This window comes from Collinsella tanakaei (genome assembly GCF_016902615.1).
GTDB lineage: Bacteria > Actinomycetota > Coriobacteriia > Coriobacteriales > Coriobacteriaceae > Collinsella > Collinsella tanakaei_A.
This window is the reverse complement of the sequence record NZ_JACJMB010000005.1, coordinates 1-57,671: the sequence shown is the minus strand read 5'-3', so window position 1 is coordinate 57,671 and position 57,671 is coordinate 1. Positions and strand designations below refer to the sequence as shown.

The following is a 57,671-nucleotide window of genomic DNA, read 5'->3' as shown; positions in this document are numbered from 1 at the left end:
ATGAGAAATCGAACATCTGTTTGGTTGAAAGGAGCGCACATGGCCCGCAGCATCACGAAGCGCCAGCAGCAGATCTACGACTTCATACGCGCCTACCAGCATGAAAAGGGCTATCCGCCCAGCGTGCGCGAGATGGCCGCGGCCGTCGGGCTCTCCTCCCCCTCCACCGTCCACGCGCACCTCGCCGCCCTTGAGGATCACGGCCTCATCAAGCGCGACAAGACGAAACCCCGCGCGCTCGAGGTGTTCGAGCGGGATGCGGAATCTGAGAAGACTCCCGAGGTCACACAGGCGGCAAGCCGCGGCACCGTGTCGCTGCCCCTCGTTGGGCGCGTGGCCGCGGGTATCCCCATTCTCGCCGAGCAGAACATCGAGGACACCTTCACGCTGCCGACCGAGATCGCCACAGATTCGAGCTCGTTTATCCTCGAGGTTCACGGCAACTCGATGATCAACGCCGGTATCTTCAACGGCGACTACATCATCGTCCGGGAACAGCACAGCGCGATGAACGGAGAGATCGTCGTCGCGATGATCGACGGCGAGGCGACGGTCAAGACCTTCTACAAGGAGCAGGGTCGCGTGCGCCTGCAGCCTGAAAATGATGCGATGGAGCCCATCTTCGCCACCAATCCCGCGATCCTGGGCAAGGTCGTCGGCCTGATGCGCCGCATGTAGCCATGGCAGCTACGCATCAGGAGCAAACGCGGCCGCACGGCGGCCGCATTCCGTTTTTCGACACGCTGCGCGGTTTCACCGTCATCTCGATGGTCTGCTTCCATGCAGCCTATGATGCTGCCTACATCTACGGATACGGTCTCGATTGGTTTTTGAACCCCGTCATCCAAAACGTCTGGCGCGCGTCGATCAGCTGGGTCTTTCTGGCGCTCGCCGGCTGGATGTGCACCTTCAGCCGCAACAACGCCCGACGCGGTGCTCGATACGCAGCAGCTGCCCTGCTCGTATGGGTCGCCACGACCATCGCCGCCGTGGATACCCCCATCTCGTTCGGCATCCTGTTCTGCATGGCGGCAAGCACGCTGCTGTATGCGTTCGCGGCGCCGGCTCTCACGCGCATACCGCCGACTGCCGGTCTGCTCATCTGCCTTGCGTTGTTTGCCGCAACCTATACGGTTCCCGATACCCGCGTGACCTTCGAGGGACTTGCCTGGCTCGGATTCCCCGGGCCGACCTTCACCTCAGGCGATTACTACCCGATGATCCCCTTCACGTTCATGTATCTCGCGGGCACGTATGCGACGACGCTGTTCGCCAAGACGCACCCTAGAGGGTATCCCACCTGGATGCAGCGCATCGACGTGAAGCCGCTTGCCTTCATCGGACGCCACAGCCTGGCGGTCTACCTCGTACACCAGGTGCTTCTCGTCGTGGTCTTCGAGGCCCTGGCGCTCATCACCTAGCCAGACGCGATGCCCCAAGCAAAGCAGGATCTACTCGACCGCATACCGCGCGAGCGCACCGGCGATGCGCTCGGGTACCTTCGCCACGATGTGAACGCCCTCGCCGTGGAACTCCTCGCTGATGACGCTCCCCTGCTCGCGCACCACCTTGAGCAGAGTCCCCTCGCGATACGGGATGTCAGCGCTGATGAGACGGTCGGTCGCCGCAGCCTCGGCAGACAGGCGGCTCAACAGCTCATCGAGCCCCTCTTTGGTGAGCGCGGAGAAGAAGATCGCCTGGGGATGACGGCGCCGCAGGGCGCACAGTTCGTCAGAATCCACCAGATCGATCTTGTTGTACACCGTAACGGACGGGCGCTCGCCGGCACCGATCTCATCGAGCACGCGGTCGACCGCCTCGGCCTGGCGCTCGTGGTCCTCATCGGAGATATCGATGACCTTCAGGATAAGATCGGCCCCGAGGACCTCGGAAAGCGTCGACTTGAACGCCTCGACCAGACCGTGCGGGAGCTTCTGGATGAAACCGACCGTATCCGTAATCGTCACCGACCGCCCACCGGGCAGCGCATACGCGCGCGTCGTGGGGTCAAGGGTGGCGAACAGCTTGTCTTCAGCGAGGACCTGAGCCCCCGTGAGGGCGTTCAGAAAGGTGGATTTGCCGGCGTTCGTATATCCGGCCAACGCGATGCGGAACGAGTCGGAGGCGATACGGCTCTTCGCCTGCACCCCCCGGCGCTTCTCAAGCTCGCGCAGCTCGCGCCGCAGCGCGGCGATGCGGTTGCGGATCAGGCGCCGGTCGACCTCGAGCTGGCTTTCGCCCTGGCCGAAACGGCTGCCGATACCGCCGCGCGTCTGCTCTTTTGCCAGGTGCGACCACATGCCGCGCAACCGAGGCAGCAGGTACTGCAGCTGCGCGAGCTGAACCTGCAGCCTGCCCTCACGCGTCGTCGCATGCAGACCGAAGATATCGAGGATCAGCGCCGTCCGGTCGATGATCTTCGTGGGTTCGCCGATGGTGCGCTCGAGGTGCGATTGCTGAGCGGGGGTGAGATCCTCATCGAAGATCACCACGTCGGCATCGAGCCGATGGACGAGCGACTTCAGCTCCTCAACCTTGCCCGATCCGATGATCGACTTCGGAACCGGGCGGTCAAGCCGTTGCGAGATGCGTCCGACCACGACGGCGCCGGCCGTATCGGCCAGGCGCTCGAGCTCGTCGAGCGAGCGCTCGACCGGCCATGCCGCATCGCGCCATTCCACACCGACGAGGATCGCCCGCTCGGGTTCGACAGCGGTAGACAGAAACGAAAACCTACTCACTCCGTCACCTTCCGATACCGCCCAACGATTCGTGCAGCGGCCTGCTGCGCATCCATCTCATCCATATCGAGCCACTCGACGCGCTTGTCGCGACGAAACCACGAGAGCTGCCGCTTCGCATACCGACGTGACCGCATCTTGACCGTCTCGATAGCCTCCTCGAGCGCGACCGTGCCCTGAAGCGCCTCGATGATCTCCTTGTAGCCGATCGCCTGGCGCGACGTCAGCGCGTCGGCCATGCCGGACTCCATAAGCCCGCGTACCTCCTCGACGAGCCCCGCTGCGATCATCGCATCCACGCGGTCATTGATGCGGCGATACAGACGCTCCCGCCCCATCGTGAGACCGAACTGAAGGCTCGGATAGTACGGGCGCGGTGTCGCAAAGCCACTCTGCTGGACGGCATAGGACGTTCCCTCATCAAGCATCTCGAGCGCACGGATGGTACGGCGAACGTTGTGGGGATGGATGAGGGCGGCACTCGCGGGATCGAGCGACGCCAAGTGCGCATGGATGCCTTCATCTCCCAGCTCCTCAGCCATCCGCTGATAGCGGACGCGGGCTTCGCTTTCGAGCTGACCGGCGGGAAAGCGCATATCATCCAGGGCCGCGCGGACATAGAGACCCGTCCCGCCGCAGAGCACGGCCGCCGTGCCGGACGCGCGCACACGATCGATCTCGGCGCGCGCGTCGCGCTGGAACAGGGCAGCCGAATACTCCTCGTCGGCGTCAACGATATCCACCAGAAGCAGCGGCACGAGGCGCTCGGCCACGGGCGTTTTCGCCGTACCGATATCCATCCCGCGATACACCTGCATCGCGTCGGCCGAGATCACAGGCGCATCCAGCTCACGCGCTACCAGATCGGCGATGGCGCTCTTGCCGGATGCCGTCGGTCCCACGATCGCGATGACGGGGTTGCCGTCGCATACGGGGGATTCGACCTCATCGGTCATCGGGGCGACCCCACGACGGTGCCGGAGAGGTACCAGGTGCGGGCGTCGTCGACCTTGACATCGACGATGCGGCCGATGAGGTCCTCGATGCGCACCCCGACGGGAAGCGGGGCGTGTACCGTCTGGTTTTTCGGGCTCTTGCCGAGAAGCTTCGCCTCATCCTTCTTCGAGGTGCCTTCGACGAGCACCGGCACCACATGACCGAGATCATGCTGATTAAAAGCGTAGGCGCTGTCCTCGATGACATGCACGAGCCGGTTGAAGCGATCGAGGATGACCTCGCGCGGCGTATCATCGGCGATACGGGCAGCAGGAGTGCCCTCACGGCGCGAGTAGATGAACGTGAACGCCTGGGCATATCCCACGCGCTCCGCAAGCGAGAGGGTCTCGAGGAAATCCTCCTCGGTCTCGCCGGGGAAGCCGACGATGATATCGGTCGACAGGGCGATATCGGGAATGCGGTCGCGCACGCGGTCGATCAGGTCGAGATACTGCTCGCGCGTGTACTTGCGGTTCATGAGCTTCAGGATGCGAGACGAGCCGGACTGCACGGCGAGATGGAGCTGCGGCATGACGGCGGGGACCTCCGCCATGGCGTCGATAGTCTCGGGCAGCAGGTCCTTCGGGTGCGAGGAGGTGAAGAAGATCCGCTCGATGCCGCAATCGCCCAGGCGGCGCAGCAGCTCGGCGAACCGCGGCGCACCGAACAGGTCGCGTCCATAGGAGTTGACGTTTTGGCCGAGCAGCGTGATCTCGCGCACGCCGACGCGAGCAAGACCGGTGACCTCGTCCACGATCTCGTCCATGTCGCGGCTCTTCTCACGGCCGCGAACATAGGGCACGATGCAGTAGCTGCAGAAGTTGTTGCATCCCGTCATGATGGGCACCCACGCGCGATAGCGCTCGGCGCGATGCCACGGCATGGCGGTCGCGGGCGTGTCGTCGCGCTCCTCGCAGCGAACGTGCGCCTCGCCGTCGGCAAAGGCCTGTTCGAGCAGCTCCGCCACATGGGCGATTGACGCCGTGCCGAAGATGACGTCGACGTTGTCGAGGTTCGTGAGGAGCCCTGCGCCGTCGCGCTGGGCGATGCAGCCGCCCACGGCGATCACGCGGCGCCCGCCCGGGGGTACCGGCAGGCTCTTGCACGAGGAGCACTGCCCGTACAGGCGCGTATCGGCCGCCTCGCGCACGCAGCAGGTCATGAACACGACGATGTCGGCGTTCGCGGGGTCTGCCACCTCCAGGCAGCCGCAGCTGTCGAGCAGTCCGCTCACGCGCTCCGAATCGTGCATGTTCATCTGGCATCCGAACGTGCGGATGAAATACGTCTTACCGAAAAGTGTTGAGTTCTGCATACCCTACCCGACTCGAAGAGTGTCGTCAGAGACATCGAATGTATCGCCCGCATGCGAGGAGAGGCGGTGAACGTAAACGGAAAGCCTGATAGCCGTACGCGACTCCCCGTTGATGAGGATATCGGAGAAAACCGGCGCGCACGAGATATCGAACCCCGTCGGGATCAGGAACCCGCGGGCGATGGCGATGGCCTTGATGGCCTGGTTCACCGCACCGGCGCCGACGCACTGCATGTTGACGGGGACGCCGTCTTTCACCATGCCGGCGATGGCCCCGGCAACCGAAGCCGGTGACGACTTACTCGATACCTTCAGGAATTCCATGGCTACATTTCTCCTGCATGTGAGTGCATTTAATCATATTTTGATAACTGTACCCTATGGGTCAAACCGGGGCAAGCGGCTATTCGTCCTTCGTGATGTCGAACGTGACGACGATGCGGTCACGCGATACGCGAACCTTCGGATCGCCCACCAGATTCAGGTAGTACTGCGCAGCGAGCTCGGAAAAGCTCTTCTCGACACCGCGCGAGAACCGCTGGAGGTCGTCGCGCGAGATCTTGAGACCGCGCCGATCGCGCTCGAGGTCAACCGGCTTCGCCGTCGCTTGCGGCGTATGGCTGCGCTCCCGAAGCAGGCGCGCCGAGACGCTGCGCTGCGGCTTGATCGTGCCCGCGAGGATACGGTGCGCGGTGCGCTCGGACACCTCGATGCCGATGCCCGAGGCGATGCGCATGAAATCGGCCGCATCTGCGCTCGAGCCCAAACGATCAACGACCGGCAGATCGGACGCATCGTCGATGAACAGCAGCTTGCTCGCATCGACCGTGGAGGACGCATGAGCGAACAGGGTCGCCGCGATCTCGGTGGGGCTGCCGAGATAGACGTCGCAGGCATGCAGCTCACTCAGGGCGAACTCAGCCGCCGCGCGCACGATGTTATGCGGGCCGCGCGAGATATGGAACGTCCCCGTCTCGTCCTTCTCCGCTGTCGGCCACGTACTCTGATCGGCCCGCTCGTTCAACGTCGCGGTATCCGCAACGACTTTGATGGAGCTTCCCAGACCCGGCGCGCTCGTGACGACCGCGGCCGACTCGGTGTTCTGGCGGATGGAGAACAGCGCCATGCCGCGACCGTGAACGCCCCAGCGGTCCATCTTCATCGACTCGAGCTTCGAGGTCACGCGGGCATCGAAGATGCGCTCGTGCATGTCGCGCGGGATGCCCGACCCGTTATCGAGAAAAAGGAGGGTGCGGACACCCTCCTCCTTCGCGGTGGCGACATAGATTTTCGTGGCGCCGGCGTCGCGGGCGTTGCGCAGCATCTCGATGACGATGTCCTCAACATGTTGGATATCGTGCTTTGCCTGGCGGCGCTCCGCCTCGGAGACGCGCAGCCTCACGAACCCCTCGCCGAGGTTCTCCTCGACGCGCAGGCTGCCCTCGCCGGACATGGCGGCGACAAACGAGATGAGGTCGTGAGCGTCTCCCATGGCGTGATCCTACTTGGCGATATCCACGGCGCGGCTCTCACGGATCACGACGACGCGCACCTGACCGGGATATTCCATCTCGTCCTCGATCTGATGGGCGATATCGTGCGCGAGCACCGTCGCCTGCGCATCGGAGATCTTGTCGGGCTGGACCATGACATGGACCTCGCGGCCGGCCTGCATGGCGTAGGTGCGCTCGACGCCCTCATGGGAGTTGGCGATCTCCTCAAGCTTCTCGAGGCGCTTGATGTAGCTCTCGGCGGACTCGCGACGGGCGCCCGGACGGGACGCGGAGATGGCGTCGCCCGCCTGCACGAGGACGGCAAGGACGGAGTTGGGATCGACGTCGCCGTGGTGCGCCTCGATGGCGTGCACGATCGCGGGCTTCTCGCCGTAGCGGCGCGCAAGGTCGGCACCGATGACGGCATGCGGGCCCTCGACCTCGTGGTCGATAGCCTTGCCCAGGTCGTGCAGCAGGCCGGCGCGCTTCGCGGCGCGCACGTCGACACCGAGCTCGGAGGCCATGATGCCGCAGAGCTCGGAGACCTCGATGGAGTGCTGGAGCACGTTCTGGCCGAACGAGGTGCGGTAGCGCAGCGCACCGAGCGTCTTGACGAGCTCGGGGTGCAGATCGTGGATGCCGATGTCGAACGCCGCCTGCTCGCCCGCCTCGCGCACGCGCTGCTGGACGAGATCGGACGCCTTGCGGTACATCTCCTCGATGCGGGCCGGGTGGATGCGGCCGTCGGCGATCAGGTTCTCGAGGGCGACGCGAGCGGTCTCGCGGCGCACCGGGTCGAAGCTCGAGAGCACGACTGTCTCGGGCGTGTCGTCGATGACGAGATTCACGCCGGACACCTGCTCGAAGGTGCGGATGTTGCGGCCCTCGCGGCCGATGATGCGACCCTTGAGGTCGTCAGAGGGGATATGGACGGTCGTGACCGTCACCTCAGCGGTGTGGTCTGCCGCGCAGCGCTGGATGGCAAGAGAGATGATCTCCTGCGCCGTCTTATGGCATTCCGCGCGCACGCGCTGCTCGGACTCGCGAATGATGGAGGCCGCCTCATGGGTCACCTCGCCGCGAACCTTGTCGAGCAGCTCGCGGTGAGCGTCATCGCGCGTGAGCTCGGAGATGCGCTCGAGCTCGGAGGTCTGCTTAGCAACCAGCTCGTCGAGCTCGCGGGAGCGCTTCTCGATCTGGCCGGCCTGGCTGGACAGCTGGTGCTCGCGCTTGTCGAGCGCGTCGTTGCGCCGGTCGAGGGACTCCTCGCGCTGCATGACGCGGTTCTCGAGCGTGCGCAGCTCGCGCTTGCGCTGCTTCTCCTCCGCCTCAGCCGCCTGCTTGTTCTGGATGATCTCCTCCTTCGCCTCGAGGAGGGCCTCCTTCTTCATCGTTTCAGCCGCTCGCTTCGCATCGCCGATGAGACGCTCAGCCTCTGCGTGCGCGGACTCGATCTTCGAATCCGCCTCGCGGAGGCTGCCGTTCTTGGCGCTGCGCATGGCGAAAGCGGCAACGGCGGCCCCGATGGCGAGGCACACGATGCCGATTACGAACTCCATGCTCAGACTCCTTTGGTCAATTCAGGTGCAACAGGTAACGAACCGCCCACGCGATGCGGGCGGTTGCGGACATTTGCTAGGGAATGGTCACCCCATATGAAAAAGAACGAATACAATCTATCTATCTCATCGCTGATGAGCGCATATCACATAACAAATGACGTTGTTAATCCTACGTTTACCATCGCAGTCTGTCAAACACACCCAAGTCCATGGGAACAGGATGCACACAGGGATAAACCCAAAGGTAGACGGCTGTGTATGTCCCTCAATCAGAGGTCGGGGGAACCTTCCATCCTTCGGCGGACGGCATGCGTGGCGACGCCATAGGAGAAGCCCTTTGACACAAGATGGCGAATAAGCTTCTCGCGTCCGTGTATATCGCTCACCGGCTTGCGCGCGATAAGGGCATAGGCGCGCTCGACGTCCTCGTCTTCGCTGAAGAACTCCTCCGGGTAGCCGGGAATCCCTGAGGTGTCGATCCCGCGGCGTGAAAGCTCGGCCTCGATACGCCGGCGGCCCCAGCCGGCACGCTTGCGCTCCTCGATATAGTACGAGGCGAAGCGGACGTCATCAACGAACCGCATCTCGCGAGCACGCGCGATCGCGGCGTCCACCGCCTCGGAACGATAGCCTGCATGGCGGAGCTTACGGGCGAGCTCACCTTCCGCATGGTCCCTGCGAGACAGCGCATCGACTGCCACGGCGAAGCACACGCGCGCCTCGATGGCGGCAATGGCATCGAGCACCGATTCGCGCGAAGACGGCAACGCGGGCATCTCGTCGCGCAAAGCGCGCGCGACACGCGGGGCGACCGCGATCGGCTCGCGTCCCTCGTCGGTATCTATGAGTACAATATGTGCCTGCGCCTTTTTGCCGGACGCCGCCGCACGTTTCCGCGCGGCGGCGTCCGGAGTCTCGATATCAAGCGCGCAGACCGTTATAGCGCCGATCACGCGTCCGCACCCGTCGTTGCGGCGGCATCGGGTTCAACCGCCTCGCCGGTCGACTCGTCATCGAAGTCGAGCCCGTAGGCCACGCGCACCTTATGCTCCACCTCATCGCGCAGCTCGGGGTTCTTGCGCAAAAACTCCTTGGCGGCCTCGCGGCCCTGGCCGAGACGCTCGGTCTCATAGGTATACCAGGCGCCGGACTTCTTCACGATGCCGCTGTCCACACCCATGTCGAGGACCGACCCCTCTTTCGAGATGCCGGTACCGTACATGATGTCGAACTCCGCGGTGCGGAACGGGGCCGCGACCTTATTCTTCACGACCTTGCAGCGAACGCGGCTGCCCACGACCTCCGAGCCGTTCTTGATACTGTCGATACGACGGATGTCGATGCGGACCGACGAGAAGAACTTCAGCGCGCGGCCACCCGTCGTCGTCTCGGGATTGCCGAACATGACGCCGATCTTCTCGCGCAGCTGGTTGATGAAGATGCAGGTGGTACGGGACTTGGCGAGGGAGCCGGCGAGCTTGCGCAGCGCCTGGCTCATGAGACGGGCCTGCAGGCCGACCGAGGAGTCGCCGATCTCGCCCTCGATCTCGGCACGCGGGACGAGCGCGGCGACCGAGTCGATAACGACGACATCGATGGCGCCGGAGCGCACGAGCATATCGCAGATCTCGAGCGCCTGCTCGCCGGTATCGGGCTGCGAGATGAGCACCTCGTCGATATCGACGCCGATGCGGGCAGCATATCCCGGGTCGAGGGCGTGCTCGGCGTCGATGAACGCGACAACGCCGCCAAGCCCCTGGGCCTCGGCCAGGATCTCGAGGGCGAGGGTCGTCTTGCCCGATGACTCAGGACCGTAGATCTCGATGATGCGCCCTCGGGGCACGCCGCCGATGCCGAGCGCGGCGTCGAGCGAGAGAGCCCCCGTCGGAATCGCCTCGATCTCGAGCTCCGGGCCGCCGTCGCCATAGCGCATGATGGATCCGGTGCCGAATTTCTTCTCGATCTCGGCGGTCGTGATCTCAATCATCCTGTCGCGCTCCTCGCCGTAGGTGCGCTCGTGAATCTGGCGCGCCGGGCCGGAACTTTTCGCCATGTGGTCCTCCTTCATACTGATGATCGTCTCAGACTATAGTCGAACAGTTGTTCGGCGTCAAGCCGCACACCTCACGCTACGACTCAGCGTCTGAGGGAAATCCCCCGTCTCACGACAGGTATCAAACAGCTCTGCAACAGCGCCCCGCCCCCACCCCGACATGTCCTCATTGGGGACGGGGTATTTTGAGGACAGTCTTTCTCTGCGCGGGATACCGGTCCCGAGCACGCGCGGCCGTAATGCTACCGCGCGCATCGCACCCGAAGTGCGCCCTTCGTCAGGATGCTACGTCCGATGCAGCAGAAGTGGCACCAGACAACCCCGTCCCCGATGAGGACAGTGAGGACAGGAGGAGCTCGAGGGCGCGCAGGGTCGCCTGGCGGCGCACGGCGGCGCGGTCGCCCGAGAAGACCGCGCGAACAGAATCGATATGCCCCTCATACGAGATGCCGAGGTAGACGGTGCCGACCGGATCATCGGCGGTGCCGCCGCCCGGGCCCGCATAGCCGGTCAGGCTGACGGCGACATCCGTCGCGAACAGGCGACGCGAACCCGCCGCCATCTGTCTCGCCACCGGATGTGATACCTCGGTATAACGGTCGATGTCGGCGGCGGACACCCCGAGGACGGCCTCCTTGACCTCGTTCACATACGTCACGGCGCCGCCGCGCAGCACCAGGGAGGCCCCGGGAATATCCGCGATCGCGGCGGCGACCATGCCGGCGGTGAGCGACTCCGCCGTGGAGACCGTCAGCCCAAGGCGCGAGGCGCACTCCACGACCTCGCATGCCGTATCCTCGATGCGCTGCGCAAGCTCTTCATCGAAATCCATCGCGATGCCCCCTACCCGAAGATGATCTCACGGCAATTCCAGAAGTACTGGATACCGGAAATGACCGTGAGGGCCACGGCGATGCCCATGAGGACATCGGAGACGAACAGCAGCCCCACGCAGACCGCGCTCACCGCCGGCGCGGCGCTGAGCGTCGTCAACGCGAACGTCAGCAGGTAGGTGCAGATCGAGACCATCGTGGTCGCCGTCTTCCACTTGCCGAGCTTATCGGCCGCAACGACCACGCCCGCGGCACTCGCCACCATGCGCAGGCCGCTCACCAGAAACTCACGGACCAGGATGATGAACACGAACCACAGGTTCACATAGCCCAGATCCATCAGGATGAGCAGCGCCGACACGACGAGCAGCTTGTCCGCGATGGGATCGAGGAACTTGCCGAAGTCGGTGATCTCGTTGCGCGAGCGCGCGAGGTAGCCGTCGACCTTGTCGGTCAGGCTCAGCACGACGTAGATCGCGAACGCGGCGAATGCGAGGGCGGGATCGACCACCCCGGTCTCGCTGCGGTACGACAGGTCCGCAAGCACCATGAAGACCGGGATGAACAGAATGCGAACGCAGGTGACGATGTTGGCGGGCGTCCACACACCCGTCTTTGCCCCGCCATGGGAGCGACTCGACGAGCCCATGGAAGCCTCCTACTCGATTACATGGCCGACAAGCTCGTAGCAGAAGCTGTCGGTGAACTCAACGGTCAGGATATCGCCCACAGCGGCCTCGCGCGCATCGAGATGGACGGCGCCGTCGCAGTCGGGTGCCTGGAACCAGGCGTGGCCGATGAGCTCGGGACCCTCGTCGGTCTCCTCGATGCCGTCGACGATGACCTCGGCCCGCTCGCCCACATGTGCCGCCGTCGCGGCGAACCCGAGCTGCTCGGCCAAATCCATAGCCTCCTGCGTGCGCGCGAGCTTCTCCTCCTCGTCGATCTGGCAGGCCATGCGCGCGGCACGCGTGCCGTCCTCGGGCGAAAAGGCGAACACGCTCGTGTAATCGAACCCGATGCGATCCATGAAGCGAAGCATGCGGTCGTGCTCCTCATCCGTCTCGCCCGGGAAGGCCACGAGGTAGGTCGTGCGGATGACCATACCGGGGATCTCACGGCGCAGACGGCCGAACAGCTCCTCCAGCTCCGCCTCGGAACCGGAGCGGTTCATCTCGGCGAGCACGCGCTCGCAGCAGTGCTGGACGGGGATGTCGATGTAGGGCAGCACCTCGGGCGTATCGCGGATGGCGCCGATGAGCTCGTCGGTCATGCCCTCGGGCTGCAAGTAGAGCACGCGGATCCACACGCGCTCGGGGCGCACGGCCTCAGCGACCGCGATAAGCAGCTGGGCGAGGTTGCGCGGACCCTGCGCGTCCTCGGGCAGGTCCTGCCCCCAGATGCCGGTATCCTGGCCGATGAGCACGAGCTCGCGCACGCCTCCGGCGACGAGCTCGCGCGCCTCGGCGAGAATCGAGGCGGCGGAACGCGAATGATAGCGGCCGCGGATATAGGGAATGGCGCAGAAGCTGCAGAACCTATCGCAGCCATCCGAGATCTTGAGGTAGGCGACCGCCCCCTCGACGATGCGCTTCACCTCGGGCACGTGCGCGGGCAGGCCGCGGTCGATACCCACAAGCCCGTCCACCACCGAGACGATGCCGTCCTCCTCGTCGGTGCGCACGAACGCGGCGACCTCGGGAAGCTCCGCCGGCAGGTCGGCGCCGTAGCGCGACGGCACGCAGCCGCACATGACGATGGGGACGCTGCGCACCCCCTCGTGGACCTCGTCGGCGAGCTCGAGCGTCGTCTCGATGCTCTCGGAGGTCGCCGACGCGAGGAACGAGCAGGTGTTGATGATCACGAGGTCGGCATCATCGGTGCCTTCCGCCTCGGCATAGCCGGCAGCCGTGAGAAGCGAGCGCATGCGGTCGGTATCGACCTCGTTTTTGGCGCAGCCGAGCGTGATGTAGAGAATGGAACGGGCGGGCTGATCCATGGCTGGACGCGATCCCCTTTCTGCATGGTCGTGAGCGCGCGAGCGAAGCGCACGCTCGAAAAACGCTGATCTGGAGCTTTCACCGGCAGATCACCGCGGCAAGACGGTCGCGGACATCACGCGCAGCGCTCGTGCGGGCAACGCGCCCGAGGGGCTGCGCGCATCGGCCGGCGCTGCCCTTACCGGTAGTTGGTGAACTGGAGCGGCTGGCCGTAATCTTTGCCGCGAAGCAGTGCGATGACCTGCTGCAGGGCGTCCTTCGACGGCGAGGTCACGCGAAGCTTGTCGGCCTCGATCGTCACCTTCACCTTGAGCTTGGCGTCCTTGATGTCCTTGTTGATCTTTTTGGCCGTCGGCTGGTCGATACCCTCGACGATGTGGCCGAGCACGCGCACCGTGCCGCCCGAGGCGGCCTGCGGGGCGTCCCAGGTGACGGCGGCCAGATCGATGCCGCGCTTGATGAGCTTCGAGCCGAACAGGTCGATGATCTGGCGCGAAACGAAGTCGGCGGGCGCATTGATGGTCACGAGTTTATCCGGTTTGGAAAGCTCGATCGAGGCGCCGGAATCCTTCAGGTCGTAGCGCTGCGAGATCTCGCGCACGCTCTGCTGGTAGGCGTTGTCGACCTCCTGCATGTCGACCTGGGAAACGACGTCGAAGCTGGAATCCTTGGCCATGGCTGGCGCTCCTTTCGGTATACACTGCCCTCAATACGTAGTGCTGCTCCGAAGAGCAGCGCTCATTCGGTAGTCTCTTCGGTCGACGTGACCTCGCCGTCGGTACCCTCGGCGGAAGCGGCGTCGACGGCCCCACCGTCGGTGCCGTCGGTGGAGCCTTCGGGCACGACCGGCTGCGGGACGTTGATGGTCACCCGGCCCACACCGGAGGTCCGCGTGTCCCAATCGACCTTCTCGCCGTTGTTCGTCACCTGGACGTCCGCCGGATGGTCGACCGTGATCTCGATGGTTTGGGTGGGGATGAACTCGAGGGTGTTGGGACCGGCGGTCTGGCCATCGTAGGCGTACTCGCCGTCCACCTTGACCTCGATCCACGACGTCTTGCCGTCATCGATCGTGACCTGGATCTTCGTCTCAGTCGGGACCTGCTGCTGGGTCGCGTTCCCGTCCGTGGCCGTACCGTCCGTCGCGGTCTGGTCCGTCGCCGCGTCGCCGTCGGTGGCGGCATCGGTGGCGTCGGCGTCCTCGTCGGTATCGGTATCGTCATTCGCGGACGTATCGGCATCGGTCTGCGTGATGGCGGAGGAGCCGGAGGGCGTCGCCTGCTGTCCGGCGGGCGCCGAGCAGCTGCGCACGAGCAGGAAGACGATGATGATGAGCAGAATGGCGATCACGGCGATGCCGCCCAGAAGCAGGCGCTGGTCGAGGGCGCTCGCGGGGCCCCGACCGCGCTGCGGGCCCCGCCCGCGCCCGTAGCCGCCCTGGGGAGGACGGCGCGCGGGACCGCGCGAGCCGCCGCGCGGGGGACGGCCGCCCCGATTGAGCTCGGAGCGGGAGCCCGGATCGCGGCGTTCGTTGACCCCGAGCGGTCGTCGCATCTGCTGCGTCTCGCCGGGCGAGCGGGTGCCGTACGGGTCGCCGTAGCTGCCGCGGGAGCCCGACGCGGGGGTCACCGTGCGGCGCGGGACGTCCTGTCCGGTCAGGCGCGCCGTGCGGCGCTCGTTGTCGGCCACGCGCATCGGGGTATGCCCGCTCGAGGAGTCGGACACATAGCCCGCCTGCGGGGGGCGCTGCGCGAACCGAGAGCTCGACGGGGGCGGATCCACGAGCAGATAGCGTCCGCTCGTCGAAACGCTGCGCGGCACGGGGTTCGTCGCGCCCTCGGTGAACTGCGACCCCGAGGCGCTTCCGCCCCGTTCGTACACGTAGAGCTCATCGAAATAGGCGTTCACGACCTCGCGCGGGTTCAGACCCAGATACCGGGCATAGCTCGCGATCATGCCCTGCGCGTAGCCGCGCGGCGGCATGGAGGCGAAGTTGCCCGTCTCGAAGAACTCGATGATCTGAGGGCGAATCTTGATTACGTTGGCAACCTGCTGGATCGACATGCCCAACTCACGGCGCCTGTCGAGCAGCATCTCGCCGAAGCGACTGGACATCAGAACCCTCCAAATCCATCTTCCGCGGCCATCTCGGCCTCGACGGCCTCAAGGGCTGCCAGCCCCTCTTCGTCCAGCAGGACCTCGCGGGGCTTGGAGCCGTCGGGCGGGCCGACGACGCCCTTCTCTTCAAGCATATCCATGATACGGCCTGCACGCGCGTAGCCGACCTTCAGGCGACGCTGCAAACCGGAGGTGGAACCGAGCTGGGACTCGACGACGATGTGCGCGGCATCCCACAGCAGCGGGTCGTCGTCGGACGACTCGCGCGCGCTGCCGGCGCCTGCCGCCCCCATGGCCGCGGGCGCGACCGCCGAGAGGATCTCCTCGTGGTAGTCGGCCGGGCTCTGCTCCTTCACGAACTCCACGACCGAGAAGATCTCCTCGTCGGACACATAGCAGCCCTGGATGCGCTTGGGCTTGCCCCAGTCCACGCGGGAGAACAGCATGTCGCCCTGGCCGATGAGCTTCTCGGCGCCCGTCTGGTCCAAGATGACGCGCGAGTCGATACCTGTGGCCACCGTGAGGCCGATGCGGTTCGTGATGTTGGCCTTGATGAGGCCCGTCACGACGTTCGAGCTCGGACGCTGCGTCGCCACGATCATGTGGATGCCCGCGGCGCGGCCGAGCTGCGCGATGCGCACGATGGAGGCCTCGACATCTTTGCCGGCGACCATCATCAGGTCGGAGAGCTCGTCGATGACGATGACCAGATAGGGCATCTTGGCCGGCGGGTTGTCGTACTTCTCGAACTCGCCCGCCGCCTGCTTCTCGTTGAACGTCGAGATCTTGCGAACGCCGATGCGCTCGAACACCTTCAGGCGGCGCTCCATCTCCGACACCGCCCACTGCAGGGCGCTCGCCGCCTGCTTGGGCTCGGTCACGACCGGCACGTAGAGGTGGGGCAGCCCGTCGTAGGGCGCGAACTCGACGCGCTTCGGGTCGATCATGATGAGACGGACGTCCTCGGGAAACGTGCGCATGAGCAGGCTCATGAGGATGGAGCTGATGACGACCGACTTGCCCGAACCCGTCGTGCCCGCGATGAGCAGGTGGGGCATCTTCGCGAGGTCGGCGACCATGGGCTGGCCCTCGGCGTCGCGGCCGAGCGCGAACTCGAGCGGACCGCCCTTCACATAGGGCAGGATGTCGCCGAAGGCGACCGTCTGACGCGTGCGGTTGGGGATCTCGATGCCGACAAGCGAGGTGCCGGGAATCGGCGCGAAGATGCGGACGGAATCGGTCGCGAGCGACAGGGCGATATCGTCCTCGAGGTTCGAGATGCGGCTCACGCGCTCGCCCTCGCCCGGCTGGACCTTGAAGGTGGTGACGGTGGGGCCGGAGATCCAGCCCACCACGCGGGAGTGCAGGCCGAACTCCTGCAGCGTGTCCTGTAGCGCCTGAGCGGTCTGCTCGAGCTCCTTCTTGGTGCTGGCAGACGCGCTCGACGCGGGGTTATGGCGAAGCATGGAGACCGGTGGCAGCTGGCGCTCGTCGCCCTCATCGGCGCGCGAGGCGGGATGCACGGTGCCCGAACCCGCGCCTGCGGTAGAGGACGCCTTGCCCCGGGCCGCCGGGGCATCCTGGTTCACGACCGGCTCGGAGGCGGGCGCGGCCTTCTTCTTTCCAGCTGCGGCGGGCCTCTTCGCACCCGCAGCGGCAGCGGACAGGAACGCCGGCACGTTCGGCTCCAAGGGCGCGTCCGCCTGGGGGCCCACGGGGGGCCGGGCTCGGCGTCGGCATCGTCCGCATGGCGGGCGGGGGCAGCCGTGGCAGCCGCCATCTCATCAAGCTCGGCGCGCGAGGCGGCGATGGCACCGAGCGCGCCGCCGGCGACCGCGGGGGCAGCCGCCGCGGCCGGCATGGGGTCGACCTCGGTCAGGTGCTCGGCGAACCGCTCCTTCACGGGAATGAGCGTGGTCTTCGCAGCCTGCGTGGACGCAGGGGCCGCCGCGGCCTGCGCAGCGCTCGCGCGTCCCGCCTGCTTGGGTGCAGCCTTTGCGGGCGCCTTCTTCTTGCGACCCGGCAGAAGCGTCGTTATCGCCTCATCGGCGGCAACGTCGGAGGAGACGTCCACGAACGGGTTGTCATCGCCCTCAGGCGCATCGGGCTCGTCGTCGATGCGACCCGCCACCGTGGTGGCGCGACGCCCCAGATAGGTCGTCTCGGCACTCCCCTCCTCATCGTCGAAAAGGCTCGTCTGGCGCTGGGGCGCGCGGCGCGGCGCGTGCGCGGGCGCCTGCGCCGCGCCCCAGGGGTTCTCGTTCACGTCGACATGCGCACGGCGCGCAAGCTGCTCGGCACGCGCCGCGATGCCCGTTGCGACCTCGCTCACGGAAAACCCGATGATCACGAGGCCGAGCACCACAAGGCCGACAAGGATCACGTAGGCGATGGCCTTCCCCACGGCGCTATAGAGCGCACTCGCGATGAAGGCGCCCAGATAGCCGCCGGTGGCGGAGAGGTTCGCGTCCTCGAACATCGGGGCGGTGCCGGCGAGGCCGCCAGCACGCGACAGCGAGAGCATGGCGAGCACCGCGCAGAAGATGATCGCCACGCCCGCGCACGTGCGCGCCGGCACCCGCGCGCTCCCGCGCAGAAACAGCAGGGCGGCGGCTCCGAGCAGGATCAGCGGCAGCAGGTAGCCGCCCAGGCCGAAGCCCAGGTGGTAGAAGCCGGCCACGGCGCTCGTCACGGGCGCCGTGCTCGGCGAGATGACCGCTATGAACGACGCCACGGCGAAGATGCCGAGCAGCACGCCCGCGATGTCGCGGCCCGACCCCTGGTCGAGCAAGGGCGCCGCCTTCGCGTCGTCGGCGCGTCCGGCATTCGCGCGCAGGCCGCCCGCCGCGCGGGGCGAGGCGCCCTTGCGCGCAGCGTTGCTCTGCTTGCGTCCCTTCGCCGCCGCCTGCTTGTTTCCCGCTGCCGCCACGCTAGACCTCCATGACGACCGGGATGATCATCGGGCGCGTGCGCGTGCGGTTCCAGATGAAATTGGACAGCGAGTCGCGCACGGCCTTGCGCAGCGCGTCGGTGCCGCTGCTCGTGTAGTTGAACTTGCCCTTCTCGATCATCTTCATGATGGCGGAGGAGGCGTCGGCCGAGAACTCGTCATCGATGGTGAACGACACGCCGCGGCCGGAGAACTCGATGGCGTCGACGCGCTTGCGCTTCAGCGACACGATGGCCACCGCGGTGACCATGCCGTCGTTCGCGAGCTTCTGGCGGTCGCGCAGCACGATGGGGTCGGTGTCGCCGATGCGCAGGCCGTCGACGTAGACCACGCCGGACTCCACCGAGGCCCCGCGGCGCACGACGCCCGCGCGCATCTCCAGCGAGTCGCCGTTGTCCAGAATGAAGATGTGGTCGTCGGGCATGCCCATCTTGCGGGCAAGGTCCGCGTGGGCGCGCAGGTGCACCGCCTCGCCGTGGACCGGCATAAAGTAGGCGGGCTTCGTCATGGCGAGCATGAGCTTCAGCTCCTCCTGGCTGCCATGGCCCGAGACGTGCACGAGCGTGCGGTTCTTGTCGTAGATGTCGCAGCCGATCTTCGCCAGGCTGTTGATGACCTGCTGCACGCCCTTCTCGTTGCCGGGAATGGGCGTAGCGGAGATGATCACCGTGTCGCCCTCGTGCATGGAGAGCGTCTTGTGCTCGCCGTTCGCCATGCGCGACAGCGCCGAGAGCGGCTCGCCTTGGGAGCCGGTGCACATGACCACGATCTGGTCCTCGGGGATGTTGTTGATCTCGTAGGCGTCGATGATGTCTTCCTCGGGGATGTCGAGGTAGCCGAGCTCACGCGCCACGCGGGTGTTCGTGAGCATGGAGCGGCCGGTCACGACGATCTTGCGACCGCAGCGGCGCGCCGCGTCGCAGATCTGCTGAAGACGGTGGATGTGGCTCGAGAAGCTCGCCACGAACACGCGGCCGGGGGCGTTCTTGATCGCAGCGTAGAGCGACGGGCCGACCTCGGCCTCGGACTTCGTGAAGCCGGGACGGGTGGCGTTCGTGGAGTCGCTCATGAGCAGGTCGATGCCCTGCTTGGCGAACTTGTTGATGGAGGCGTAGTCGGGCGTGATGCCGTCGATGGGCGTCTGGTCGAGCTTGAAGTCGCCGGTGTGCAGCACCGTTCCCTGCGGCGTGCGGATGAAGACGCCGAGCGCACCGGGGATGGAGTGCGTCATCGAGAAGAAGTCGATCTGCAGGCACCCCAGGTTCACATGGCTGCCGCCGCGGACCTCGCGGAACTTCGGCGCGCGGATGCGGAACTCGGAGAGCTTGCCCTCGATGAACCCGAGGGTGAGCTTGCTCGAGAAGATCGGGACCTTGTTGTTGAGGTCCTGCAGAAGATACGGAAGCGATCCGGTGTGGTCCTCGTGACCGTGGGTCACGACGATGCCGCGGAGCTTGTCCTCGTTCTCGAGCACGTAGGTGTAGTCGGGCAGCACGAGGTCGATACCGGGCTGCGAGTCGTCGGGGAACATGAGGCCGGCGTCGACGAGCACCATGTCGTCGCCGCACTCGAAGACCGTCATGTTCTTGCCGATGCCATCAAGGCCGCCCAAGGGGATGATCTTGAGCGCGGGAGATTTCTTTTTGGTTGTTGCCATAGGGTGAGATAGTTCCTTTCTCCTGCATCGTATATCCAAACGACGGTGTCCCGTCGTGACGTTCAGATCGCGCCGCCCGTGAGATCCGCGGCCGAGACATAGTGATATTGCATTGTACCAACAGGGACCCTTTCCCAACCGCCCGCCAACCCTATCCCTACACAAAGCGTGGATTTGGACAACTCGGAAGACCCGCCGGTGCGGCGCCGTCCACAAAGGTGCCTTTTCGCGATCCAGTTGCTCATATCCGACGGTATTAGGCGCCCGGACGCCGAGGGGGCGGAAACGCACCCTTGCCGTACCGGCCTCATCTGCGGAAATACTCGCAGATGAGGGACGTTCTCGGGCAGTCCAAAAGAGCGACGCCTAATAGCGGCGTACAGATGCAACTCAGCCGTGATGCACCGCCTGCACGCCCCCGCAGCAAGCGCATGCGCCCGTCCGGACGCCCTCGCGACATGAATAACGGGTCCCGCCAGAAGGCGAGACCCGCATATACCTCATTGCAGGCTGTCAGCCGCGCTCGCAGCGCCTAGCCCTCGTGATGGCGGCGGGGCGTACGCCCGCCGTTGTCGCCGGGGCGACGCGGGCGATCGGTGCGCTCACCGTGCTCGCGGCGCGGACGGCCGGGACGGTCGGAGCGCTCGCGGCGACCGCGACCGCCGAAGCCGCCCTCCTCGGAGTCGCGACCGGAGCCGGCCGGGGCCTCGGGCTTATCGAGGCGGTCGAGCGAGATCTTGCCGCGCTCGTCGACCTCGATGACCTTGACCTTGACCTCGTCGCCGACGTTCAGCACGTCCTCGACCTTGTCGACACGGCCCTGGGCCACACGGGAGATGTGCAGCAAGCCGTCCTTGCCGGGCAGCAGGTTCACGAAGGCACCGAACGGCTGAATGGAGACGACGCGACCGGTGTACTCCTCCCCCACCTCGGGAACCTTGACGATAAGCTGGATGCGCTCGACGGCCGCATCGACGGAGTCGCCCACGCCGCCCACGAACACGGTGCCGTCCTCGTGGATGTCGATCGAGGCGCCCGTCTCGTCCTGGATGCCGCGGATGGTCTCGCCGCCCTTGCCGATGACGTCGCGGATGTTCTCGACCGGAATGGTGATCGAGGTGATGCGCGGCGCGGTGTCGCGGGTCTGGGCGCGCGGGCCGGGGATGACGTCGAGCATCTTGCCCAAGATGAAGGCGCGGCCGGCCTTGGCCTGTTCGAGCGCCTCGCGCAGGATGTCGAAGGTGAGGCCGGTGGCCTTGTTGTCCATCTGCAGAGCGGTGATGCCGCGCTCGGTGCCGGTCACCTTGAAGTCCATGTCGCCCAGGAAGTCCTCGATGCCCTGGATGTCGGACAGGACGACGGTCTTGCCCTCCTCCTGGATGAGGCCCATGGCGATGCCGGACACGGGACGCTTCAGCGGCACGCCGCCGTCCATGAGCGCAAGACAGCTCGCGCAGGTGGACGCCATCGAGGAGGAGCCGTTGGACTCCATGACCTCGGAGACGACGCGGATGGCGTAGGGGAACTCGTTCTCATCGGGCAGCACCGGCAGCAGCGCGCGCTCCGCCAGGTTGCCGTGGCCGATCTCGCGGCGCTTGGGCGAGCCCATGCGACCGGTCTCGCCGGTGCAGAACGGCGGGAAGTTGTACTGGTGCATGTAGCGCTTGCCCTCGACCGGCTCGATGGTGTCGAGGCGCTGGCCCTCATTCAGCATACCGAGCGACAGCACGGAGAGCACCTGGGTCTGGCCGCGCTGGAACAGACCGGAACCGTGCACGAGCGGCAGGTAGTTGTCCTTCACCATGATGGGGCGGATCTCGTCGGCCGCGCGGCCGTCGACGCGCTCGCCCGTCTCGACGACCATGGTGCGCATGGCCTTCTTCTCGAGCTTCTTCAGGTTCACCGGGATCTCGCGCTCCCACTCGAGCTGCTCCTCCTCGGTGAACTCGGCGCGGATGCGCTCTTTCAGCTCCTCGACGTGCGCGATGCGGGAGAGCTTGTCGGCATCGGACAGCGCCGCGTACATCTCGTCATAGTGAGCGAAGATGCGCTCCTCCACCTCGGGCACCGGCTCATCGAGGATGTACTCCTTCGGGACGATGGGGCCGTTGACGCGCTCCCACTCCTCCACGAACTCGAGCTGGGCGTCGCAGAACGCCCCGATGGCCTCCTGGCCGAACTGCATGGCGGCCAGCATGTCCTCCTCGGTGACCTCCTTGGCGCCCGCCTCGACCATGGAGATGAAGTCGCGGGTACCCGCGAGCTCGAGGTCCAGGTCGGAGTTCTCACGCTCCTCATAGGTCGGGTTGACGATGAACTCACCGGTCTCGATGTCGCGGCCGATGCGCACGCACGCGAGCGGGCCCTCGAAGGGCACGCCGCCGAGCGTAAGCGACAGGCTCGCGCCCATGGTGCAGATGACGTCGATGGGATTCACCTGGTCGGCGACGAGCGAGGTGGCGACGATCTGCACCTCGTTGCGGAAGCCGTCCGGGAAGCTCGGGCGGATGGGACGGTCGATCATGCGCGCGGTGAGCGTGGCCTTCTCGCTGGGACGGCCCTCGCGCTTGAGATAGCCGCCGGGGATGCGGCCAGCGGCGTACATCTTCTCGTTGAAGTCGACGGTCAGCGGGAAGAAGTCGTAGTTCTTGCGCTCCTTCGAGACGACCACCGTCACGAGCGCGGTGGTGTCGCCCTGCTTGACCAGCGTAGCGCCGGTGGCCTGCTTGGCGAGCTCGCCGCTCTCAAGCGTATAGGTCTTGCCGTACAGCTCAAAGGTCTTTGATACGAGTGACATTTTTCTCCTTCATCTCCGCACGCCCCGTTGCGTGCGGGCCTCATATGGCTCGCGGGGGTCCGCGAGCGGTGTCAAGAGCCGCGATTGCGACCCCTTACATGAAAAGGAGCCCCGCGCGGGGGCTCCTGCATGCACAACCGTTACTGAATGTTGTCGCGGATGCCGAGCTGCTTGATGAGCTCGCGGTACTCGAAGATGTCGTTCCTCTTGATGTAGGAAAGCAGACGACGACGGCGACCGACGAGCATCAGCAGGCCGCGGCGGGTGTGGAAGTCCTTCTGATGGGACTTCATGTGCTCGGTGAGCTCGCGAATGCGCTCGGTCAGGATGGCGACCTGAACCTTGGGGTTGCCGGTGTCGACGGGGCTGTTGCCGAACTGGGCGGTGAGCTCAGCCTTGCGCTCCTTGGAGACGGTCATGGTGTACACCTTTCTCTTAACGTACGCCCGGCACTGGGACGCCGCCGGTGCAGCGAACGTCTAAGTGCGGGTAACCAACAGTTCGGTATGGTACCACAGCCGCACCCGTTCACGAGAACTGCACGCCTTGCGCGCAGGTGCCCCTGCGTCTGGTGCCCCTGCGGCGGCAGCGTCGGCCTGCGCCAGCAGAGACGGTACCCCAGTGGCGCCCCCGAGCAGCCGCGCCCATTGTCTTCGTGCAAAAGGCACACGAAAGCCGGCTTCGTGTGCCTTTTGCACGAAGACAATGTTTGGTGGTGCAGGAAACCGCCGCCCGAACATGAGAAGGCCGCGGCCGGAGACGCTCCTTTGGCCGCGGCCGCGGCCTCAACAGGCAAAGCAGTGGGGCTACTTCCCCATCTCCCATGCCGCATGGTCGGTGTGCAGCAGCTCCTCGGCGCGCTCGGAGAGCGGCTCACCCAGGTAGTCGGCGTAGAGCGTCTGCACGCTCGGGTTCTCGTGGCTGAAGCGCAGCGGCGCCGCGGCGTCAAGTCCCCACAAGACGTCGCCGCGCTCGCCGGCAAGCTCGCATCCGTCGTGGATGGGCTGCCCGCCGCCGCCCACGCAGCCGCCCGGGCACGCCATGATCTCGACGAAGTCGTAGGAGACCTCGCCGGCGCGCAGGGCCTCGATGAGCTTGTGCGCGTTGCCCAGACCATGCGCCACGGCCACGCGCAGGGGCACCCCGGCCAGATCGAAGGTCTTCTCCTTCCAGCCGTCAAGCCCGCGCACACCGGAAAACGCATCCGGGTCGGGGTTCTCGCCGGTCGCCAGGAAATAGGCGGAGCGCAGTGCCGCGTCCATGACACCGCCGGTCGCACCGAAGATCACCGCGGCGCCCGTGCCCGCGCCGAGCGGCTGGTCGAGCTCGCTTTCCTCCAGCGTGCACGGGTCGATATGCGCCGCGCGGATCATGCGGTCGATCTCGCGCACGGTGAGCACCACGTCCACATCGGGCTCGCCCGTCTCGCCGACCATGGTCGGCAGCGCCGCCTCGGCCTTCTTCGCCAAGCAGGGCATGACCGACACGCTGAAGATCATCGAGGGGTCCACGCCGAGGGCCTCGGCGTAGTAGGTCTTCGCCACGGCGCCGAACATCTGCTGCGGCGACTTGGAGGTCGAGATCTGGTCGAGCATGTCGGGGTAATGCGACTTGGCGTAGCGGATCCACCCCGGGCAGCAGGAGGTGAACATGGGGAAGCGGATGGGCTCCCCGCCCGGCTCGCCGGCGCGGCGCACGCGCTCGAGCAGCTCGGAGCCCTCCTCCATGATGGTGAGGTCGGCGGAGAAGTTCGTGTCGAACACGTAGTCGAACCCCATCTGGCGCAGCGCGCTCGCCAGGCGCTTGACCGTGGCGTCCTCGCGTGCAAGGCCGAGCGACTCGCCCCACGCGGTGCGCACGGCCGGCGCGATCTGCACGAGGCAGATCTTCTCGGGATCCTCGATGGCGTCGAAGACGCGGTCCGTGTCGTCGCGCTCGCGCAACGCGCCGGTCGGGCAGTGCGTGATGCACTGGCCGCACAGGGCACAGTCCGTCTCGGCCAGCGCGCGGCCGCCCGCGACGTTCACCGAGGCGTGGCTCGCACGGCTCGTCAAGGCCCACACGCCCGTCGCCTGGACGTTCTCGCAAACCTGGATGCACCGCAGGCACTTGATGCACTTGTCGTTGTCGCGGATGAGCGGGAAGGCGGTGTCGGAGTGGAAGCCCTCGAGGTGCTTGGCGTAGGGCAGATGGGTGATGCCTAGGTCGTTGGCGAGCGACTGCAGGGAGCAGTTGCCCGAGCGCACGCAACTCGTGCACTCGGAGCTGTGCTGAGAGAGCAGAAACTCCACGTTCGTCTTGCGCGCGATGCGGGCGCGCCGGCTGTTCGTGTGGACGATCATGCCGTCGAGCACGTAGTTGTTGCACGCGGCCACGAGCTGGTCGATGCCCTCGACCTCCACCACGCACACGCGGCACGCGCCGACCTCGTTCACGTCGCGCAGGTAGCACAGCGTCGGGATCTTGATGCCCGCGCTCGCGGCGGCATCGAGAATCGTCGTGTGCTCGGGTACCTCGACCTCGCGGTCGTCGATGATGAGCTTTACCACTGGAAGTTCCTCCCCCCACGGAACGCACCGAAGCCGAAGTGGTCGCAGCGCAGGCAGCGCGAGGCCTCCTGGTGCGCCTCCTGCTCGGTGAGGCCGATCTCGGCCATCTCGAAGTCACCCACGCGCTCGGCGGCGTCGCGCTCCTTGAGCTCGCAGCGCCCGCACAGGCGCTTGCCCTTGAACTGGACGGGCGGCAGCTCGACCTCGAGCAGAACCTTGTGGTCGAAGCCGAGGTAATGGTCGATGTTGGCCGCGGCGACCTTGCCGGCGTTGATGGCGCGGATGACCGTTGCGGGACCGGTCTGGCAGTCGCCACCCGAGTAGAGGCCGGCGAACCCGTGCACGGCGCCCTCGGTGTCGGTGACGATGCGGCCGCGCGAACAGGGGATGCCCATGGCCTCGAAGGGGGCCGAGTCGATGTCCTGGCCGATGGCCACGATCACGCGGTCGCAGGCGATGAGCCGCTCGGGCGCGTCGGCGGCACGCGGCGCGGGACGTCCCCAGCGCGGCTCACCGATAATCTGCGGCTGGACGACGACGCCCGCCACGCGCCCGTCGGCCCCGACCTCGATGCGCACCGGGGCGTTCAGCTCCATGATCTGACAGCCCTCCGCCTCCGCGCCGGCGATCTCGGCATCCTGTGCGGTCATGTCGCAGATGCGGCGGCGATAGGCGATGATGATCTTCTCGGCGCCAAGGCGCACGCTCGAGCGCGCGACGTCCATGGCCACGTTGCCGCCGCCGACGACGACGACGCGCTCGCCGGAAAAGTCCGGCATCTCGCCGTCGCCGATGGCGCGCAGCATCTGAACCGCCGACACGACGCCCTCGGCATCCTCGCCGGCAAGCCCCAGCTTCTTGTCGCTATGGGCACCGATGGCGAGATAGACCGCATCGAACTCGTCGCGCAGGCGGGCGAGCTCCTGCCCGTCCACGGCGTGCTCGAGCTCGACGTCGATGCCGCAGTCGAGGATCCACTGGATCTCGGCGTCGAGGTCCTCGCGCGGCAGGCGGTAGCTCGGGATGCCGTAGCGCAGCATGCCGCCCAGATGGCGGCGCTGCTCGAAGATGGTGACCTTATGCCCCATGATGGCGAGGTAGTAGGCGCAGCTGATGCCCGCAGGGCCGCCGCCGACGACGGCGATGCGCTTGCCGGTCGCCTTCGCGATCCAGGGGCGGTAGTCACATTCCATATGATCGGTCGCGAAGCGCTTGAGCGCGAGGATGTTCAGCGGGTCGTCCACGATCCCGCGGCGGCAGTGCATCTCGCAGGGGTGCTCGCACACCCTGCCGCAGACGATGGGCAGCGGGTTGTCCTTGCGGATGAGTTTCACCGCATCGGTGTAGCGGCCAGCCTCCACGAGCGAGATGTAACCCGGGATGTCGACGTTTGCCGGGCAGCCCGCCACGCAGGGCACGCGCTCGTTCTCGTCGAACCCGCAGGCGTGCTCGCGCACATGGTGCTCGAAGTCATCCCGAAAGCCGCGCACGGCCATGAGGGCCATGGAGCCCGCCTCGTAGCCGATGGCGCAGTCGGCGGACAGGTAGATGGTGTTGGCGGTCTTCTCGATCAGATCGATCGTCTCGGGCGTGGCGCGGTTCGCGAGCACGTCCTCGAGCAGGTCGGCCAGGGCCTTGAGGCCCACACGGCAAGGCGTGCACTTGCCGCAGCTCTGCGTGGCGCACAGGTTCACGAGCGCAGCGGTGAACTCGACCGGGCAGGGCGCGAGCGAGCGCGCGGCGAGCCGGCGGCCGAGCGCATCGTGCAGGTCGTCCATGACGGCCTGGGCGTGGCTGCGCTCCATGACATGAAGTCGTGCCATAGATATCTCCCCTCTGATAGTTTCAATAAGTTTTTATTACAGAGGGGCACGTGCGCACGCGGACTTTCCCTAGACGGACGAAAAAGCCGTGTGAACGTATACCTGAGGATTTTAATTGCGCATACCTGATGGATGAGAAGCTGTGCTGCAGAACATGCCCGATCGGCACCTGAACCATACGACTAAACTCGATAACTTTTTATTGCACAGGCGCTCGAAGCACGGCGGCATCCAGGTTATCGAGCGATGGCATGAGAAGTGGCGCCCGCAGCGCGTCGAGCCGTCGTAAGGCCCGCCTGGCAGGCGCCCCCCTCAGCGCCCGAGCATGAACTCCAGGGCGCGCAGGCGCGCATCGAGATGCGTGGCCGCCCACAGGTGCGACAGCGCGAGCAGAAACGTCGCCTGCATCATGTCGATCGGCGCCGCCGCGAGCTCGTCCAGGCGCAGCGCAAGCAGCGCGCGCAGCCAGTCGACGGTCGCAGCGGAGACCTCCTCGGCGCCCGCGACGCTCGCTGCGCACGATGCGCACAGAAGGCCGCCCGCCGTGGCGGAAAAATAGCTCAGGCGCTCGTCGCCGCACAGCACGCAGCCGGACAGGTCGGGTCGGTACCCGATGTGCGACAGCAGCTTGAAGATATAGGCCGCCACGACCACGTCGAGGTGCACCGCATCGGTCGCGCCGTCGCCTGCCACCTCGAGCGCCCGGGCGGCGATGGCGAAGCAGAACGGATCCTCGGCGTCCTCGTAGCTGCAGAGCTTCGCGACCTCGGCGATGGCGCTCGCGGCGCACATCCGCTCGTAGGTGGGACCGGCACCGAGCGGGGCGCGCAAAAGCTCGGCCTGCGAGACGACGTCGAGGGTGCGTCCGCGCGCGAGCAGGAGGTCGGCCGTGCAGAACAGCTCGCAGCGGGCGGCAAGGCGCGCCCCCGGCTTGCGGGCGCCCTTCGCCACCGCCCGAACCTGGCGGCCGCTCTCCGCGAGCAGCGTCAAGATCAGGTCGTAGTCCTTGAGCTTCACCTTGTCGAGCACGATGGCCCGCGTCCGATATGTCTTCGATCCCGCCATGGCAGACACCGCGGCGCGGCCGGGTGTGCGACCCGCCGCGCCGTGCGGCTACTCCTCGAAGGCGTAGCCCATCGAGCGGATGGCGCGCATGTCGTCGCGCCAGCCCGCGCGGACCTTCACGTCGAGCTCGAGATGCACCTTGCAGCCGAACAAGCGCTCCAGGTCATGGCGCGCATCGGTGCCGATGTGCTTGACCATCTCGCCGCGGCGGCCGATCAGGATGCCTTTTTGGCCCTCGCGCTCCACATAGATCGTCGCATGGATGCGGGCGAGCTTCTTGGTGCGCTCGAAGTGGTCGCACACCACACCGACCGAATGCGGCACCTCCTCGCGCGTGCGCAGCAGGACCTTCTCGCGCACGAACTCCGCCACCTGCGTGGCGTCGTCGGTATCGGTGTCCATGCCCTCGGGATACCAGCGCGGACCCTCGGGCAGGTAGCGCGCCACGGTCTCGATGAACGGCTCCACGTTGAAGCCCTCGGCCGCGGACACGACGATCTCGTCATCGAAGTCGACGAGTTCGTGGGCGCGCGCGAGCTGCTCGAGCATCTGCTTCTGGTCGACCTTGTCAGCCTTGGTGAGCACGAGGATCTTCACGGCAGGCGAGGTGCGCACGCGCTCGGCGACCCACTCGTCGCCGCGGCCGATGGGCGCCGACGCGTCGATGGTGAACGCCACGACGTCCACGTCGCCGAGCTCCGCCAGCGCGCTGCGGTTGAGCTCGGAGCCCAGGCCGTCTTTGGGCTTGTGGATGCCGGGCGTGTCGACGAAGACGAGCTGGAAGCCCTCGCGGTTCACGACCGCGCGCATGCGGCGGCGCGTCGTCTGGGCGACGGGCGACGTGATGGCGACCTTCGAGCCGAAGCACGCGTTGAGCAGCGTCGACTTGCCCGCGTTCGGGCGCCCGACGAGCGCCACGAAACCGCTGCGGAAACCCGCCGGGGCATCTCCCGCCACAAGGCCGAAGGCGGCACCCGCCTCCTCGTCTGCCAGCGCGTCGAGCTCCTCGTCGGAAAGGTCGGCGAAGGGGTCGAGGTCCTCCACCTCCTCGATGTCATCCTCCTCGGGCGCGGCATCGTCGGCGAAGGCCTCCGCGGGCGCTGCCGCCCCATCGGCGGCGGCGTCCTCTGCTACCTCAGGCAGGGTGTCCTCGGTGCGGGTTTCGATATCCTCGTGCAGATCGGCCATGGCTCCTCTTCTCGGTTAGGCGATAAACCCCAGCGCGCGGGCGAACACGATGAGCCCGACGACCGCTGCGGTGATGGACAGGGTGTAGACGCTCGCGGCGGCGATGTCCTTCGCGCGCTTCGCGAGCGGGTGGAGCTCGCTGGTGGCCAGGTCGACCACGGCCTCCACGGCGGTGTTGATGAGCTCGGCGAACAGCACCATCCCGATGCAGAGCGCAACGAGACACCAGCTCAGAAGGTCGATCTTGAGCACGATGCCGGCGATGATGGCGCCAAGCCCGATGACGATCATGACCTTGATGTTGCGCTCGGTGCGCACCGCGGTGACGAAGCCCTCGATGGCATAGCCGAACGAGCGGATGAAGGACGGATGGTCCTTGTCGGAGCCGGGAATCATGGCGCTGCCCTACCGTTCGCCGTGATGGCGAGTCGTGGGGCCGATACGCACGGTGTCGGGGTCCTCACCGCGCTCGGAGGCGAGCGCACGCAGGATCTCCTCCTCGCGCGCCTCCATCGCGGCGGCCTCCTCATCGTCGAGATGGTCGTAGCCGAGCAGGTGCAGCAGGCCGTGCACGAGCATGAGGCGGCATTCCTCGGCAGGCGTCGCGTCGAACTCGGGCGCCTGGTGCGCGATGACGCCGGGAGCCAAGATCACGTCGCCCAGCTCCACCGACTCACCCTGCGGGATATCCTCGTCGAACGGCGAATCGCACTCGAAGGACAGCACGTCGGTCGGCGCGTCGATCTGGCGCCAGGTGCTGTTGAGGCCGCGCATCTCCTCGTCGTCCACGAACGAGACGGAGACCTCCACCGGGCGCTCGACGCCCTCGTGCGCCAGCGTCGCGGCGACGGCGGCCTCGATGTCGCGATCGGAGATGAGCGTATCGAGCTCAGCGTCGTTACTGATGAGCACGCCCATGGCGTCCTCCCTCCCAGGCGCGGCCGGCATCGGCATGCGCCTCCTCGTAGGCGTCATAGGCCTCGACGATGCGCCCCACGAGCGCGTGGCGCACGACGTCGGACCGGTTGAGATGGATGAAGGCGACATCGTCCACCCCGGCGAGGATCTCCTCGATATCGGTGAGGCCCCCGCGGCGGCCGGGCAAGTCGCGCTGGGTGGTGTCGCCCGTGATGATGAACTTGGAGTTGAACCCCAGGCGCGTCAGGAACATCTTCATCTGCTCGGGCGTGGTGTTCTGCGCCTCGTCGAGCACCACGATGGCGTCGTTCAGCGTGCGACCGCGCATGTAGGCGAGCGGGGCGATCTCGATGACGCCCTGCTCCACAAGGGCGTAGCCGCGCTCCATATCCGTCATGTCGAACAGCGCGTCGAAAAGCGGGCGCACATACGGGTCGATCTTCTCCTGCAGCGTGCCGGGCAGAAAGCCCAGGTTCTCGCCGGCCTCCACGACCGGACGCGTGAGCACGATGCGACCGACCTCGTGGCGCTTGAGCGCCGCCACGGCGATAGCCATGGCGAGATAGGTCTTTCCCGTACCGGCAGGGCCCATGCAAAACGTCAGCGTGTTGTTCCGGATGGCGTCGATATAGCGCTTCTGGCCGATCGTCTTGGGCCGGATGGCGTGACCGCGGTACGTCAGCAGGATGTCGTCGGAAAGGGCCGAGAGGTCCGAGCGCGACATGCGCAGCGCATCGAGCGCACGCACCGCGTCGTCGGGCGTGACGGGCACGCCGTGCGAGGCGTCGCGCATGAGGTTCGTGAAGAGCCGCGTGACAAGCTCCACCTCGTCGGGGGCGCCCGCGAGCGAGATGGCGTCGCCGCGCAGCGTCACGCACGCGCTCGTGCGCTCCTCGACGGCGCGCAGCACAGCATCGCCCGCGCCCGTGATCGCCGCGGGGTCGAGCCCCTCCGGAATGGACAGTCGCACCTTGGCAGAATCCATGGTCCCCCTTCGTATCGCGCGCGTCCGCGCCTAGGCGCGGACGCGTCCGTGCAGGATGCCCTCCTCGTCAGCATACATGATAGCAACGTCGGCGATCGTGCCGACCGCGAGGTCGGCAGGCTCGTCGATGATCACGCGATGGAACGACCCGAGCGTGCCGCGCCCGGGGTACTCCACGACCGCGCGCTCGACCGTCCCGATCCGGCGCGCGGCATCGGCCCGCGAGCTTTCGGCAACGTCGGCACGGATCGTCGCCGAGCGCTCCGCCATGACCGAGGGAGCCACCTGACCCTCCATCGTCGCGGCGGGGGTGCCGGGGCGCGCGCTGTAGCGGAACACGTGCAGACGCGCGAAGCCGAGCCGGGAGACGAGCTCGCGGGTGGCCTCGAACTCCTCGTCGGTCTCACCGGGAAAGCCGACGATGAGGTCGCCGGAAAGCGCGAGCGCCGGCAGCGTCTCGCGCATGCGGCAGACGAGCTCCACGAGGTCGTCTGCGGTGTAGGGTCTGCCCATGCGCGACAGTGTCGCGGTGCAGCCCGACTGGATGGGAAGGTGGATGAACGGCGCCACGCGCCGCGGGTTTGCCGCCATCCGCTCGATGAGGGCATCCGAGACGTCCATGGGCTCAACCGACGACAGGCGCACGTGGGGGATGTCGGTGCGCTCGAGCACCGCGTCGACGAGCCCCGCGATGTCGACGGGCGCGCCGGCGGCATCGAGGTCGCGGTAGGCGCCCAGGTTCACACCCGTGAGCACGAGCTCGGGGATGCCAGCCGCAACCGCCGCGCGCACCTCTTCGAGCACGTCCTCGACGGCGCGCGAGCGCTCGGGGCCACGCGCCTTCCACACGATGCAGTACGTGCAGCGGTTGTTGCAGCCGTCCTGCACCTTGATGCCCAGACGGCAGCGGCCGCCGGTGATGGCGGCAAGGTCGGTCGTTCCCGCATCGTCCGCAACCGGTGCCCCATACCAGCCGAGGGCGTCCGCGGCGACGTGCGCCACCTTCGTCTTCAGCGGCTCCACGATCACGCGATCGCCGAGCGCCGCGAGCGCTTCGGGATGCAGGTTCACCGCGCAGCCGGTCGCCACCACGTAGGGGCGGGCTGGCAGGCCCAGCGCGTGGCGGACGGCCTTGCGGGTCTTCGCCTCGGCCTCGCCCGTGACGGCGCAGGTGTTGATGATGACGAGGTCCGCCGCGTCCTCGTCGGCAAGCGTGAAACCCCACCGCGCGAGGTCGGCGGACATGCGGTCGCTCTCGACGCGGTTCACCCGGCAACCGAGATTCACGACGGCGACGGTCGGTGCGCTTATATCCTCCACGGCGACCTACTCGAGGATGTCGTCGATGGCGTCGCGGATGCGGTCGCCCACGGTCTTGCGCGGCGCGGTCGTCTCGCCCATGGCCTCGGCAAAGCGCTCGAGCGCCTCGCGCTGGGGACCGGTGAGCTTTTCGGGCACGCGCACGGCGGCGCGCACGATCAGGCGCCCGCGCGTTCCGGGGGCGCCGGAGCACGGCATGCCGTAGCCGTCCACGGTGATGGCGTCGCCGAACTGCGTACCGGCCGGGATCTCGACCTTCACGCGCTCGTCGTCGAGGATGCCCGCGACCTCGACCGTGCAGCCGAGCGCGGCGCTCGCCATGGGCACGTCGACGGTGCAGAACAGGTCGTCGCCGCTGCGCTGGAACCGGTCGTGCTCGGCCACCTGGACGGAGACGATCAGGTCGCCCGACGGCGCGCCGCGGAAGCCCGCCTCGCCGTAGCCGCGCACGCGCAGCTGGCGGCCGGAGGCGATGCCCGCCGGCACCTCGATGTCGATCTTCTCGTGGGTTGGCATACGGCCCTGGCCGCCGCACATGTCGCAGGGGCGGTCGATGACGGTGCCGTCGCCGTGGCACTCCGGGCACGGCGAGCTCGACTGGACCTGGCCGAAGATGGAGCGCTGGACCGTCGTCACGAAACCCGTGCCGTGGCAGCGCGGGCACTGCTTCTCCTTCGCCCCGTCCGCGCCGCCCGTGCCGTGGCAGTCCTCGCAGGTGGAGAGGCGGTCGTAGCTGACGGTCTTCGTGCAGCCGCGCGCCGCCTCCTCGAGCGTGACGGTGAGCGTGATGGCCATGTCGCGGCCGTGGGTGCGGCGCGCGGTGCCGCCGCCGCGCGACGAGCCGCCGCCGAAGAAGGACGAGAAGATGTCGTCCATCCCCATGCCGCCGAAGATGTCGGAGAAGTCGACGTAGCCCGAGCCCATGCCGGGACCGTCAGCGGAGCCGAAGCGGTCGTAGTTCGCGCGCTTCTGCTCATCGGAGAGCACCGAGTAGGCCTCGTTGACCTCTTTGAACTTGGCCTCGGCATCCGGGTCGTCGGACACGTCCGGATGGACCTCGCGCGCCTTCTTCAGAAACGCGCGCTTGATCGTGCGCTGGTCGGCATCGCGCTCGACGCCCAGCACCTCGTAGTAATCCCTTTTCTCCGCCACGACGGAATTCCTCCCCCATCACATTGCAACCGTGGCCGCATGGGCCGCATCAGATATACCCAACGTATCGCGCGCGCATCACCCGCCGCGCGTCCAGAGCGCTCGCTACATCATCCGGTAGGGCATGAACATGCCGCGCGAGCACGACGCGAAGCTCACGGAGATGAACGCGAGCAAAAGGCCGTTCGCACAGCCGCCCACCATCTGGGAGAAGCCGCGCTTCCACCACAGCATGTTGCGCCCGCGGATGCCGCCGCGCACGATCATGGAGATACCCAGTATGAGCGGGACGATGCAGATGACGGCAAACAGCGTGAGCACGCCCGAGACCGCCGAGAGCACCAAGAACGGCAGGATGAACCCGATGAGGTAGAACCCCTGGCGCGCCGGCCCCTCCAGGCGCTCGGCAGCCACGTGCGCGCGGCCCACAAGGTCGCCGCCCGCCGCCCCGTTCGTGCCGGCGTGCCCCATCGCCTTCACGCGGACGGTGTCGCCGTCGTGCGTGCCCGCCGGGAACTCCACGACCGCCTCGGTCACCACCGGCGTGCGGCCAGAGCCCCCGCAATCGGGACACGGGTCGGAGATCACGCGGCCCGAGCCGCCGCACTCGGGGCAGACCGTCTGGAACGTGCCCGCGCCGAAGAGGAACGACAGGTCGACCTCGACGGTGCCGGTGCCCCCGCACGACGGGCAGGTGTGCGCCTGGGCGCTCGAGACCGACCCCGAACCGTGGCAGCGGTCGCACGGCTCGTAGCGACGGTACTTGACCGCGCGGCGCGCCCCGTGCTTGGCCTGCTCGACGGTAAGCTCCACATCGACGACGACGTCGGCGCCCGTCTCGGGATTATACGCGGAGGCCGCGCGGCGACGCTGGCCTGCGGCCCCGCCGAACGGAAAGCCGTCGAAGGGTGAGCCCGTATAGCCGCCCGCACCGGCGTAGCCGCCGCCGTAGGGCGTGGAGCTCGGGGCGCCCGCGAAGGGGTTGCCCGAGCGCATGGCATCGTAGCGTGCACGCTTCTGCTCATCGGAGAGCACGGCGTAAGCCTCGGAGACCTCCTTGAACTTCTCCTCCGCATCGGGCGCCTTGTTGACATCCGGATGGAGTTTGCGGGCCTTCTGCTGGAAGGCCTTCTGGATATCGCGCGCGCTGGCGTCCTTGGGCACGCCGAGAATCGCGTAGTAGTCTTTTTCGTTCATCGTGGCCATGTGGCTGAAAGATTCCTCCTGGAAGGTTCTAAAGAAACTGCTCTATTGTACCGAACCGTGCGTTTATCTATTCACACCCCACGATACTTGCAGACAACCTCGGATATCCGGGCGCCCGGCGTGATCCAGACTGAGCGATCAGCAGGAGGCCAGATTCCACAACAGCCCATAGAGCTCGTTGCCCAGCAGCCACCCGTCATGCGTCGGCGCGAGGCGATGGGAGCCATCCGCATCTGCCCAGACGGCAAGGCCGCGGTGCAGGGCCTCATCGACCGCAGCGTCGAGCGCGCCGGCGCCGATGACCTCACGGGCGCGCGCGAGCAGCCCCTCGTCCACCCCGCGCGCCATCCGCATGCCGAGCATGAGATCCTCCGCGGCAGCCTCGCGAGCAGTCATCTCCTCGACATCGTAGGCAGGCGCATCCGCGCCGACGCCGGGCAGCGCGTCGGTTGTCTGGACGAAGCGGATGCGCGCCGCGGTATCGCAGGCGGCCGGCAGGCCGAGCACCTCGCGCAGGCTTCCGTAGGTCGCGCGGTCGAGCATGCTCGCCGCAGACCGGCCGAGGCCCAGATAGCTCTTGCCCGTCCAATACGCGATGTTGTGCGCGCATTCCGCACCCGGCCGCGCGTAGCTCGCCACCTCGTAGGGGTGCATGCCCGCCCCCATCAGCCGGCGCCTCGCCTCCTCCATGCACCAGGCCTGGAAGTCCTCATCGGGCTCTACCAGCGCCCCGCGCGAGACCTTCGAGGCAAACGGGGTACCCTCCTCGATGGTCAGCGGATAGACCGACACGTGAGAGACCTCCGTCGCGACTGCGGCCTCCAGCGAGGCGCCCCAGCTCGTCTCGGTCTGAAGCGGGATGCCGCACATGAGGTCGCACGACACGGCGAGCCCTGCAGCGCGCGCGGCCGCGATCGCCTGCCGGGCGGTGTCCGCGCTATGCAGGCGCCCCAGCGCGCGCAGCTCCCTGTCATCGAAGCTCTGGACGCCGAGCGAGACGCGGGTCGCACCCACTTCGGCAAGCCGTGCCGCCAACTCCGCTGAAAACGACTCCGGGTTCGCCTCGCACGAGAACTCGACGAGCTCCGGCGCCGCGGCACGCACCGCCCGCACGATCTCGACCAGGCCCTCCCCCAGCACGCTCGGCGTACCGCCGCCGATATAGGCCGTCCGGCACCATGCGAGCGCACCTGCCGTCCCGAGCCGCTCGATGCAGGCCGCCATCGCGCGCGCAAAGGCATCGTAGGCGGCACCATCCCGGCAAGCCCTCGAATCGAAATCGCAGTACAGGCACCGGGCATGGCAAAACGGCACATGGATGTAGAGAGCATCGACCATACGCGTATCTCCTCAAGAAAGCTCGACGGCAGGCCCACACAATCGGACGCCACCGCATGGTGCAAGGGCACCTGGCAGCCCTGTTGACAGCACCCCTGTTTCGGCAGCTATAGCATACACGCTGCCATCATAGCGACGAATCATGGGAGCTCTGCCAGCTCGCCGCGGCAACGAACTTGCCAAGAGTCTCGCTAAGGGACCCCCTTGGCGAGACTCTTGGCAAGTTCGTTGTCAAGCAAGGCATGCGGGGAACCGGTACCAGAGCCTCCATCGAACCGATAGCGAGCGGCAGCGCGGCGTCCAAACGACGCATCGACGTGAGCCGCCGGTGAGCAATCGCTCCCGCGGCGCAATGCGCCCCATACAGCAACGTACGAATCTGCGTCATGATATGAGAGCCGTCCGCCCGCAGCATCGCCAAGCTGAGAAATCCTCAATACAACTGCTGTAAAACCTTCAATGCCTCTATCGGAAAATCCCCACCATCACGCTCACGCGGCAGCCATCAGGCTGGCATAACGAGGAGCACCGTCCCCTATCCAGTAGCGAGAGCACCCGCACGGGTACCACCCGAGCATCACGAGATACGAGATACGGCTCGGTAGGTGGGAAGCAAAGGCGGGCGATGAACCGAGAAGGATAAGATGCAGCGCCGGTGCGCGCTCCGATCCGGCGCAGCATCGGAAAACCGCGACCCCATATGCCGTCCGTTGATGATAGCAAGCGCTAGGACGACATACGGGGCCGCGAACTCATGAGAACAAAAAGCTCAGGTGGACAAACTGGAAACGATGGAGAGCCGGCTGCTCGACCGCAGCAAGGGCCTGGCGGTAGAGGACCATGGCGAGCTGGGCGCGGGTGATGGGGTCACCGGGGGCAAGCTCACCGGTGTGGTTGTAGCCGCGTAGCAGTCCCGTCGGGACCGCCCACTCGACCGGATCTGCCGCCCAGGGGGAGACCTCGGCGCCGTCGGGAAGCGCCAAGAGGTCGGCGTCCGCTGCGGGCTCCCCCGCCGCGCGCCAGAGCACCGCGGCGAGCTGCTCGCGGGTGAGCGGGTCGCCTGGGCCGAATGAGGCCCCGGGACGCTGCCCCTAAGACGGCGCCGGCGTACCGGGCGCCCGGGTCGGATGCCCCTGTGGGACGAAGTCGCTCCACCCCAAGCCGGTCGCAGGGCGCGCAATCCCCTATGCGGTGAGCGCCGTCAGGGGGACGATGTAGATCTCGTCCTCGACGCGCCGAGCATACTGGGATACCCCGGTGATGACAGCCATAAACACAGGCGGTTTCGTCCGGGCGGAAGGGTTGGCGCAGACGCGCTCGCGCAAGCGCCTGAGGCTCGCAACGCCCTGCTCGGCGCGCGCCTCGCTCGTCTTGAACTCGAAGGCTGCCCACCGCCCGTCGGCGAGCTCGACGACGGCATCCGCCTCGAGCCCGGTGTCGTCGCGATAGTAGCGCACGGGCACGTCTGCCGCCTCATCGAGCGCGTCCGCATAGACCAGCAGATCGCGCATGCACATGGCCTCGAACACCATCCCGAATGTCTGCCAGTCATCGAGCAGCGCCTGGGGCGACATGCCGAGTGCCGCAACGGCGAGGGAGGGATCCGCCAGGTAGCGCTTCGGCTTGGTGCGCACGCGGTTTGCCGCGCGTGCCGGTGGGGACCAGCCGGGTATCTCTTCGAGCAGGTACATGCTCTTGAGGAGCGAGAGATAGGAGACGAGCGTGTTCACGGATACGGCAGCCGCCGCAGAGGCGTCGCTCATGTCGGCGATGAGGGTCTTATATGTCGCCGCCTGCCCGAGATTGCGCGCGAGCGAGAACAGCAGCCGTTCGACGACATCGCCACTCTTGCCTTGCGCAGGGATGCTCTCACGGCGCAGGAGCCTCAGGTATTCCCGGGCGATGAGCTGGGCGTCGGCGGCGGTGAGGTCGACGGCCTCCGGCCAGCCTCCCCTGCATGCCGCTTCCACGAGCTCCACGGCACCGGTCTGCACCTGAGAGGACTGGAACTCACCCCGGAAGAGGCCGGAGAGCGATACGGAACGCGCGGACTCGCCGGATTCCGAGAGCGTCATCGGGCGCATCCTCACCTGGCCGATTCGTCCCGCGCCGCTGTGGCTCGGCAGATCATCTGGGCTGTTAACGTCCTTCGGGAGAGGGGTTGAGGAGCCCGTAAGTATCCAGGCTCCCCTGAGGCCGCGCACGCGGTCGATTTCGTGCCGCACGACATCCCAGATTGCGGGGGCGCGCTGCCATTCGTCGATGACGTGGGGCTGCTCTCCGATGAGCATTGCATGGGGGTCATCCCGGGCAAGGCCGAGCGAGGTGTCCACGAAGCTCACGCTGCGCGCGTGCTCGAGCGCGGTCCAGGTCTTGCCGCACCACTTGGTCCCCGCGATCTCAACAGCACCGAAAACGCGCAGGAACTTTTCAACTTTTGCGTCCGCGATGCGAGGGATGTAGCCCTCTGGCTTGACGTCGCTTGCTACTACCATGGTGCCTCCCGCCTCAGGCCGTGCGCGGTAGCATGTCGCTGGCTCCGAATATGGTCTCCACTCGGTATTAAGGGTTTCCCGCTTGGCTCATTGATGATTTTACAGTATAGCCGTTGAGGTTTTTACGAGAGTTATATTGTGGATTTTCCAGCATGACGATATTGCGATCAGGATGCCCTCAGACCGCGTCAAAGGATCGCACGCGGACGAGCGGGACACATACAGCGCCCGAGAGGGGCTGTATGCTGGCAGCGCGCGTTGACGAGCGCCTGCCGCACGAGCGCTTCGCCTGCTGCCATCGCTCAATCGTCGTGAACCTCGCGCTCATACGGCACATCTCGTCCGAAGGCGTGCTTCTGGCAGACGGTGGCACCATCGATGCCAGCCGCCGGCACATCTCCGACCTGCGCAAGGCGCTCAATCGATACCGGGAGCAAAGCGAGTAGCAGGCCTACATGCCGCATACCACCTCTGCGCGCAGGGCCCCGAAGCGGTAAGCTGCCAGCGCGGGCGAGCCGAGCACACGCTCACCAGCCCGCAATAGCAACGAGCTTGTCAAACGTCTCGCTAAGGCATCCCCTTAGCGAGACGTTTGACAAGTTCGTCATCGTTCAGGTGCATGCAGATGCGGCGCAGCAGGCGCTACACAGCCGGCAGCGGCGGCAGCGTGCCGCCCTGGGCGAGAATGTCCTCGCAGGCGGCGACATCCGCCTCGATCTCGTCGACGAGCGACATGAAGTCCTCGAAGCTCGTGCACCTCACCACCTGTCCGCGCCAGGCGGCGGCATGCGGCATGCCCTTCAGGTACCACGTGGCGAACGTCCGGGCGCGCGCCATGAGGGGCAGATACCGATGCACGAGCTCCAGATGCTCGCGCAGCGCCTCCAGCCGCTCATGCGCCGAGCGCACCGGCACGGGCGTGGCCGCGCTCGCAAGCGCGCGAGCGTCGTCGAACACCCAGGGGTTGCCGTAGGTGCCGCGCGCCACGAACACCGCCTCGGCCTTCGTGGTCGTGAGCATGCGCACCGCGTCCTCGGCCGAAAAGACATCGCCCGAGCCCACGACGGGAATCGTCACGGCATCGGCGACCTCGTCGATGATAGACCAGTCGGCCGTGCCGGTGTAGAGCTGCTTGGCCGTGCGCCCGTGCACCGCCACGGCGTCGGCGCCCGCGTCCTCCAGCATGCGCGCGAGCGCGGGCGCGGTGCGCTCGCCGGTGCGGAAGGCGATGCGCATCTTCACCGTCACGGGTACCTGCGCGCGCTCGACGGCGGCGCGGACGATCTGCGCCGCGAGATCAGGGGTCTCCATGAGGGCGGACCCCTCGCCCTTCGTGATGACCTTGCGCGCCGGGCACGCCATGTTGATGTCAATGAGCGAGAGCTTGTCGCCCACGCGCTCCTGCACGGCGTCGACCGCGCTCGCGAACTGCTCGGGCTTGGAGCCGAACAGCTGCACGCAGATCTGCGGCTCCTCGTCCTCGGGCAGAACGAGGCGCCAGGTCTTGTTGCTCGCGTAGGCGAGGCCGGCGACGCTCACCATCTCCGAATAGGCCATCTCGGCCCCGCGCCGGCGGCACATGATGCGGTATGCCGCATCGGTCACGCCCGCCATGGGCGCGAGCAGAAACGGCTGAGCCGCATAGGCCGCGCGCAGCCGCTCGGCCCCGTTCGAAATACCCACCTGTCCCCCTTTATGGCAAAACGGGTCCTCGCGCCATCCCCCGACGGGCGCCACAGCACCCGCCGGGGTCATGCGCACGAGAACCCGTCTGGCATACGTTACTCGTCGACTTTGAGAATGGCCAGAAACGCCTCCTGCGGCACATCGACGCTGCCGATGGCCTTCATGCGCTTCTTGCCCTCCTTCTGCTTCTCAAGAAGCTTGCGCTTGCGCGAGATGTCGCCGCCGTAGCACTTGGCGAGGACGTCCTTGCGCACGGCCTTCACCGTGGAGCGCGCGATGATCTTGTTGCCGATCGCGCCCTGGATGGGCACCTCGAACTGCTGGCGCGGGATGATCTCCTTCAGCTTGTCGCAGAGCCCTCGGGCGAGCGGATAGGCCTTGTCCTTGTGCACGATGAAGGACAGCGCGTCCACCTCGTCGCCGGACAGCAGGATGTCGAGCTTCACCAGATCGCTCGTGCGGTAGCCGGAGAACTCGTAGTCGAGGCTCGCGTAGCCCTTCGTGCGGCTCTTCAGCTGGTCGAAGAAGTCCAAGATGAGCTCGGCGAGCGGCATGTCGAAGTGCATCTCCACCGACTTGGCGGACAGGTGGATCATGTCGGTCATCGTCGCGCGGTGCTCGATGGACAGCTGCATGACCGCGCCGGTGTACTCCGGCGGCACGATGACCTTCGCGGCCAGGTAGGGCTCCTCGATATGGTCGATACGCGTCACGTCGGGCAGGTCTTGCGGGCTGCGGACGTCGAGCATCGTGCCGTCGGTCTTGTAGACGTGGTAGTCGACCGAGGGGCTCGTGGCGATGAGGTCCAGGTCGAACTCGCGCTCCAGGCGTTCCTTCACGACCTCCATGTGGAGCAGGCCCAAAAAGCCCACGCGGAAGCCGAAGCCGAGGGCCACGCTCGTCTCGGGGCTCCAGGTGAGCGACGGGTCGTTCACGCGCAGCTTCTCGAGCGCATCGCGCAGGTTCTCGTAATCCTTGTTGTCGATCGGGAACAGGCCGGTGTAGACCATCGGCTTCGCCTCGCGGTAGCCGGGCAGGGGCTCGGGACACGGGCGGTCGCGATAGGTGAGCGTGTCGCCCACGTGCACCGCACCCGGGTCCTTGAGGCCGGTCACCACGAAGCCGACCTCGCCAACGGAAAGCTCGTCCACAAGCATCTCCGCGGGGCGCTTGATGCCCACGCCGTCGACGAGGAAGCTCTCGCCGGTCTGCATCATCGTGAGCGTATCGCCCTTCTTGATGGCTCCGTCGAACACGCGCACCGTGGCCACCACGCCGCGGTACTCGTCGAAATACGAGTCGAGGATGAGCGCCTTCAGCGGGGCGGACGCGTCACCTTCGGGCGGCGAGATGAGAAAGACGATGGCCTCGAGCAGGTCGTGGATGCCTTCGCCTGTCTTGCCCGACACGCACACCGCGTCGTCGGCCGGGATGGCGAGCTCGTCTTCGATCTCGACCTTGACCTCGTCGGGGTGCGCCGAGGGCAGATCGATCTTGTTGATGGCCGGCACGATATCCAGGTTCGCGTTCATGGCCAAGTTGGCGTTGGAGACGGTCTGTGCCTCGACGCCCTGGGTGGCGTCGACCACGAGCACCGCGCCCTCGCACGCGGCGAGCGAGCGCGACACCTCGTAGGTGAAGTCCACATGCCCCGGCGTGTCGATGAGGTTGAACTGGTAGACATCGCCGTCGTCGGCCGTGTACATGACGCGCACGGCGTTGCTCTTGATGGTGATGCCGCGCTCGCGCTCGATGTCCATCGAGTCGAGCAGCTGGGACTCCATGTCGCGCTCGTCCACGGTGTGCGTGAGCTCGAGGATGCGGTCCGAGATCGTCGACTTGCCGTGGTCGATATGCGCGATGATGGAGAAATTTCTGATGTGAGAAGTATCTTGCGTATCCATGGGGCCTATCATACCCGAGGGCGCGCACACGTGGGGACAGCCGGTCGTGCATATATCGTGAGCATCACGGCTAATCCACACGCGAACACCTTCTCTTCCCAGCGTATGCGTGCTATACTCACCGAGTTGTGACCTCACCGTGTCTCAGAGGCCGGATACATTTTGGCTTTAGAAGTATCTGAAAGGAACCTGCAAGTGGCAAACATCAAGTCTCAGAAGAAGCGCATCCGCACCGCCGAGATCGCCCGCGTCCGCAACAAGGCGGTTCGCTCCGAGCTCAAGACGCTGATCAAGCACGTGCATGCCGCCGTTGAGTCCGGTGACAAGGCTGCTGCCGCCGCCGCGGCGACCCGTGCCAACCGCGCGCTCGACAAGGCTGTCGCCAAGGGCGTCATCCACAAGAACCAGGCTGCCAACCGCAAGTCCGGCGTGCAGCACCTGGTCAACGGCATGGAGTAGCACCTCCGTCCGTACAACGTTGATTGCTTGAAGACCCCGTTTTCGCCGACGGGGTCTTTTTTCATGACGAGACGGGGTTGATCGCACCACATCGACGAATCTGAGGACAGATCGGCGCCGGCGGGCAATGATCCCGTCGGCGCCGCGTCACACGTTGCAGCAAGAAGCCTACTCCGCGGAGCGGGCGGAGAGGTTCATCATGAGTGCGGCCATCTCGACACGCGTGCAGGCGCGGGTCGGCTGCAGCTCGCGGGCCCCGTCACCGGCAGTCCGCCCAGCCTCGGCACAACGCCGAGGAGATCGTGGTCCGAGGATCGATGTCGCAGGCAAGCTTTTACCGCCAATGGCGGTAAAATGATGGCGGTAAAAGGAGGCGGCGCGGACGATTCGCGGGGAGAGGAAGACGTACTCAACCAGTGAACACGGCTATCCAGTCACCCAGACGTGCCTCGAGGGCTTCAGAAACATCGGGTGCTTCACCACGATGATATTCCCCCGACCGGGCAGGCTCGACTTCTCCGGCTGGCATCGACGTGCGCCGCCCGCCAAAATCGCCGAAAAGCCAGTTTTCATGGCGAGACGGGGCGCTCGTCGGCAACGTCACCCTGCGGCGAACCCAAAGACGAAAGCGCGCGGCGGCAGCCCTGGGCCGAGCGCCCGCCGGAAGGAGTGCGGCATGGCAGGCCGCATGCGATGCGCAGCCACCCCAGCGCCTATCTCCCCTATCCCCTCGTGCAGATCTTGGTGACCCACAGCTGCAGGGCGAGCGCCGAGTCGGCAGAGCCCTTCAGGGCGGATTCGACCTCGACGGCGTCCGACAGCGCATCGATAAGCTCACTCATCTTGAAGCGCCGCGCCCACGTGAGGTGGTTTTTCACCTGCCAGCTCTGGACGCCGAGCACAGAGGCGAGCTCGCGGCCCGTTCCGCGCGCATCGAGCGCCTTCGCGTAGATGAGCTCGCGCAGGCGGGTGACGAGCAGCGAGTACAGGCGCACCTCGCTGTGGTCCGGCTGCAGGCGGAACAGCTCGAGGGCACGCGGCAGGTCGCGCGCCGACACGGCATTCAGGAAGTCCCACGGCTTCACCTCGGCGGTGCGCATGACGAGCCGTTCCACGTCGGCGAGCGTGATCTCGGACCCCTCCACCATCTGGGCGAGGCGCTTGAGCTCGTTGTCGAGCATGCGGGACTGCTCGCCCGCACGGCTCACGAGCTCCTCGGCCGCGGCGATCCCGATGGTCTTGCCGTGGGCGCGCGCCATCGAGACGACCTGCTTGGGCATCTCCCATGCCTTCTTGGGCGTGCAGTCGACCACGGCCTTCTTGTCGATCTTGGCGATGGCCTTGTAGAGCCGCGTGTTCTTGGCGAGCGTGTTCGCCACCACCAGGCACACGGTGGTGGGCGATGGGTTGGCGAAGTACTCCACGAGCGGCTCGCTCACCGCCTTGGGCAGACGGTCGCACCCGGAAAGGATCACGAGCCGGAAGTCCGCCCCCATGGGGAACGTGTTCAGCGACGCGATGATGTCATCGATGGCCGGGTCGCGCGTCATGTCCCGCTCATCGAGGTTGAACTCGGCCATGCCGCTCTTCTCGAGCCGCGCCTTCATGCGCTCGACGGCATGCGAGCGCTTGTACTCGTCGGCGCCCACGATGAGGTAGGCGGGCAGCAGCGCGGTTTCGGCCATAGATGGGTCCCCCTTCAGTCGTCACCCTATTCTACCCGCCCGGCGAAAAACAGAGGGTACAGACTTTCGCGTCCCGATCCGCGCAGGAGAGGCGGGTGCGGCCGAAGGCGAAAACGGCACTGGGGCGCTGCGAGGGCGCGGCTGGCGGACGCTCCTGCGGGCACGGGACGCCGGACGCGAAGCGATCTATCCAGCGTCCCCCTTAGCGCTCGGTGATCACGCGGACGCCGCCTTCTGCCGGCTCGACGGTGACGTCGCCCACATCCTTCGTGCAGAGCATGGCCGCTCCGCTGTCGCGCACGGCGCCGATGCACTCCTCGGTGGGGTGCCCGTAGGCGTTATGCGCGCCCGCGCTCGCGATGGCGATCTCGGGGGTGAGTGCGTCGAGCACCGCGGCATCGACCGATTCGGCGGACCCGTGGTGCCCGAGCTTCAAGACATCGATATCCCCCACCTCAGACACATAGGCATGCTCCTGGTCGCGCTCCGTATCCCCGGTAAGGAGCGCCGAAAGCTCGCGACCGTCCGCGTCGTACTGGACGTCGAGGACGAGCGAGTCGGCGTTCTCCGAACCCTCGACTGCCGTACGCGGCCACACGACCTCGCAGGTGAAGCCGCCCACGGACAGCACGTCGCCCGCGCGCAGCTCGGCGAGCTCGAACGAGCCCGCGCCGGCGAGCTCCTCCGGCATCGCATCCGCCGCGCCCGCCGCCACGAGCACCCGGTCCACCGGGATGGTCTCGAGCACCGCCGGCAACCCGCCCCAATGATCGCGGTCCCAATGCGAGATCACGACGGCGTCGAGCTCGAACACGCGGTTTCGGGCGAGCGCCTCCACCACCACCTCGTCCACACCCGCATCCATGAGGATGCAGGAGGAGCCGTCGCGCACGAGGATGGCATCGGCCTGGCCGACGTCGAGCACCGTGATGGACGCCGGCGCGAACAGAAGCCAGCGCACAAGCCAGACGGCGCCGCACGCCGCCGCAGCGCCCGTGCCAACTAGCAGCGGGATGCGCCCCGGGTCCGGCCAGGCGAGATACACCGAGGCCGCCACCGCATACAAGATGAGATACCGCCCGTCCTCCACAGCGACGGGAACCGAGGCGAGCGGTATGGCGCCGACCAGCTCGGCGACGAAGATGGAGAGCCGCGCGAGCGCGCAGGGGATCTCGAGCAGCGGCGCGAGGGGCGCCGCGATGACGGCCGCCCCCGTCGCGATGAGACCGACGAGCAGAAGCGCGCTCATCAACGGCCCGACGACGAGGTTCGCAAGCGGCGCCACGAGCGAGAGCTCGCCGAAGATCGGCAGCGTGAGCGGCAGGGTGGCCCATTGCGCCGCCAGCGTGAGGGAAAGCGCCTCGGCGAGCGCCGCCGGCGCGCCCATGCGCGCGATGAGGTGAGCGAGGTAGCGGCCGAACAGCTGGATGAAGAGCACGCTTGTCGCCGAGAGCTGAAAGCCCAGGTCGTAGACGACGCCGGGCCGCAGAGCCACAAAGCCGCAGGCGGACAGGGCGAGCGCCGAGATGCCGTGCCCGCGCCGGCGCCCCACCTGCGCCGCAAACGACGCGCAGACCATGGCGGCGGAGCGAACGGCGGAAGGAGCGCCCCCGGTGAAGACCACGTAGGCGATCGACAGGCCCCCGATGATGGCGAAACGGTTCGTGCGGCGCACGCGGGTGCGGCCCAGCGCCCGCTCCACGAACGACGCGATGAGCGCGAGATGGCTGCCCGAGACCGCGACGAGATGCGACAGGCCCGTGCGCGCAAAGACCTCCTGGGCATCCGTTCCGGCAAGCTCGGCGGTGCTGCCGCAGACCGTTCCGGCCACGAGGGCGCGCGCCGCGCTCGCCGCCGGGTCGATCGCCGCAAGCGCCGCCGCGCGCCGGTCGCGTATGGGATCGAATCCATCGGGCTGCGCCATCTCGTTCACATGCACGACGTCGACGCTCGCGACCTCGCCGCGCATGAGGCGCGACCGCGCCCAGTCGCTGTCGTCAAGCGGCTCGATGCGCCCGACGAGGTGCAGCCGCGCGCCGATCGAGAACGCCTCCTGGGCCGTCAGGCGCACCGTCGCCCGACGCGTGCCCGTGTCGCGCGCATACGCATCGGCTGTGCACGAGATGCCGTAGGTCCCCTCGCTCGGCTCGGAGGTCACCACGAAGGTGTACGAGCTCGCAGGGCCCCCGAGCCGTCCTGTCTCCGCCTGCAGCGTCGTCGCAAACGCCATCGACGTGCACGCGGCGACGATAACCCCCGCGCCCATCCACATGAGCCACAAGGGTATCCTGCGCCGAGATGACGCGCGCATGAGGGCACCGATGGAGAAAAGCAGCGCGCCGCCCCCGATCGCAACGAGAACCCATAGGGGATCGAGCCACACCTCCGAGCCGGCGGTGCGCCCCTGCCAGCACGCGTGAAGCAGCAGGGCCGCCACGGCGCACATGGCGCCGGCGGCTCCTGCTGCGGGAGGGATATAGGGTTTGACCGGTAGCTCGTCCATCGGCTAGATGCAGATGAGCGACGAGAGCTTCTCGAACTTCTTCTCCCCGATACCGGAGACGCGCATGAGGTCCTCCGTCGAGGCGAACGGGCCGTTCTGCGTGCGGTCGTCCACGATCGCCTGGGCGGTGGAGGGCCCCACACCCGGCAGGGTATCGAGCTCATCGACGCTGGCGGTGTTGATATTCACGATGGCGGGCTCGCCGGAGGAGGAGGTCGCTTCGGACGACGATGCCGCAGGGGTGCCCGTCTCTGCAGGCGCGGGCGCTGCCTCGCCCTGCGTGGGCACAAAAACCTGCTCGCCGTCCGACAGGGTCCTCGCGCGGTTGATCGCCGTCGTGTCCGCATCGTTCATGAGGCCGCCCGCCGCCTGGATGGCGTCGTTCACACGCGAACCGGCAGGCAGCGTGACCACGGAGGGGTTCAGCACCGCCCCGGTGACGTCCACCACGATGTAGGACGGCGTCACCGTCTGGGCCTCATCGGTCGGCGCCGTCTCGGCAGGGGAAGAATCCTTCGGCGCCTCCTCCGCATCCTCCGAAGGCTCCGACTCGTTGTGACCCTCCGTCTTCTCCTCGAGCGCATCGCCCACGGCATCGAGCGCCCCGTCGATCACCTCGGCGGCCGCCTCGTCGTCGCGCTCGATCACCACGCCGTCGGCTTGCAGCACCCCGAGCGCGCACGCCCCGATGAACACCACCGCGGCGATGGCGGCGACGATGACGTAGACCGGGTTGCCGCGCATGATCCTCACGATGCGCCGGACCGTCTCCTGTTGCTTCTTATCCACCTGCGCCATGCGCATCACCCCCTATGCGGCCATTGTCCGCAAGGACTGCTCGAAAGGCGATGCGAGCGCCAAGTTTTTCCGGCGCGACCCGACCGATACCTTGCCGGGACCTGACCGCCCGGGCAAGGTTTCGCACGGAAGCGCGTCAGGCTGACATACCCAACAAGAGAAAAGCCGCCCGGAGCGCGATCGCCCCGGGCGGCTCATCAGCTCTTCCAGGTGTGTGGCTATCCCTCGCGCGGGGCGAGCACCACGTGATGCTCGCGCATGGCGCGCGGCGCGCGGTAGCACGACGTCGGGTAGTCGACATACTCCGCGGCAGCGACCAGCTGGTCGATCATCGCGTCGTGGTCGAACATATCCCACGCCTCGTGCACGACGTCCATCTTCGCGTGCGTCTCGGGACGACGCGGCATGAACAGGGTGCAGCAGTCGGGCGCGTCCTGCGTGGAGATATCGTAGGTCCCGATCTGCTTCGCACGGGCGATGATCTCCTGCTTGTCCGACCCGATGAGCGGACGGAAGACCGGCAGGTGCACGACCTCGTTCACCGCCATGATGTTCTCGAGCGTCTGCGAGGCCACCTGACCGAGCGACTCGCCCGTGACGATGGCCTTCGCGCCCTCGAGGGCGGCCAGCCGCTCGCACACGGCGTACATGACGCGGCGGTACATGATGACGCGCAGGTCGCTCGGGCAGGCAAGCGAGATCTCGCGCTGACAGTCGCCGAACGGCACGACGTACACGCGGCCGATCTGGACGGCGGGAGCGAGCGCCGCCACGATGTCCTGCACGAGGAACTCGCTCGTGTCGGAGGTCTGCGGGCGGCCCGAGAAATGGACGGGCACCGGCACCGCGCCGCGGCGGGCGAGCATCCAGGTGGCGACCGGCGAGTCGATGCCGCTCGAGAGCAGCGTCATGACCTTGCCGGCGCTCCCCTGCGGAAGGCCGCCGACGCCGCGGATGCTCTTCGCGTAGACGTAGACGCTGCCCTGGACCACAAGCACGTGCACCTGCACGTCCGGGTCGTGCATGAGGACCTTCTTGTCCGGATACGCCTCGCAGAGCACCTCGCCCACCTGGCGGTTCAGATCGATCGAGGTGAGCTCGTAGTCCGTGTTCGAACGGCGCGCAGCCACCTTGAACGAGGAGAACTCCCCCACCTCGCCAAGCGCCCGCACGGCGGCGCGGCAGTACTCATGCGGCTCGCGGTTCGTATGGAACGCAAGCGACACCCGGGCGACACCGGGCACGCGGGCGATCAGCTCGAAGGCGCGCTCGGCCTCGCCCGCCACAGAGAACGTGACGAGGATATGGCCGGAAATGCGCACGATGGTCGCCACGGAAAAGGCGGCCAAGGCCGCCTTCAGGTTATCCATGAGGATGCGCTCGAAGTGAGCGCGGTTCTTTCCCTTGAGCCCGATCTCGTGATAGTGGACCAGGCAGACACGGCTCGCCATAGGGGCTTACGCCTCGGGAGTGCTGTGGCGGAGCGCCTCGTGGAAGCGCTCGTGGTCATAGGAGATGTCGCCGTCGAGAATCTCGTCCATGGCCATGGTGATGGTGTCGGCGCCGGACAGCGCGATCGTGATGTCGTCCACGTCCTGGACGGCGAGCACGCGGCTGTGCTGGCCGCGCAGCATGCTGTTGATATCGCAGGCGCGCTTCGAGGCGAGCGAGGCCAACAGGAAACGGTTGTTCTCGGTCTTCTCGAGCAGGTCATCGATACGGGGCTTGATTACGGACACGGGGCCTCAGTTCCTTTCATGCTTCTTGATGACGTCCAACAGCTCCTTGGTCGAACGCTCGAGGTCGTCGTTCACCACGACGTCATCGTAGCGGTCGGCAAGAGCCATCTCGCGCTCGGCGTTCGCCAAGCGCAAGGTCAGCGACTCGGCGGTCTCCGACCCGCGCGAAACGAGGCGCTCTTTCAGGATGTCGAGCGAGGGGGGCATGATGAACAGCAGGACCGCCTCGGGGAAGCGCTCCTTCACCTGGAACGCGCCCTGGACATCGATCTCGAGCACGAGCGATTGGCCGGAGGCAAGTTTGGAGGAGACCTCGCTCACCAGCGTGCCGTAGCGGTGGCCGTGCACCTCGGCCCATTCGACGAACTGGTGCTCCGCGATGCGGCGGGCGAACTCATCGTCGGACAGGAAATAATAGTTCAGGCCGTCAACCTCGCCCTCTCGCGGCTCCCTCGTGGTAGCAGAAACCGTCAGGCCGAGTTCAGGGTAACGCTCGCGCACGCGCGCGACCAGCGTCCCCTTTCCCGCACCTGACGGACCGGAAATCACAAAGAGCTTGGGGCTTACGCAGCTCACTACTTGGAGAGCTGCTCGAGCAGCTGCTCGCGCTGACGAACACCGAGACCCTGAACACGGCGCGTGGCGGAAATGCCCAGCTCATCCATGATCTTGGCAGCCTTGGCCTTGCCGTACCCGGGGAGCGACTCGATGAGGGTGGAAACCTTCATGCGGGACGCGATGGGATCATCGGAGTTGAGGACGGACTCAAGCGTGACCTCACCCTTCTTGATCTTCTCGCGAAGCTCGGCGCGAGCGTGGCGGGCGGCAGCGGCCTTCTCGAGAGCGGCCTTGCGCTGCTCATCGGTAAGCTGAGGAAGCGCCATGATACCTCCAAATAGTTTAGGGTTAACAGGTGAATGGATGCGTATAGCGACGTAAACGGGTATGTCCACGTGACTACGCAGGAACATACCATAGTCGATGTTCCTGCGCATTTCAAGCAAAACCGCAGGAAGATAGGACATGTTGCGGCACGCTCCATAGAACGTCCGCGAGGACGGACCCCGCGGACGCCCACGGGACGGGCCAGGCGACTAGGCGCGCTCGACGAGCTCGGCGACGATGGCCTCGAACGCGCCGACAGGATCATCTGCGCCGGTAATCGGCCTGCCGACGACAATATGGCTCGCACCGGAGGCGATGGCCTCAGACGGGGTCGCCACGCGGCTCTGGTCGCCGAGAGCGGCGCCGGCCGGGCGCACGCCGGGCGTCACGACGAGCGCGCCCTCACCCAAAAGTTCACGCATGCGCGCGGCCTCCTGCGGCGAGCAGACGACGCCGTCCACACCGTTGTCGGATGCCAGGCGGGCCAGGCGGTCGGCCTCCTCGGCCACCGGGGAGGTGACGCCGATGGAGGCAAGGGCCTGCTGGTCCATGCTCGTGAGCACGGTGACGGCGATCACCTTCGTCGTGCGCTCGGCACCGTCGGCGGCGGCAGAGGCCCCATCGACGGCAGCGGCCATCATGGGGCCGGCACCGAGCCCGTGGATCGTGAGCAGGTCCGCACCCGTGCGCGCGGCAGCCTCCGCGGCGCCGCGCACCTGATGCGGGATGTCGTGGAGCTTCAGGTCCAAAAAGACCTTGAAGCCGCGCTCGCGCATCTCGCGCACGATCTGGGGCCCCTCGGCATAGAACAGCGTCATGCCGACCTTCAACCATCGGGCGTGGCCGGCCAGCTCATCGGCAAGCTCGAGCGCCCGCTCGCGCCCGCAGTCGATAGCCACGATCACGCGCTCGCGCGCATCTGCCTCTAGCATATGACGGCCCCCCGCAGCTCGTTGATGTCGGACACGCCCTGGGACTCCGCCCAGGCCTCGAGCTCATGCAGGATGCGCACCGAGGCGGTGGGGTCGACGAAGTTCGCCATGCCGACCGACACGCACGTGGCGCCGGCCAGGATGAACTCCGCGGCATCCTCGCCGGTCATGACCCCGCCCACGCCGTTCACGGGGATGTCGACGGCGTTGGCGACCTCCCATACCATGCGCACGGCGATGTGGTGGCACAGCGGGCCCGACATGCCGCCCGTGGGCTTGGAGAGACGCGAGCGACGGGTGTTGACGTCGATGGCCATACCGGAGATGGAGTTGATGACCGACAGGCCGTCGGCGCCCTCGGCCTCGAGCGCGCGGGCGATCTCGGCCACGCGCACCGGGGCCATCTTCACGAACAGGGGCTTGTCGGTGACCTTGCGGCAGGCGCGCATGACCTCGGCGGCGCCGTCGGGCGTCGACCCGCAGGCGGCGCCCCCCGCCGCGATGTTCGGGCAGCTCACGTTGATCTCGAAGCCGGCTGCCCACGGGCACAGCTCGCAGAACAGCTCGAGGGCGCGCACGTACTCCTCGGTGGAGTGGCCGGCCACCTGGCAGATGACCTGCGTGCCGCGCGCGGTGAGGTCCGCGAGATAGGGGCCGGACTCCTCCGCGAAGCCGCGGACGCCGGGGTTCTGCAGACCGACGGAGTTCATCATGCCGCCGGGAACCTCGCACATGCGGGGAGCGGGGTTGCCGGGCCACGGCTCTGCCGCGCAGCCCTTCGTCGTGATGGCGCCGAGGTCGCTCACGTTGATGAACGGCTCGAACTGCCACCCCTGGCCGAACGTGCCGGCCGCCGTGTTGATGGGGTTCTTCATCTTGACGCCGCCGAAGTCGACGGCCATGCTCACCTGGCTCACCAGACCACCACCTTGCTCGCATCGAACACCGGGCCGCACATGCAGGCGCCCTTCATGCCCTCGGTCGTCTCGACATTGCAGGTGCTGCAGGCACCGAAGCCGCAGCTCATCATGCGCTCGAGCGACGCCTCGCAATAGGCGCCCGCGGCCGCGGCGGCCTCGGCCACCTTCTGCATCATGACACCGGGGCCGCACGTCGCCACGTAGTCGTAGCCGCCCGCGGCGAGGAGCTCGGCGGCGGGCTCGGTCACGAAGCCGCAGCGCCCCTCGGTGCCGTCGTCCGTGGCGATCTCGATGCGCTCGGCGCCCAGGGCGTCGAGCTCGGACAGGCCGACGAGCGCGTCCGCGGAGCGGGCGCCCAGGCACACGTCAAAGGGGATGCCGGCGCGGTGCAGCTGCTCTGCCAGCGGCACGAGCGGGGGCACGCCGATGCCGCCGCCCACGAGCAGGGCGCGGCTGCAGCCCTCGGGCACGCCCCAACCGTGGCCGCCCGGGCCGAGCACGGTCGAGCGGTCGTTCGGCTTCATGGCCGACAGGCGCTCGGTGCCGTCGCCCACGACGGCGTACCAGACCTCGACCGTACCGGAATCTGCATTGGCGCGGGCATAGGACAGCGGGATGCGCAGCAGCGACTGGGCGTTGCCGGGCACCTCGAAGTTCATGAACTGGCCGGGCTTGATGGCGGACGCGAGCTCCGGGGCCTCGATGACGAGCGAGAAGATGCCGTGGGCGATCTTGTCGTTCGAGACGATCCGGAACTCATGCAGCCGCGCGGAAGAAGGTTGGGGCATACGCGAATCCTCTCCTTTGGTTGGCATGGTGAGTACGAGGGCCGCGACCCCCTCCCCGTCAGGGGGAAGCGGGAGCCGCGGCCCACGTGAAAACCGTAGAGGGTGTTGCCGGACGAGTGAGCGCTGCCGCGCCCGCGTCGAGCGGCTCCAAGCCCATGTTAGCAGACGACGCCGTCGCGCATCGTCGCCACGCCGCCCACGAACACGTCCGTGGCGCGACCGGTGATCGAAGCCCCGATGAAGCCGGAGTTCTTCGCCTGGCTCTCGAAGCCATCCGCGGTGACCGTCCAGGTGGCCTCGGGGTCGAACACCGTGATGTCGGCGAGCGAGCCCGCCGCGATGCTCACCGGCTCCACGCCGAGGATGCGGCGCGGGCCGATGGCCATGAGCTCGACCATGCGCGCAAGCGAGATCTTGCCGGTCTTCACGAGGTTCGTGTAGACGAGGCCGAGCGACGTCTCCAGGCCGATCATGCCGAACGGCGCCAGCTCGAACTCGCGGGCCTTCTCCCAGTCGGCGTGCGGCGCGTGGTCGGTCACGATGGCGTCGACCGTGCCGTCGATGACGCCGGCGATGACCGCCTCGGCATCGGCTGCGGTGCGCAGCGGCGGGTTCACCTTGAGGGAGGTGTTGTAGGTACCGTCGATGGCGTCCTCGGTGAGGAACATGTGGTGCGGGGTGGCCTCGCAGGTCACCGGCAGGCCCTTGGCCTTGGCCTCGCGCACGAGTTCCACGCCATGGGCGGTGGAGATGTGCTGGATGTGGAGCTTGGCGCCCGTGAGCTCGGCGATGGCGATGTCGCGGGAGATCTGGAGCTCCTCGCCGGCCGCCGGCCAACCGAGCAGGCCGAGGCGCGTGGAGACGGCGCCCTCGTTCACCTGGCCGTCGCCCACGAGGTCCTCGTCCTGGCAGTGGCTCATGAAGACCTTGCCGAACATCTTGCCGTAGTCCATGGCGCGGCGCAGCATGCCCGCGCCCTGGATGCCGCGGCCGTCGTCGGTGAACGCGACGCAGCCGTGGGCGACCATGTCGCCCATCTCGGAGATGATCTCGCCCTTGAGGCCCTTGGTCATGGCGCCCGAGGGGAAGACGCGGCAGTGGCCCTTCGCGGCGGCGACGGACTTCACGTACTCGATCGTCACGCCGTTGTCGGTCACGGGGTCGGTGTTGGGCATCGAGCACACGCCGGTGAAGCCGCCGTGAGCCGCGGCGCGCGTGCCGCTCTCGATGTCCTCCTTGTGCTCGTAGCCGGGCTCGCGCAGGTGCACGTGCATGTCCACGAGACCGGGCACGAGGTACTTGCCGGCAAGGTCGATGACCTCGGCGTCCGCGGCGTCCAGGTTCTCGCCGACGCGCGCGATGCGCTCGCCCTCGACGAGGACGTCGGCTACGCCGTCAAGGCCGGCAGCGGGATCGACGATATGGGCGTTCTTAAGAAGCAAGGCCATTATCGGCACCTCCAAGCAGCAGATACAGGGCGGCCATGCGCACGCAGATGCCCGCATAGACCTGGTCGAGGATGACCGAGCGCTCGGGATGGTCGGCCATATAGGAATCGAACTCCACGCCGCGGTTGATCGGGCCGGGGTGGCAGATGATCGCGTCGGGCTTCATCAGGTGCTCGCGCTTCTTGGTGAGGCCGAACAGCTGGTGGTACTCGCGCAGGCTCGGGAAGGGTGCCCCCTCGAGGCGTTCACGCTGGATGCGGAGCATGTAGACGACATCGAGCTCGGGCAGCACGTCATCGAGGCAGTAGCTCACGTGGTCGGCGCCGAGCACCTCGGGAGCCGCCGGGATGAGCGTGCCGGGGGCCACGATCGTGACCTCGGCGCCCATGATCTTGAGCGCGGGGATGAGCGAGCCGCAGACGCGGGAGTGCGAGATGTCGCCCACGATGCCGACCTTGAGGCCGCAGAAGTCATGCTTGCGCTCCCAGATGGAGTACAGATCGAGCAGGGCCTGGGTGGGATGGCCGTGCTTGCCGTCACCGGCGTCGATGACCGACACGGGGCTCGACTGCGTGATGATGTAGGGGGCGCCGGCGTGCTTGTCGCGCACGACGATCATATCGATCTTGTAGGAGTTGAGCGTCATGACGGTGTCGATGAGGCTCTCGCCCTTGACCGTGGAGGTCGAGGAGCCGCCGAAGTTCAGGGTGTCGGCGGACAGGCGCTTCTCGGCGAGCTCGAAGGAGCTGCGGGTGCGGGTGGAGGGCTCGTTGAACATGTTGACGATCGTCTTGCCCTTGAGCGTCGGAACCTTCTTGATAGCGCGCTCGTTCACCTGCGAGAAGGCCTTGGCGGTCTCGAGGATGGTCATGAGATCGGTATCGGAGTACTCCGTGATATCGATCAGGTGCTTATGGTTGAAGGCCATGGGTGCTACTCCCCTCCCAGCGGCGCGGAGCCCACGTGGGCGCCCGCCGCGACATCGGTGATCTCCACGGCCGTGCGGCCGTCGACATCCTTGAGGTACAGGCGCACGTTCTCCTCATGGGAGGACGGAACGTTCTTGCCCACGAAATCGGGGCAGATGGGCAGCTCGCGATGGCCGCGATCGACCAGCACCGCCAGCTCCACGCGGGAAGGACGGCCAAGGTCCATGATGGCGTCGAGCGCGCAGCGGATGGTACGGCCCGTGTAGAGGATGTCGTCCACCAAAACGATGCGCTTGCCGTCGACGTCGAAGGGGATGTCGGTGGCGTGGACCTCGGGCGAGAAATGGGTCTGGAAGTCATCGCGGTAGAAGCTGATGTCCAGACTGCCGAGGGGAACGTCCACCCCCTCGATATCCTTGATGTGCTCGACGAGCTCCTTGGCCAGAAGGTCGCCGCGCGTCACGATGCCGACGATGGCGAGGTTGTCGCAGCCCTCGTTGCGCTCGAGGATCTCGTGCGCGATACGCGTCATCGCGCGCGAGACCGCGGCCTCGTCCATAATGACGGCCTTGGGTGAAGACGTGCTCATCAATCTCCTTCCCTTAAGGTTCGCGCGCATCCCGCACGCGCGGGACACGCAAGAAAAAAGATGCCCGACCGCACGCGGCGAGACATCCACAGGAAGAAGCTGAGGGCAGCTTGTATGTAGCTCCTTGCGGTATCTCGTACGCGCTTAAAGGTCGTATTCAGTATAGCGGGCGCATCCCGTGGCACCGTTCTGATGCATAAATCTTTTTGGCGCCTGCATACAATCCACCGTAAACGGTAGGATTCGCCGATTCGCCCGGTACGCCCTCACGATTCGCACACATTTCGCCTGCGATGCGGAGCGCGGCGGGACGGAGGAGGCACGCACGGTGCCCCCGCCATCCCGTACGAATGGCATATCGCCGTGAGCTCGCTAATCGAGCCAGACCTGGTCGTCGGTGAGCTCGGCGGTGAAGATGCGCCCTTGGTCCTCGGCACGGCGCGCCGCATGGACCTTGAAGACGGCCTTCCCGTCGTCAGCGAAGCCGACCATCTGCACCTTGCCCAGGCGGTGGCTCATGATGTAGCGGAAGCTGTTCGCCATGCCGCTCATCTTCGCCTTCGCCTCGCCCACGATGCGCATGCCCTCGGCGAGCGGGACCTGCAGATGGTCCTCGAATCCCACGGGCACACGGCACTGGTACAGGTAATAGGGCACCACGCCGATGGACACCAGGCCGCGCATGAGCTCGCTCAAGGTCTCCGGCGAGTCGTTCACCCCGCGCAGGAGCACCGACTCGTTCCTGATCGTGCAGCCCGCCTCGCGCAGCAGGCGCACGGCGGTGTAGGCCTCGTCGGTGATCTCGCGCGGATGGTTGAACTGCGTGACCACGATGATCGCCTTCGCCTTCGCGTAGCGAGAGAGCAGCGCGAGCAGGTCGCCGTCGTCTTCGGTGATGCGCTGCGGGAAGGTGGCCGGGACGCTCGTGGTGAAGCGGATGTAGTCAACGTTCGGCAGGAAGGCGAAGGCCTTCAGGTACTCACCGATGCGCTCGTTGGTGTTGAGGAACGCATCGCCGCCCGAGATCGAGATGTTGTCGATCTCGGGATGGTCGCCGATGTATTCGGCGAGCTTCGGGATGCGCAGGGCCGCCTCGTCCTCGTCGAGGTGCGCGAAATCGCGCCGGTAGCAATGGCGCGCATAGCTCATGGTGGCATCGTTGGAGATGATGAGGACCGATTGCTGGTACTTGTGCTGACCGCCCTGGATGGTTGCCTCGGTGTTCTCCTGCGTCTCGGCGTCGATGGCGGCGGGAACGGAGAGATCGGGGACGACCATGCGCTTGATGGGATCCTCCGGGTCGAGCCGGTTCATCAGGCGCAGGTAGTACGGGGTGATGAGGACCGGGTAGCGCTCCTCGAAGGGAGCGAGCTCCGCATAGGTCTCCTCGCTGATGCCCAACGACTCCTGCAGATCGGACAGGCTTCGGTAGCTCTCGTCCAGAAGAGTCTGCCAACGCTTCATCGCATAACCTCGCTTCGACGATCGCCGAGCGCCCGCGGACGCATCCGCGCGACACGGCACCCTACATGAGACAGCGCGTCGGCGTGCCCGCAGGCATTCCCGACGCCCACCGTGTTACCGGTATGTACTATGTGATACCAGCTTTAGAGGATATTCATGCGGCCCCGTCGCTGTTCGGCAGCATTCCGCCTGCAACCGGACGGATTTCTTGCCACTGGCTACCGGCACGGCTCCGAGCCGGAAAAGTTCTCCAAAAAAACCTCTTGCGCCTCCGAGCGTTTTGTCTATACTATTCCTTGTTGCGAACAGGCAACCGAGATTCCTCGATAGCTCAATGGTAGAGCCCGCGGCTGTTAACCGCGTTGTTGTAGGTTCGAGTCCTACTCGA

General features: G+C 66.6%; 50 protein-coding genes and 1 pseudogene. 4 read left to right on the top strand and 47 right to left on the bottom strand.

Going from position 1 to position 57,671, the window contains the following annotated elements:
* Window positions 1–39: 39 nt before the first annotated feature.
* Together lexA and H6A21_RS02895 are read left to right on the top strand one after the other, a co-directional pair.
* Window positions 40–678, top strand: a complete 639-nt coding sequence (gene lexA, locus H6A21_RS02900) for a transcriptional repressor LexA (protein ID WP_204560088.1) — start codon at window positions 40–42, stop codon at window positions 676–678.
* A 2-nt stretch (window positions 679–680) separates the two neighbouring features.
* Entirely contained in the window at window positions 681–1,421 is a 741-nt protein-coding gene (locus H6A21_RS02895) for a heparan-alpha-glucosaminide N-acetyltransferase domain-containing protein (RefSeq protein ID WP_239462595.1), read from the top strand.
* Between the two features lie 30 nt (window positions 1,422–1,451).
* Here the strand turns inward: H6A21_RS02895 and hflX are convergent, their stop codons facing one another.
* The 31 genes and pseudogenes from hflX to H6A21_RS02740 all read right to left on the bottom strand — a co-directional run bounded on the left by hflX (window position 1,452) and on the right by H6A21_RS02740 (window position 38,554).
* Window positions 1,452–2,741, bottom strand: coding sequence for a GTPase HflX (gene hflX, locus H6A21_RS02890; protein ID WP_204560087.1), 1,290 nt, complete (start codon window positions 2,739–2,741; stop codon window positions 1,452–1,454).
* Window positions 2,738–3,697: a tRNA (adenosine(37)-N6)-dimethylallyltransferase MiaA gene (gene miaA, locus H6A21_RS02885; protein WP_204560086.1), complete on the bottom strand. Its 960-nt coding sequence runs from the start codon at window positions 3,695–3,697 to the stop codon at window positions 2,738–2,740. Before miaA ends, hflX begins: the two co-directional genes overlap by 4 nt.
* Window positions 3,694–5,052 carry a tRNA (N6-isopentenyl adenosine(37)-C2)-methylthiotransferase MiaB gene (miaB, locus tag H6A21_RS02880; protein ID WP_204560085.1) on the bottom strand — a complete coding sequence of 453 codons (1,359 nt, stop codon included), beginning with the start codon at window positions 5,050–5,052 and terminating at the stop codon, window positions 3,694–3,696. Before miaB ends, miaA begins: the two co-directional genes overlap by 4 nt.
* Before the next feature lie 3 nt (window positions 5,053–5,055).
* Window positions 5,056–5,376, bottom strand: coding sequence for a stage V sporulation protein S (locus tag H6A21_RS02875; protein ID WP_204560084.1), 321 nt, complete (start codon window positions 5,374–5,376; stop codon window positions 5,056–5,058).
* A 79-nt stretch (window positions 5,377–5,455) separates the two neighbouring features.
* Window positions 5,456–6,544, bottom strand: coding sequence for an ATP-binding protein (locus H6A21_RS02870; protein ID WP_204560083.1), 1,089 nt, complete (start codon window positions 6,542–6,544; stop codon window positions 5,456–5,458).
* A gap of 9 nt (window positions 6,545–6,553) precedes the next feature.
* Window positions 6,554–8,104, bottom strand: a complete 1,551-nt coding sequence (gene rny, locus H6A21_RS02865) for a ribonuclease Y (protein ID WP_204560082.1) — start codon at window positions 8,102–8,104, stop codon at window positions 6,554–6,556.
* 272 nt (window positions 8,105–8,376) lie between these two features.
* Window positions 8,377–9,060 carry a regulatory protein RecX gene (locus H6A21_RS11115; protein WP_342636038.1) on the bottom strand — a complete coding sequence of 228 codons (684 nt, stop codon included), beginning with the start codon at window positions 9,058–9,060 and terminating at the stop codon, window positions 8,377–8,379.
* Entirely contained in the window at window positions 9,057–10,160 is a 1,104-nt protein-coding gene (gene recA / locus H6A21_RS02855) for a recombinase RecA (RefSeq protein ID WP_204560081.1), read from the bottom strand. Before recA ends, H6A21_RS11115 begins: the two co-directional genes overlap by 4 nt.
* Window positions 10,161–10,437: 277 nt before the next feature.
* On the bottom strand, window positions 10,438–10,992 hold the full coding sequence (locus H6A21_RS02850; RefSeq protein ID WP_204560080.1) for a CinA family protein: 555 nt from the start codon (window positions 10,990–10,992) through the stop codon (window positions 10,438–10,440).
* 11 nt (window positions 10,993–11,003) lie between these two features.
* A complete protein-coding gene (gene pgsA, locus H6A21_RS02845; RefSeq protein ID WP_204560079.1) occupies window positions 11,004–11,642 on the bottom strand; it encodes a CDP-diacylglycerol--glycerol-3-phosphate 3-phosphatidyltransferase in 639 nt (212 codons plus the stop codon).
* 9 nt (window positions 11,643–11,651) lie between these two features.
* Window positions 11,652–12,992, bottom strand: a complete 1,341-nt coding sequence (rimO, locus tag H6A21_RS02840; RefSeq protein ID WP_204560078.1) for a 30S ribosomal protein S12 methylthiotransferase RimO — start codon at window positions 12,990–12,992, stop codon at window positions 11,652–11,654.
* Window positions 12,993–13,171: 179 nt separating this feature from the next.
* Entirely contained in the window at window positions 13,172–13,669 is a 498-nt protein-coding gene (locus tag H6A21_RS02835; protein ID WP_204560077.1) for a YajQ family cyclic di-GMP-binding protein, read from the bottom strand.
* A gap of 62 nt (window positions 13,670–13,731) precedes the next feature.
* On the bottom strand, window positions 13,732–15,108 hold the full coding sequence (locus tag H6A21_RS02830) for a helix-turn-helix domain-containing protein (RefSeq protein WP_204560076.1): 1,377 nt from the start codon (window positions 15,106–15,108) through the stop codon (window positions 13,732–13,734).
* Window positions 15,108–16,790: pseudogene (locus H6A21_RS02825) on the bottom strand (DNA translocase FtsK); the annotation flags it as partial. The gene H6A21_RS02830 and the pseudogene H6A21_RS02825, both read right to left, overlap by 1 nt.
* Window positions 16,697–17,791, bottom strand: a complete 1,095-nt coding sequence (locus H6A21_RS02820) for a DNA translocase FtsK 4TM domain-containing protein (protein WP_428840755.1) — start codon at window positions 17,789–17,791, stop codon at window positions 16,697–16,699. The gene H6A21_RS02820 and the pseudogene H6A21_RS02825, both read right to left, overlap by 94 nt.
* A 250-nt stretch (window positions 17,792–18,041) precedes the next feature.
* Window positions 18,042–19,718: a ribonuclease J gene (locus H6A21_RS02815; protein WP_204560074.1), complete on the bottom strand. Its 1,677-nt coding sequence runs from the start codon at window positions 19,716–19,718 to the stop codon at window positions 18,042–18,044.
* Window positions 19,719–20,250: 532 nt separating this feature from the next.
* Window positions 20,251–22,515, bottom strand: a complete 2,265-nt coding sequence (locus H6A21_RS02810; protein WP_204560073.1) for a polyribonucleotide nucleotidyltransferase — start codon at window positions 22,513–22,515, stop codon at window positions 20,251–20,253.
* Between the two features lie 140 nt (window positions 22,516–22,655).
* A complete protein-coding gene (gene rpsO / locus H6A21_RS02805; RefSeq protein ID WP_204560072.1) occupies window positions 22,656–22,934 on the bottom strand; it encodes a 30S ribosomal protein S15 in 279 nt (92 codons plus the stop codon).
* Between the two features lie 387 nt (window positions 22,935–23,321).
* On the bottom strand, window positions 23,322–25,064 hold the full coding sequence (locus tag H6A21_RS02800; RefSeq protein ID WP_204560071.1) for a [FeFe] hydrogenase, group A: 1,743 nt from the start codon (window positions 25,062–25,064) through the stop codon (window positions 23,322–23,324).
* Window positions 25,058–26,887 carry an NAD(P)-binding protein gene (locus H6A21_RS02795; protein WP_204560070.1) on the bottom strand — a complete coding sequence of 610 codons (1,830 nt, stop codon included), beginning with the start codon at window positions 26,885–26,887 and terminating at the stop codon, window positions 25,058–25,060. Before H6A21_RS02795 ends, H6A21_RS02800 begins: the two co-directional genes overlap by 7 nt.
* A gap of 312 nt (window positions 26,888–27,199) precedes the next feature.
* Entirely contained in the window at window positions 27,200–27,952 is a 753-nt protein-coding gene (gene recO, locus H6A21_RS02790; RefSeq protein WP_204560069.1) for a DNA repair protein RecO, read from the bottom strand.
* Between the two features lie 48 nt (window positions 27,953–28,000).
* On the bottom strand, window positions 28,001–29,140 hold the full coding sequence (gene era, locus H6A21_RS02785) for a GTPase Era (RefSeq protein WP_204560068.1): 1,140 nt from the start codon (window positions 29,138–29,140) through the stop codon (window positions 28,001–28,003).
* Window positions 29,141–29,155: 15 nt separating this feature from the next.
* On the bottom strand, window positions 29,156–29,536 hold the full coding sequence (locus tag H6A21_RS02780) for a diacylglycerol kinase family protein (RefSeq protein WP_204560067.1): 381 nt from the start codon (window positions 29,534–29,536) through the stop codon (window positions 29,156–29,158).
* 9 nt (window positions 29,537–29,545) lie between these two features.
* On the bottom strand, window positions 29,546–30,058 hold the full coding sequence (ybeY, locus tag H6A21_RS02775) for an rRNA maturation RNase YbeY (protein ID WP_204560066.1): 513 nt from the start codon (window positions 30,056–30,058) through the stop codon (window positions 29,546–29,548).
* Window positions 30,039–31,043 (bottom strand): PhoH family protein, encoded by a 1,005-nt coding sequence (locus H6A21_RS02770; RefSeq protein WP_204560065.1) that lies wholly within the window; start codon window positions 31,041–31,043, stop codon window positions 30,039–30,041. The genes ybeY and H6A21_RS02770 overlap by 20 nt, the downstream gene beginning before the upstream one ends.
* Before the next feature lie 30 nt (window positions 31,044–31,073).
* A complete protein-coding gene (locus tag H6A21_RS02765; protein ID WP_342636037.1) occupies window positions 31,074–32,363 on the bottom strand; it encodes a MiaB/RimO family radical SAM methylthiotransferase in 1,290 nt (429 codons plus the stop codon).
* 6 nt (window positions 32,364–32,369) lie between these two features.
* Window positions 32,370–33,515, bottom strand: a complete 1,146-nt coding sequence (gene dnaJ, locus H6A21_RS02760) for a molecular chaperone DnaJ (RefSeq protein WP_204560064.1) — start codon at window positions 33,513–33,515, stop codon at window positions 32,370–32,372.
* Window positions 33,516–33,620: 105 nt separating this feature from the next.
* On the bottom strand, window positions 33,621–34,721 hold the full coding sequence (locus tag H6A21_RS02755; RefSeq protein ID WP_204560063.1) for a DnaJ domain-containing protein: 1,101 nt from the start codon (window positions 34,719–34,721) through the stop codon (window positions 33,621–33,623).
* A gap of 138 nt (window positions 34,722–34,859) precedes the next feature.
* On the bottom strand, window positions 34,860–36,059 hold the full coding sequence (hemW, locus tag H6A21_RS02750) for a radical SAM family heme chaperone HemW (RefSeq protein ID WP_204560062.1): 1,200 nt from the start codon (window positions 36,057–36,059) through the stop codon (window positions 34,860–34,862).
* Between the two features lie 752 nt (window positions 36,060–36,811).
* On the bottom strand, window positions 36,812–37,087 hold the full coding sequence (locus tag H6A21_RS02745) for an S-layer homology domain-containing protein (RefSeq protein ID WP_204560061.1): 276 nt from the start codon (window positions 37,085–37,087) through the stop codon (window positions 36,812–36,814).
* Between the two features lie 156 nt (window positions 37,088–37,243).
* Window positions 37,244–38,554, bottom strand: coding sequence for an ATP-binding protein (locus tag H6A21_RS02740; RefSeq protein ID WP_204560060.1), 1,311 nt, complete (start codon window positions 38,552–38,554; stop codon window positions 37,244–37,246).
* Window positions 38,555–38,796: 242 nt separating this feature from the next.
* On the opposite strand from H6A21_RS02740, the gene H6A21_RS02735 reads away from it, so the two are divergent.
* Window positions 38,797–39,000, top strand: a complete 204-nt coding sequence (locus H6A21_RS02735) for a LytTR family DNA-binding domain-containing protein (RefSeq protein WP_204560059.1) — start codon at window positions 38,797–38,799, stop codon at window positions 38,998–39,000.
* A gap of 196 nt (window positions 39,001–39,196) precedes the next feature.
* Here H6A21_RS02735 and dusB read toward each other — a convergent pair whose 3' ends face one another.
* Window positions 39,197–40,237: a tRNA dihydrouridine synthase DusB gene (gene dusB / locus H6A21_RS02730; RefSeq protein ID WP_342636036.1), complete on the bottom strand. Its 1,041-nt coding sequence runs from the start codon at window positions 40,235–40,237 to the stop codon at window positions 39,197–39,199.
* A 98-nt stretch (window positions 40,238–40,335) separates the two neighbouring features.
* On the bottom strand, window positions 40,336–42,144 hold the full coding sequence (lepA, locus tag H6A21_RS02725; RefSeq protein ID WP_204560058.1) for a translation elongation factor 4: 1,809 nt from the start codon (window positions 42,142–42,144) through the stop codon (window positions 40,336–40,338).
* A 195-nt stretch (window positions 42,145–42,339) separates the two neighbouring features.
* On the opposite strand from lepA, the gene rpsT reads away from it, so the two are divergent.
* A complete protein-coding gene (gene rpsT, locus H6A21_RS02720; RefSeq protein WP_204560057.1) occupies window positions 42,340–42,603 on the top strand; it encodes a 30S ribosomal protein S20 in 264 nt (87 codons plus the stop codon).
* A 722-nt stretch (window positions 42,604–43,325) separates the two neighbouring features.
* On the opposite strand, the gene holA is transcribed toward rpsT, so the two are convergent.
* From holA to H6A21_RS02650, 14 genes are all read right to left on the bottom strand, one after another.
* Window positions 43,326–44,288 carry a DNA polymerase III subunit delta gene (gene holA / locus H6A21_RS02715; RefSeq protein WP_204560056.1) on the bottom strand — a complete coding sequence of 321 codons (963 nt, stop codon included), beginning with the start codon at window positions 44,286–44,288 and terminating at the stop codon, window positions 43,326–43,328.
* A 202-nt stretch (window positions 44,289–44,490) separates the two neighbouring features.
* Window positions 44,491–46,734 (bottom strand): DNA internalization-related competence protein ComEC/Rec2, encoded by a 2,244-nt coding sequence (locus tag H6A21_RS02710; RefSeq protein ID WP_204560055.1) that lies wholly within the window; start codon window positions 46,732–46,734, stop codon window positions 44,491–44,493.
* Window positions 46,735–46,794: 60 nt separating this feature from the next.
* Window positions 46,795–47,589, bottom strand: coding sequence for a helix-hairpin-helix domain-containing protein (locus H6A21_RS02705; RefSeq protein WP_239462594.1), 795 nt, complete (start codon window positions 47,587–47,589; stop codon window positions 46,795–46,797).
* Between the two features lie 218 nt (window positions 47,590–47,807).
* Window positions 47,808–49,040, bottom strand: a complete 1,233-nt coding sequence (gene thiI / locus H6A21_RS02700; RefSeq protein ID WP_204560054.1) for a tRNA uracil 4-sulfurtransferase ThiI — start codon at window positions 49,038–49,040, stop codon at window positions 47,808–47,810.
* Between the two features lie 6 nt (window positions 49,041–49,046).
* Window positions 49,047–49,328, bottom strand: a complete 282-nt coding sequence (locus tag H6A21_RS02695; RefSeq protein WP_204560053.1) for a DNA-directed RNA polymerase subunit omega — start codon at window positions 49,326–49,328, stop codon at window positions 49,047–49,049.
* A gap of 6 nt (window positions 49,329–49,334) precedes the next feature.
* Complete coding sequence (gene gmk / locus H6A21_RS02690) at window positions 49,335–49,904, bottom strand: guanylate kinase (protein ID WP_204560052.1); 570 nt, start codon at window positions 49,902–49,904, stop codon at window positions 49,335–49,337.
* Window positions 49,904–50,212: an integration host factor, actinobacterial type gene (gene mihF / locus H6A21_RS02685; protein WP_204560051.1), complete on the bottom strand. Its 309-nt coding sequence runs from the start codon at window positions 50,210–50,212 to the stop codon at window positions 49,904–49,906. Before mihF ends, gmk begins: the two co-directional genes overlap by 1 nt.
* 210 nt (window positions 50,213–50,422) lie before the next feature.
* Window positions 50,423–51,145, bottom strand: coding sequence for an orotidine-5'-phosphate decarboxylase (gene pyrF, locus H6A21_RS02680; RefSeq protein ID WP_204560050.1), 723 nt, complete (start codon window positions 51,143–51,145; stop codon window positions 50,423–50,425).
* Window positions 51,139–52,047, bottom strand: coding sequence for a dihydroorotate dehydrogenase (locus H6A21_RS02675; RefSeq protein ID WP_204560141.1), 909 nt, complete (start codon window positions 52,045–52,047; stop codon window positions 51,139–51,141). The genes pyrF and H6A21_RS02675 overlap by 7 nt, the downstream gene beginning before the upstream one ends.
* Before the next feature lie 11 nt (window positions 52,048–52,058).
* Window positions 52,059–52,853, bottom strand: a complete 795-nt coding sequence (locus H6A21_RS02670) for a dihydroorotate dehydrogenase electron transfer subunit (protein ID WP_239462593.1) — start codon at window positions 52,851–52,853, stop codon at window positions 52,059–52,061.
* Between the two features lie 158 nt (window positions 52,854–53,011).
* Entirely contained in the window at window positions 53,012–54,301 is a 1,290-nt protein-coding gene (locus tag H6A21_RS02665) for a dihydroorotase (protein WP_204560049.1), read from the bottom strand.
* Window positions 54,285–55,229 carry an aspartate carbamoyltransferase catalytic subunit gene (locus tag H6A21_RS02660; RefSeq protein WP_204560048.1) on the bottom strand — a complete coding sequence of 315 codons (945 nt, stop codon included), beginning with the start codon at window positions 55,227–55,229 and terminating at the stop codon, window positions 54,285–54,287. Before H6A21_RS02660 ends, H6A21_RS02665 begins: the two co-directional genes overlap by 17 nt.
* 5 nt (window positions 55,230–55,234) lie before the next feature.
* Entirely contained in the window at window positions 55,235–55,819 is a 585-nt protein-coding gene (gene pyrR / locus H6A21_RS02655; RefSeq protein ID WP_204560047.1) for a bifunctional pyr operon transcriptional regulator/uracil phosphoribosyltransferase PyrR, read from the bottom strand.
* Window positions 55,820–56,191: 372 nt separating this feature from the next.
* Complete coding sequence (locus H6A21_RS02650) at window positions 56,192–57,283, bottom strand: KamA family radical SAM protein (RefSeq protein WP_204560046.1); 1,092 nt, start codon at window positions 57,281–57,283, stop codon at window positions 56,192–56,194.
* Window positions 57,284–57,671 lie beyond the last annotated feature (388 nt).

Excerpts from the sequence above, each read along its gene's own strand:
- lexA (WP_204560088.1), top strand. The coding sequence starts at position 40 with ATGGCCCGCAGCATCACGAAGCGCCAGCAGCAGATCTACGACTTCATA.
- H6A21_RS02895 (WP_239462595.1), top strand. The coding sequence starts at position 681 with ATGGCAGCTACGCATCAGGAGCAAACGCGGCCGCACGGCGGCCGCATT.
- miaA (WP_204560086.1), bottom strand. The coding sequence starts at position 3,697 with ATGACCGATGAGGTCGAATCCCCCGTATGCGACGGCAACCCCGTCATC.
- miaB (WP_204560085.1), bottom strand. The coding sequence starts at position 5,052 with ATGCAGAACTCAACACTTTTCGGTAAGACGTATTTCATCCGCACGTTC.
- H6A21_RS02875 (WP_204560084.1), bottom strand. The coding sequence starts at position 5,376 with ATGGAATTCCTGAAGGTATCGAGTAAGTCGTCACCGGCTTCGGTTGCC.
- H6A21_RS02870 (WP_204560083.1), bottom strand. The coding sequence starts at position 6,544 with ATGGGAGACGCTCACGACCTCATCTCGTTTGTCGCCGCCATGTCCGGC.
- rny (WP_204560082.1), bottom strand. The coding sequence starts at position 8,104 with ATGGAGTTCGTAATCGGCATCGTGTGCCTCGCCATCGGGGCCGCCGTT.
- recA (WP_204560081.1), bottom strand. The coding sequence starts at position 10,160 with ATGGCGAAAAGTTCCGGCCCGGCGCGCCAGATTCACGAGCGCACCTAC.
- H6A21_RS02850 (WP_204560080.1), bottom strand. The coding sequence starts at position 10,992 with ATGGATTTCGATGAAGAGCTTGCGCAGCGCATCGAGGATACGGCATGC.
- pgsA (WP_204560079.1), bottom strand. The coding sequence starts at position 11,642 with ATGGGCTCGTCGAGTCGCTCCCATGGCGGGGCAAAGACGGGTGTGTGG.
- rimO (WP_204560078.1), bottom strand. The coding sequence starts at position 12,992 with ATGGATCAGCCCGCCCGTTCCATTCTCTACATCACGCTCGGCTGCGCC.
- H6A21_RS02835 (WP_204560077.1), bottom strand. The coding sequence starts at position 13,669 with ATGGCCAAGGATTCCAGCTTCGACGTCGTTTCCCAGGTCGACATGCAG.
- H6A21_RS02830 (WP_204560076.1), bottom strand. The coding sequence starts at position 15,108 with ATGTCCAGTCGCTTCGGCGAGATGCTGCTCGACAGGCGCCGTGAGTTG.
- H6A21_RS02815 (WP_204560074.1), bottom strand. The coding sequence starts at position 19,718 with ATGGCAACAACCAAAAAGAAATCTCCCGCGCTCAAGATCATCCCCTTG.
- H6A21_RS02810 (WP_204560073.1), bottom strand. The coding sequence starts at position 22,515 with ATGTCACTCGTATCAAAGACCTTTGAGCTGTACGGCAAGACCTATACG.
- rpsO (WP_204560072.1), bottom strand. The coding sequence starts at position 22,934 with ATGACCGTCTCCAAGGAGCGCAAGGCTGAGCTCACCGCCCAGTTCGGC.
- H6A21_RS02795 (WP_204560070.1), bottom strand. The coding sequence starts at position 26,887 with ATGGCACGACTTCATGTCATGGAGCGCAGCCACGCCCAGGCCGTCATG.
- recO (WP_204560069.1), bottom strand. The coding sequence starts at position 27,952 with ATGGCGGGATCGAAGACATATCGGACGCGGGCCATCGTGCTCGACAAG.
- era (WP_204560068.1), bottom strand. The coding sequence starts at position 29,140 with ATGGCCGATCTGCACGAGGATATCGAAACCCGCACCGAGGACACCCTG.
- H6A21_RS02780 (WP_204560067.1), bottom strand. The coding sequence starts at position 29,536 with ATGATTCCCGGCTCCGACAAGGACCATCCGTCCTTCATCCGCTCGTTC.
- ybeY (WP_204560066.1), bottom strand. The coding sequence starts at position 30,058 with ATGGGCGTGCTCATCAGTAACGACGCTGAGCTCGATACGCTCATCTCC.
- H6A21_RS02770 (WP_204560065.1), bottom strand. The coding sequence starts at position 31,043 with ATGGATTCTGCCAAGGTGCGACTGTCCATTCCGGAGGGGCTCGACCCC.
- H6A21_RS02755 (WP_204560063.1), bottom strand. The coding sequence starts at position 34,721 with ATGGCCACGATGAACGAAAAAGACTACTACGCGATTCTCGGCGTGCCC.
- hemW (WP_204560062.1), bottom strand. The coding sequence starts at position 36,059 with ATGGTCGATGCTCTCTACATCCATGTGCCGTTTTGCCATGCCCGGTGC.
- H6A21_RS02740 (WP_204560060.1), bottom strand. The coding sequence starts at position 38,554 with ATGGTAGTAGCAAGCGACGTCAAGCCAGAGGGCTACATCCCTCGCATC.
- H6A21_RS02735 (WP_204560059.1), top strand. The coding sequence starts at position 38,797 with ATGCTGGCAGCGCGCGTTGACGAGCGCCTGCCGCACGAGCGCTTCGCC.
- lepA (WP_204560058.1), bottom strand. The coding sequence starts at position 42,144 with ATGGATACGCAAGATACTTCTCACATCAGAAATTTCTCCATCATCGCG.
- holA (WP_204560056.1), bottom strand. The coding sequence starts at position 44,288 with ATGGCCGAAACCGCGCTGCTGCCCGCCTACCTCATCGTGGGCGCCGAC.
- H6A21_RS02710 (WP_204560055.1), bottom strand. The coding sequence starts at position 46,734 with ATGTGCGCCGTGGCGGCCCTGCTGCTTCACGCGTGCTGGCAGGGGCGC.
- H6A21_RS02705 (WP_239462594.1), bottom strand. The coding sequence starts at position 47,589 with ATGGCGCAGGTGGATAAGAAGCAACAGGAGACGGTCCGGCGCATCGTG.
- thiI (WP_204560054.1), bottom strand. The coding sequence starts at position 49,040 with ATGGCGAGCCGTGTCTGCCTGGTCCACTATCACGAGATCGGGCTCAAG.
- mihF (WP_204560051.1), bottom strand. The coding sequence starts at position 50,212 with ATGGCGCTTCCTCAGCTTACCGATGAGCAGCGCAAGGCCGCTCTCGAG.
- pyrF (WP_204560050.1), bottom strand. The coding sequence starts at position 51,145 with ATGCTAGAGGCAGATGCGCGCGAGCGCGTGATCGTGGCTATCGACTGC.
- H6A21_RS02675 (WP_204560141.1), bottom strand. The coding sequence starts at position 52,047 with ATGGCCGTCGACTTCGGCGGCGTCAAGATGAAGAACCCCATCAACACG.
- H6A21_RS02670 (WP_239462593.1), bottom strand. The coding sequence starts at position 52,853 with ATGCCCCAACCTTCTTCCGCGCGGCTGCATGAGTTCCGGATCGTCTCG.
- H6A21_RS02665 (WP_204560049.1), bottom strand. The coding sequence starts at position 54,301 with ATGGCCTTGCTTCTTAAGAACGCCCATATCGTCGATCCCGCTGCCGGC.
- H6A21_RS02660 (WP_204560048.1), bottom strand. The coding sequence starts at position 55,229 with ATGGCCTTCAACCATAAGCACCTGATCGATATCACGGAGTACTCCGAT.
- pyrR (WP_204560047.1), bottom strand. The coding sequence starts at position 55,819 with ATGAGCACGTCTTCACCCAAGGCCGTCATTATGGACGAGGCCGCGGTC.
- H6A21_RS02650 (WP_204560046.1), bottom strand. The coding sequence starts at position 57,283 with ATGAAGCGTTGGCAGACTCTTCTGGACGAGAGCTACCGAAGCCTGTCC.